The organism is Pseudonocardia oceanicola (genome assembly GCF_047200735.1).
Classification (GTDB): Bacteria; Actinomycetota; Actinomycetes; order Mycobacteriales; family Pseudonocardiaceae; genus Pseudonocardia.
Window position 1 is genome coordinate 1 of the sequence record NZ_JBJZON010000019.1, and the last position, 57,671, is coordinate 57,671.

The 57,671-nt window shown below is 71.8% G+C and carries 51 protein-coding genes (1 of these 51 running past the window's edge); 42 read left to right on the top strand and 9 right to left on the bottom strand.

The genetic code is table 11. The features are described 5' to 3' along the window. Both ACL02T_RS23750 and ACL02T_RS23755 read left to right on the top strand, forming a co-directional pair. Positions 1-1,185, top strand: a 1,185-nt coding sequence (locus ACL02T_RS23750) for a CoA transferase (RefSeq protein ID WP_412832963.1), incomplete at its 5' end; no start/stop codon positions are given. A gap of 13 nt (positions 1,186-1,198) precedes the next feature. Then, on the top strand, positions 1,199-1,384 hold the full coding sequence (locus ACL02T_RS23755) for a hypothetical protein (protein ID WP_412832964.1): 186 nt from the start codon (positions 1,199-1,201) through the stop codon (positions 1,382-1,384). Between the two features lie 1,059 nt (positions 1,385-2,443). On the opposite strand, the gene ACL02T_RS23760 is transcribed toward ACL02T_RS23755, so the two are convergent. Next, positions 2,444-3,073 carry a hypothetical protein gene (locus ACL02T_RS23760; RefSeq protein WP_412832965.1) on the bottom strand — a complete coding sequence of 210 codons (630 nt, stop codon included), beginning with the start codon at positions 3,071-3,073 and terminating at the stop codon, positions 2,444-2,446. An 894-nt stretch (positions 3,074-3,967) separates the two neighbouring features. On the opposite strand from ACL02T_RS23760, the gene ACL02T_RS23765 reads away from it, so the two are divergent. The 26 genes from ACL02T_RS23765 (at position 3,968) to ACL02T_RS23890 (ending at position 32,385) form a co-directional block, all read left to right on the top strand. After that, the gene (locus tag ACL02T_RS23765; protein WP_412832966.1) at positions 3,968-4,825 is read left to right on the top strand and encodes an ABC transporter ATP-binding protein; all 858 of its coding nucleotides are present in this window, start codon (positions 3,968-3,970) and stop codon (positions 4,823-4,825) included. Positions 4,826-4,828: 3 nt separating this feature from the next. Continuing rightward, positions 4,829-5,641 carry an ABC transporter permease gene (locus ACL02T_RS23770; protein WP_412832967.1) on the top strand — a complete coding sequence of 271 codons (813 nt, stop codon included), beginning with the start codon at positions 4,829-4,831 and terminating at the stop codon, positions 5,639-5,641. Between the two features lie 237 nt (positions 5,642-5,878). Further along, positions 5,879-6,805 carry an ABC transporter substrate-binding protein gene (locus tag ACL02T_RS23775; RefSeq protein WP_412832968.1) on the top strand — a complete coding sequence of 309 codons (927 nt, stop codon included), beginning with the start codon at positions 5,879-5,881 and terminating at the stop codon, positions 6,803-6,805. A 106-nt stretch (positions 6,806-6,911) separates the two neighbouring features. Next, positions 6,912-8,036 (top strand): amidohydrolase family protein, encoded by a 1,125-nt coding sequence (locus ACL02T_RS23780; protein WP_412832969.1) that lies wholly within the window; start codon positions 6,912-6,914, stop codon positions 8,034-8,036. After that, positions 8,033-8,443 (top strand): Rieske (2Fe-2S) protein, encoded by a 411-nt coding sequence (locus ACL02T_RS23785; protein ID WP_412832970.1) that lies wholly within the window; start codon positions 8,033-8,035, stop codon positions 8,441-8,443. The genes ACL02T_RS23780 and ACL02T_RS23785 overlap by 4 nt, the downstream gene beginning before the upstream one ends. After that, positions 8,440-9,513, top strand: a complete 1,074-nt coding sequence (locus tag ACL02T_RS23790) for an amidohydrolase family protein (RefSeq protein ID WP_412832971.1) — start codon at positions 8,440-8,442, stop codon at positions 9,511-9,513. Before ACL02T_RS23785 ends, ACL02T_RS23790 begins: the two co-directional genes overlap by 4 nt. Further along, positions 9,510-11,051, top strand: coding sequence for an ABC transporter substrate-binding protein (locus ACL02T_RS23795; protein ID WP_412832972.1), 1,542 nt, complete (start codon positions 9,510-9,512; stop codon positions 11,049-11,051). Before ACL02T_RS23790 ends, ACL02T_RS23795 begins: the two co-directional genes overlap by 4 nt. 85 nt (positions 11,052-11,136) lie before the next feature. Then, entirely contained in the window at positions 11,137-12,021 is an 885-nt protein-coding gene (locus ACL02T_RS23800; protein WP_412832973.1) for an SMP-30/gluconolactonase/LRE family protein, read from the top strand. A gap of 85 nt (positions 12,022-12,106) precedes the next feature. After that, positions 12,107-12,889 carry an HpcH/HpaI aldolase family protein gene (locus tag ACL02T_RS23805; protein ID WP_412832974.1) on the top strand — a complete coding sequence of 261 codons (783 nt, stop codon included), beginning with the start codon at positions 12,107-12,109 and terminating at the stop codon, positions 12,887-12,889. Between the two features lie 182 nt (positions 12,890-13,071). Then, a complete protein-coding gene (locus ACL02T_RS23810; RefSeq protein ID WP_412832975.1) occupies positions 13,072-14,067 on the top strand; it encodes a phosphoglycerate dehydrogenase in 996 nt (331 codons plus the stop codon). Further along, a complete protein-coding gene (locus ACL02T_RS23815; RefSeq protein WP_412832976.1) occupies positions 14,064-14,939 on the top strand; it encodes an SMP-30/gluconolactonase/LRE family protein in 876 nt (291 codons plus the stop codon). The genes ACL02T_RS23810 and ACL02T_RS23815 overlap by 4 nt, the downstream gene beginning before the upstream one ends. Positions 14,940-15,069: 130 nt before the next feature. Continuing rightward, entirely contained in the window at positions 15,070-16,782 is a 1,713-nt protein-coding gene (locus tag ACL02T_RS23820; RefSeq protein ID WP_412832977.1) for a class I adenylate-forming enzyme family protein, read from the top strand. Between the two features lie 95 nt (positions 16,783-16,877). Further along, positions 16,878-18,005: an amidohydrolase family protein gene (locus ACL02T_RS23825; protein WP_412832978.1), complete on the top strand. Its 1,128-nt coding sequence runs from the start codon at positions 16,878-16,880 to the stop codon at positions 18,003-18,005. Positions 18,006-18,007: 2 nt separating this feature from the next. After that, positions 18,008-19,066: an amidohydrolase family protein gene (locus tag ACL02T_RS23830; RefSeq protein WP_412832979.1), complete on the top strand. Its 1,059-nt coding sequence runs from the start codon at positions 18,008-18,010 to the stop codon at positions 19,064-19,066. Then, a complete protein-coding gene (locus ACL02T_RS23835; protein ID WP_412832980.1) occupies positions 19,063-19,497 on the top strand; it encodes a Rieske (2Fe-2S) protein in 435 nt (144 codons plus the stop codon). The genes ACL02T_RS23830 and ACL02T_RS23835 overlap by 4 nt, the downstream gene beginning before the upstream one ends. 64 nt (positions 19,498-19,561) lie before the next feature. Next, positions 19,562-20,338 carry an HpcH/HpaI aldolase family protein gene (locus tag ACL02T_RS23840; RefSeq protein ID WP_412832981.1) on the top strand — a complete coding sequence of 259 codons (777 nt, stop codon included), beginning with the start codon at positions 19,562-19,564 and terminating at the stop codon, positions 20,336-20,338. A gap of 88 nt (positions 20,339-20,426) precedes the next feature. After that, positions 20,427-21,392, top strand: a complete 966-nt coding sequence (locus tag ACL02T_RS23845) for a PDR/VanB family oxidoreductase (RefSeq protein WP_412832982.1) — start codon at positions 20,427-20,429, stop codon at positions 21,390-21,392. A 573-nt stretch (positions 21,393-21,965) separates the two neighbouring features. Further along, positions 21,966-23,144, top strand: coding sequence for a sugar ABC transporter substrate-binding protein (locus ACL02T_RS23850; RefSeq protein WP_412832983.1), 1,179 nt, complete (start codon positions 21,966-21,968; stop codon positions 23,142-23,144). A gap of 4 nt (positions 23,145-23,148) precedes the next feature. Further along, a complete protein-coding gene (locus tag ACL02T_RS23855; protein WP_412832984.1) occupies positions 23,149-24,246 on the top strand; it encodes an ABC transporter permease in 1,098 nt (365 codons plus the stop codon). Between the two features lie 113 nt (positions 24,247-24,359). Next, positions 24,360-25,538 (top strand): LLM class flavin-dependent oxidoreductase, encoded by a 1,179-nt coding sequence (locus ACL02T_RS23860; RefSeq protein WP_412832985.1) that lies wholly within the window; start codon positions 24,360-24,362, stop codon positions 25,536-25,538. A 16-nt stretch (positions 25,539-25,554) separates the two neighbouring features. After that, a complete protein-coding gene (locus tag ACL02T_RS23865; protein ID WP_412832986.1) occupies positions 25,555-27,117 on the top strand; it encodes a sugar ABC transporter ATP-binding protein in 1,563 nt (520 codons plus the stop codon). A gap of 240 nt (positions 27,118-27,357) precedes the next feature. Continuing rightward, entirely contained in the window at positions 27,358-27,981 is a 624-nt protein-coding gene (locus tag ACL02T_RS23870) for a TetR/AcrR family transcriptional regulator (RefSeq protein ID WP_412832987.1), read from the top strand. Between the two features lie 264 nt (positions 27,982-28,245). Continuing rightward, positions 28,246-28,416 (top strand): hypothetical protein, encoded by a 171-nt coding sequence (locus tag ACL02T_RS23875; protein WP_412832988.1) that lies wholly within the window; start codon positions 28,246-28,248, stop codon positions 28,414-28,416. Continuing rightward, a complete protein-coding gene (locus ACL02T_RS23880; protein ID WP_412832989.1) occupies positions 28,403-29,452 on the top strand; it encodes an ABC transporter substrate-binding protein in 1,050 nt (349 codons plus the stop codon). Before ACL02T_RS23875 ends, ACL02T_RS23880 begins: the two co-directional genes overlap by 14 nt. 58 nt (positions 29,453-29,510) lie before the next feature. Then, the gene (locus ACL02T_RS23885; RefSeq protein WP_412832990.1) at positions 29,511-31,247 is read left to right on the top strand and encodes an ABC transporter permease; all 1,737 of its coding nucleotides are present in this window, start codon (positions 29,511-29,513) and stop codon (positions 31,245-31,247) included. Continuing rightward, a complete protein-coding gene (locus ACL02T_RS23890) occupies positions 31,240-32,385 on the top strand; it encodes an ABC transporter ATP-binding protein (RefSeq protein WP_412832991.1) in 1,146 nt (381 codons plus the stop codon). Before ACL02T_RS23885 ends, ACL02T_RS23890 begins: the two co-directional genes overlap by 8 nt. A gap of 69 nt (positions 32,386-32,454) precedes the next feature. On the opposite strand, the gene ACL02T_RS23895 is transcribed toward ACL02T_RS23890, so the two are convergent. The 5 genes from ACL02T_RS23895 to ACL02T_RS23915 form a co-directional block, all read right to left on the bottom strand. Next, entirely contained in the window at positions 32,455-34,398 is a 1,944-nt protein-coding gene (locus tag ACL02T_RS23895) for a flavin-containing monooxygenase (RefSeq protein ID WP_412832992.1), read from the bottom strand. A 116-nt stretch (positions 34,399-34,514) separates the two neighbouring features. Then, positions 34,515-35,636 (bottom strand): acyl-CoA dehydrogenase family protein, encoded by a 1,122-nt coding sequence (locus ACL02T_RS23900; RefSeq protein ID WP_412832993.1) that lies wholly within the window; start codon positions 35,634-35,636, stop codon positions 34,515-34,517. Further along, on the bottom strand, positions 35,633-36,784 hold the full coding sequence (locus ACL02T_RS23905; protein ID WP_412832994.1) for an acyl-CoA dehydrogenase family protein: 1,152 nt from the start codon (positions 36,782-36,784) through the stop codon (positions 35,633-35,635). Before ACL02T_RS23905 ends, ACL02T_RS23900 begins: the two co-directional genes overlap by 4 nt. Next, complete coding sequence (locus ACL02T_RS23910; protein ID WP_412832995.1) at positions 36,781-37,515, bottom strand: enoyl-CoA hydratase-related protein; 735 nt, start codon at positions 37,513-37,515, stop codon at positions 36,781-36,783. Before ACL02T_RS23910 ends, ACL02T_RS23905 begins: the two co-directional genes overlap by 4 nt. 52 nt (positions 37,516-37,567) lie before the next feature. Next, complete coding sequence (locus ACL02T_RS23915) at positions 37,568-38,458, bottom strand: alpha/beta hydrolase (protein ID WP_412833090.1); 891 nt, start codon at positions 38,456-38,458, stop codon at positions 37,568-37,570. Positions 38,459-38,708: 250 nt separating this feature from the next. On the opposite strand from ACL02T_RS23915, the gene ACL02T_RS23920 reads away from it, so the two are divergent. The 14 genes from ACL02T_RS23920 (at position 38,709) to ACL02T_RS23985 (ending at position 54,381) form a co-directional block, all read left to right on the top strand. Then, positions 38,709-39,866, top strand: a complete 1,158-nt coding sequence (locus ACL02T_RS23920) for an acetyl-CoA C-acyltransferase (protein ID WP_412832996.1) — start codon at positions 38,709-38,711, stop codon at positions 39,864-39,866. Positions 39,867-39,912: 46 nt separating this feature from the next. Beyond that, positions 39,913-40,860, top strand: a complete 948-nt coding sequence (locus ACL02T_RS23925) for a D-2-hydroxyacid dehydrogenase family protein (RefSeq protein ID WP_412832997.1) — start codon at positions 39,913-39,915, stop codon at positions 40,858-40,860. 148 nt (positions 40,861-41,008) lie between these two features. Then, a complete protein-coding gene (locus tag ACL02T_RS23930; protein WP_412832998.1) occupies positions 41,009-41,458 on the top strand; it encodes an MFS transporter in 450 nt (149 codons plus the stop codon). Then, positions 41,373-41,945 carry an MFS transporter gene (locus tag ACL02T_RS23935; protein WP_412832999.1) on the top strand — a complete coding sequence of 191 codons (573 nt, stop codon included), beginning with the start codon at positions 41,373-41,375 and terminating at the stop codon, positions 41,943-41,945. The genes ACL02T_RS23930 and ACL02T_RS23935 overlap by 86 nt, the downstream gene beginning before the upstream one ends. Positions 41,946-42,127: 182 nt before the next feature. After that, positions 42,128-43,360 carry a Vgb family protein gene (locus ACL02T_RS23940; RefSeq protein WP_412833000.1) on the top strand — a complete coding sequence of 411 codons (1,233 nt, stop codon included), beginning with the start codon at positions 42,128-42,130 and terminating at the stop codon, positions 43,358-43,360. A 150-nt stretch (positions 43,361-43,510) separates the two neighbouring features. Continuing rightward, positions 43,511-43,948 (top strand): Zn-ribbon domain-containing OB-fold protein, encoded by a 438-nt coding sequence (locus tag ACL02T_RS23945; protein WP_412833001.1) that lies wholly within the window; start codon positions 43,511-43,513, stop codon positions 43,946-43,948. Continuing rightward, on the top strand, positions 43,945-45,102 hold the full coding sequence (locus ACL02T_RS23950; protein ID WP_412833002.1) for a thiolase C-terminal domain-containing protein: 1,158 nt from the start codon (positions 43,945-43,947) through the stop codon (positions 45,100-45,102). Before ACL02T_RS23945 ends, ACL02T_RS23950 begins: the two co-directional genes overlap by 4 nt. Positions 45,103-45,136: 34 nt before the next feature. Further along, on the top strand, positions 45,137-46,594 hold the full coding sequence (locus ACL02T_RS23955) for an aldehyde dehydrogenase family protein (protein ID WP_412833003.1): 1,458 nt from the start codon (positions 45,137-45,139) through the stop codon (positions 46,592-46,594). Positions 46,595-46,613: 19 nt separating this feature from the next. Beyond that, positions 46,614-46,913 (top strand): hypothetical protein, encoded by a 300-nt coding sequence (locus tag ACL02T_RS23960; RefSeq protein WP_412833004.1) that lies wholly within the window; start codon positions 46,614-46,616, stop codon positions 46,911-46,913. A 168-nt stretch (positions 46,914-47,081) separates the two neighbouring features. Beyond that, complete coding sequence (locus ACL02T_RS23965; RefSeq protein ID WP_412833005.1) at positions 47,082-47,969, top strand: SDR family NAD(P)-dependent oxidoreductase; 888 nt, start codon at positions 47,082-47,084, stop codon at positions 47,967-47,969. A gap of 40 nt (positions 47,970-48,009) precedes the next feature. Then, positions 48,010-49,236 carry a cytochrome P450 gene (locus ACL02T_RS23970; RefSeq protein WP_412833006.1) on the top strand — a complete coding sequence of 409 codons (1,227 nt, stop codon included), beginning with the start codon at positions 48,010-48,012 and terminating at the stop codon, positions 49,234-49,236. 50 nt (positions 49,237-49,286) lie between these two features. Then, positions 49,287-50,927: an AMP-binding protein gene (locus ACL02T_RS23975; RefSeq protein ID WP_412833007.1), complete on the top strand. Its 1,641-nt coding sequence runs from the start codon at positions 49,287-49,289 to the stop codon at positions 50,925-50,927. Next, positions 50,924-53,161 (top strand): CoA transferase, encoded by a 2,238-nt coding sequence (locus ACL02T_RS23980; protein ID WP_412833008.1) that lies wholly within the window; start codon positions 50,924-50,926, stop codon positions 53,159-53,161. The genes ACL02T_RS23975 and ACL02T_RS23980 overlap by 4 nt, the downstream gene beginning before the upstream one ends. Beyond that, positions 53,158-54,381, top strand: a complete 1,224-nt coding sequence (locus ACL02T_RS23985; protein WP_412833009.1) for a cytochrome P450 — start codon at positions 53,158-53,160, stop codon at positions 54,379-54,381. Before ACL02T_RS23980 ends, ACL02T_RS23985 begins: the two co-directional genes overlap by 4 nt. Before the next feature lie 70 nt (positions 54,382-54,451). On the opposite strand, the gene ACL02T_RS23990 is transcribed toward ACL02T_RS23985, so the two are convergent. The 3 genes in view from ACL02T_RS23990 to ACL02T_RS24000 are tightly spaced (at most 41 nt apart) and all read right to left on the bottom strand, a layout consistent with a single transcriptional unit that may run on beyond the window. Next, the gene (locus ACL02T_RS23990) at positions 54,452-55,954 is read right to left on the bottom strand and encodes a TLP1 C-terminal extension domain-containing protein (protein WP_412833010.1); all 1,503 of its coding nucleotides are present in this window, start codon (positions 55,952-55,954) and stop codon (positions 54,452-54,454) included. Then, on the bottom strand, positions 55,951-56,724 hold the full coding sequence (locus tag ACL02T_RS23995; protein ID WP_412833011.1) for a crotonase/enoyl-CoA hydratase family protein: 774 nt from the start codon (positions 56,722-56,724) through the stop codon (positions 55,951-55,953). Before ACL02T_RS23995 ends, ACL02T_RS23990 begins: the two co-directional genes overlap by 4 nt. Before the next feature lie 41 nt (positions 56,725-56,765). Continuing rightward, a protein-coding gene (locus tag ACL02T_RS24000; RefSeq protein WP_412833012.1) for a PDR/VanB family oxidoreductase crosses the window boundary here: on the bottom strand, positions 56,766-57,671 show its 3' portion. The gene runs 54 nt beyond the window's last position; the window shows 906 of its 960 coding nt (coding positions 55-960); the start codon falls outside the window, past its right edge; its stop codon occupies positions 56,766-56,768.

Sequence of the window (57,671 nt, forward strand, 5' to 3'; positions counted from 1 at the left end):
AGACCGCTGGCGGGAGTCCACGTCGTCGAGTGCGCGAGCTTCGTGGCGGGCCCGACGGGCGGGATGACGCTCGCCCAGCTGGGCGCCTCGGTGATCCGCATCGACCCCCTCGGCGGCGGTTCGGACCACCTGCGCTGGCCGGTCGATGCCTCGGGCGACTCCTTCTACTGGGCCTCGCTGAACAAGGGCAAGCGGTCGGTCGCCGTCGACATGCGTTCGGACGAGGGACGTGAGCTCGTCACGGCGTTGATCACCGCCACCGGAGTGCTGATCGACAACGTCGTCGGACGGCGATGGATGGCGAACGCCGCCCTCGCCGAGCGGCGGCCTGACCTGATCCACGTGCGCGTGCAGGGCTACCCGGACGGGCGCCCGGCGGTGGACTACACGGTGAACGCCGAGGTCGGGATCCCGCAGATCACGGGTTCCGAGGAGGGTGGGACGCCGGTCAACCACGTGCTGCCCGCCTGGGACCTCGTCACCGGATTGTCGGTGTCCACCGCGGTGCTCGCCGCGTTGTACTCCCGGGCTTGCACGGGGGAGGGGTCCTACGTCGAGCTCGCGCTCTCCGACGTCGCGTTGGCCGGGGTGGCGAACCTGGGCTGGCTGTCCGAGGCGGCCGAGCGGGGTACGGAACGCCCGCGGCACGGCAACCATGTCTACGGGTCGTTCGGCGTCGACTTCGCCTGCTCGGACGGACAGCGGGTGATGGTCGTGGCGCTGACCCCCGCTCAGTGGACCGCACTGATGACGGTGACCGGCACTGGGGAGGTGTTCGCGGCGCTGGAGCAGGCACTGGACGCAGACCTCACCCAGGAGGCCGAGCGGTACCGACTGCGGGAGACGATCGCCGCGGTGCTCAAGCCGTGGTTCCTCGTGCGCGACTCCAAGACCGTGTCCGACGAGCTGGACTCGGCCCGGGTGCTCTGGGGCCGCTACCAGGGCATGACGGACGTCGTCGCGGCACAACGCAACGGACGTCATCCGGTGCTGGCCGAGGCGGTGCTGCCCAGCGGTACGAGTGCGATCACCGCGCGCTCACCCCTGCGGTGGAACGGAGACCACGGCGAGCCGGGGGCTGCGCCGAAGCTGGGCCGGGAGACCGAGGAGGTCCTCGCCGAGGTCCTCGGGCTCGGCCCGGCGGAGATCGGACGGCTACGGGACGCAGGGACCGTCGTGGTCTGACGGGAGGAGGCACATGGAAGCGTGCCTACGACGGAGTAGGCAGCAGCTCGTCCGAGAGCGGGTCCTCGTCGGTTTCGCGGCCGTGGGCCAGGTCGTACCCAACGGACTCCTGCTCGTCAGGCTCGTTCGTGGTGAGCCCATCCTCAACCTGTACGGCGTGACGTGCGTGGTCCTCGCGCCGACGGCCTTCCTGGCCTGATGGCCTGGGGATACGGATCGCTCGGGGGTGGAGCAGTGGTGGGCGCTCGTTCCCGCCATCTGCTCGGTCTCTGCTTTGCCCTGCCGTGCTACCTCCTGCTCCGCGAGCGTGCGCTCTACGGGTTCAGTCCGGCCCACCGTGCCCGTCGTGCCCCGGGTGCCAGCGGAGGCGGGCAGGTCTGGGAGTGGCATGGCTGACCGGGCGTGGTTCGGATCGCGTGCTGAGCACGCCCACCCCGCTCCGCGAACCTCTGACCTTCAGCGCCAGGGCGCCGCCCACCATGAGCGGGCCCTGAATGCGCTTCGAGGGGCATCCACGCACCGTGCCTGCGTGGAGTTCGCGGAGGCCGTACTCGCAGCGCGACGGACTTCGGGTGGGGATGCCTCCAAGAGGCGGTCACCGGCCCCTCCGCTGGGTGGTGCTCGACGGTTTCGCGAGCGGCCGGCCCCTCGGCGACACGACGCGACCTATCGAGGCCCGCGACGCCGCCGTGAGCTGTGCGGGGCACACCCAGTCGCTCGCCGTCGAGCACGCCCACCTCGGCCTCGCCCTGCTCGCCCGCGACTTCCAGGCATCACCGGATGGCACCTGGCCGAGTTCGTCGGCCGCCGCGGCGACGTGGCCTCGACCGCACGGAGGCCCGTGTCCTGGACGTGCTCGCTCCGCTCCCGACCGGAAGACAAACCGTGTACCGGCGGTACGCCCACCGAGCCGGCAACCTCCTGACGGGGCGGACGGAGCTTGTGACCGACGCCGCCCAGGATTGGCTTCGCCATTGCGCGGACGCTGGGGCGACACGGCACCACCGTGATGGTCGCCGGCATCGACGGCGGCACCGCGGCGAAGGCCGCCGAGATGACCGCCGACGGCGAGGCCGCGTCCTGATGGCGATGGACGTCACCGACGAGGCGCAGGTGCAGGCCGGGGTCGACCATGCTCTCCGCGGCAGGCCGTCGGCGTCGCCGGTGGGTGCGCTGTTCGAGGATCCAGCCAGCCGCGAGCCAAGCCGCTCGCGACCGGCGACCCGGCGTCCGAACATCCAGGCGGTTCGAGAGACCCTCAGCCGTTCCAGGCCGCCGCGGCCGCGGCCGCTTCGACCGGGGATCCGGTGACGAGATGGAGCGGAGGATGGGTCGCGCCCGGCTCAGCCTCGGTGACCTGCCGGGCGAGGAGGCGGTCGAGCGCGCCGCGCGGGCAACGTCGCAGCCCGCCTCGGCCAGAGCGACGGCCGCCGCAGCGCCCACCCCTCGGCTCGCTCCCGTCGCCAGGGGCGACTCGATCGGTCAGCTCCACGCCTTGCCCCTCCGTCGTCGGGAACTCGCTCACGTACGGAAACATCGTGCAGTCGGGCGGACCGACGGGCACACCTGGAGGTCCGCCGGTGATCCGGCGCCCGGCGGCCAGCGCCGACTCGGTGAGCAGGCGCTGCACCTGGTACGCCTCGCCGCCCCCGCTGATGAGATCCCGTACGGGCTCACACGGCTCTGCAGTCCTCGCTGCGGTGCGCAGCCGCTCGGCGGCCGCCACGATCCCCGACGTCACCCGAGCTCCGTCCGCCGATTCCTCTCCGGCCCAGTCTCGCGATTCGGAGCGGCCAGACAGGCGATCCACGCCGTGGAACCAGCCCCTGCCCGATGTCGGCGACAGAGCCGTCCGATCCCCCAGGAACAGCGTGAGGTTGATCAGCACAATCTCCGACGAGCACCAACGCACAGAGAGCGACCCGGCCCGGGGCAGTAATGCCTGTCCGGGCTTCCGCCGTGGAGCCACTCGTGGTGCGAGTCCCTGCGCGTGGTGCGAGTTGCGGAGGCTTCTGAGGAGTTCCTGCAGCGTCGTCGCAGGTAGACGGCCTGCGAGGGATCTGGTGAAATCCTGGCAGTCAAGGGGTCAGGGGTTCGAATCCCCCCGCCGCAGGCTGCGGATCTCCCCGGCCTGGTCGTCGATCGCGCACGCCACCACCGAACGGGCGTGGACATCCAGGCCAACACACGTACGCCCGCCGAACTGGTCCGGGCCGGTGAGGAACGGGCCGTCCGAGATCACCGGGGCGTCGCCCTCCGGACGGGTCGTCCGCGCCGCGCCGTGCCGGGCTCCGCGAGCGTCGCCCCGCCCACGAGCTCGCCCGGTGCGGTGAGGGCGGCCATGCTGCTCTCGAGGGCGCCCGCCAGCTCGGCACCTCGAGGACCGGTCAGGGCGTCGCGGCTTCCCGGATGCCGTAGATCATCAGTATGGAGCGCACGGCCACCGTTCCCTGTGCCTCGTCGCGATTCGAGCAAACGCTCCAGTGAAGCTAATGCGCGGGTGGGTGGCTCGTCAACGGGGCGTCCGCGGCGGCCCGGTCGGGCAGCCATGACCTTTGACCTGCATATATGGTTGTCGTTCAGGTTTCCCTACCGCGCATCTTCCCTCGCGATCTGCTTGACGCAGCTCACATCCCATCGCTAGCTTGTCTGGAGCGCTCGACTCGGGAGCTGGTCGGGACGGTGGCCGTGATCCCGGCGGCCGCGTCGTCAGGAGAGGAAGACAACAGATGGAACACGCCACCGCACTCACTGCGAACGCGCAGTTGCGCAGCGTCCTGTGATGAGCGTGCAGGATGTGTCGGCGCAGCCGCATCCGGGGGTCGAGGAGGTCGGGCCGCAGACGGCCCTGGGCATCACCGACGTCACCTACCGCTACGCTCCGGGCAGCCCCGACGTGCTGCGCGGCCTGTCGCTCCAGGTCTCCCGCGGGACCACCATGGGGGTCGTCGGACCCAGTGGCTGCGGGAAGAGCACGCTGCTCTCCCTGGTCGCGGGGCTGCGCGAGGTTGACGGGGGCCGGGTGGAGGTCCACTCGTTCGACCCCGGCCGGCAGACGGTGGCGATGATGTTCCAGAAGGACACCCTGCTGCCGTGGAAGACCGTCGAGCAGAACATCCGGCTGTACTACCGGTTCAAGAAGCCACGTGACCGCAAGGCGGTCGACGAGCTCGTGGCCGAGCTGATCGACCTCGCCCACCTCAACGGTTACGAGAAGATGTACCCGTACCAGCTCTCCGGCGGTCAGCGCCGCCGGGTCGCGCTGCTCAGCGCGGTGGCGGCCCAGCCGGAGCTGCTGCTGCTCGACGAGCCGTTCTCCGCCCTCGACGAGCCCACCCGGCTCGCCATCCACCAGGACGTCCTGCGGATCATGAAGCGGATGGAGATGTCGGCGATCCTGGTGACCCACGATCTCGCGGAGGCGATCAGCCTCTCCGACGAGGTGTCGATCCTGACCGCGGGGCCGGGCCGGGTGGCCGGCTGTCACTCCGTGCCGTTCGGTCGCGACCGCGATGTGCTGGCCCTGCGCAAGACGCCGGAGTTCCTCTCGATGTACGGCGTGCTCTGGGACGAGCTCAGCGCACAGATCCGGGCGAGCGCCGCGTCGCCCGGGACGCCCGCGACGGACGAGGAGGGCTGAGCGATGCCACGCCGCAGCGTCCTCGCCCGCAACCAGACCTCGCTGGTGATCACCTGCGAGGTCGTCATCGTCCTCGCGGTCCTCGCCGCCTGGCAATGGCTCCCACAGATCCCGTGGGTGCGGGAGAACACCTTCCTCGACCCGTTCGTCATCAGCTCGCCGCAGCTGGTCGGCCAGACGCTCTGGGACCTGCTGTCGGGCACCAACGGGCGCGCCGCCGTGTGGTCGTTCGTCTGGCCGACGGTGACGTCCTCGCTCGTCGGCCTCGTGATCGGGCTCGTCCTCGGTGCGCTCGTCGGCCTGTTGCTGAGCAACTCCCCGTTCGTCAACCGGGTGCTCCGACCCTTCCTCGTGGGCCTCAACGCCGTCCCTCGGGTGGCCATCATCCCCGTGGTCGTGATCATCTTCGGCCCGGGGTACGAGGCATCGGTGTTCAACGCCATCATGGTCGTGTTCTTCGTGGCGTTCTTCAACGCCTACGAGGGCGGCCGGACCGTCACGGCTCATCTGCTCGAGAACGCCCAGGTCCTGGGCGCCTCGAAGGGGCAGATCATGGCGACCATCCGGCTGCCGTACGTGTTCGCCTGGACGGTCGCCGCCCTGCCGCTGGCAGCGACGTTCTCCCTGCTCGTCGTCGTCACCGGAGAGATCCTCACCGGCGCCAACGGCATGGGGAAGATCCTCTCGGTCGCCACCGTGTCCGTGGACTCGGCGACGACCTTCGCCGTCGTGATCATCCTCGCCGTCCTGGGCGTGGCGATCGTCGGGGCGACCAGCCTCATCGAGCGCCGGATCCTCCACTGGTGGGGCAAGTAGCGGCTCCCGCCGCCCGACGTCGATAGGTGCGGTGCCCTCGTCTTTCAACGAAGAAGGAGACAGGAAATGCGTGTCCACCTGAGCAGGGACCGACGTCGCGGGCGCGTGATGTCGCGATGGGCCGGGGGCGGTGCCGCGCTCGCGGTCGCGACCCTGGTCCTGGCCGGATGTAGCAGTGGCCCCACGGATTCGTCAGGCTCGACCGGATCGGACCCCTCGGGGGCCCGGCCGACGCTCGTGGTCGGGGTCGGTCAGGCGGATGCGTTCTCGGCGGTCGCCTACGCCGCCAAGCTGACCGGTGAGTTCGACAAGGCAGGGGTCGACGTCCAGTTCAAGGTCGGTGGGACCACGACCTTCGAGCAGCTCGAGCTGAACGGGACGACGGACGTCAGCATCGGCAGCGGCGTGAGTGCGATGGCCTTCACCGCCCAGGGGCGCCCGACCCAGCTCGTGTACCAGTACACGTCCGGCCGCATCGGTGGGTTCGTGTACGGCGGACCCGGGATCAACAGCATCCAGGACTGCAAGAACGTCGTGACCGGTCCGGCCAACACGAGCCAGTACGGCTTCGCGGTGGCGTACAAGAGAGCGCTGAACCTCAGCTACAACATCACCCCCGCCGACCCGACCGTGGCGGCCCCGGGCCTGTCCCGCGGCACCTACGACTGCGGTATCGGCAACCCCTCCACCTACGGCACCGTGGTGGCGGACGGCAAGGCCAAGGTCGTCGTCGACGCCAAGACCCAGACGTACGTCCCGCCGCCGACCGTCGCCGGGCTGCACGGGCTGACCACCACGCTCCAGCAGAAGAAGGACGCGGTGGAGCGGTTCATCAAGGCCTACGACGCCACGTGGAAGAGCACGTTCAACAGCGGCACCTTCGACTCCGGCGCGATCGCCGACATCCTGATGAAGGACGCCGACTACGCGGCCACCCCGCGCGCCGGCCTGGTCAACGCGCTCGACAACACGAAGCCCTTCCTCTACCCCGACGCCGGGTACTTCTACCCCGACAACTGGCCGGCCACGCTGGAATTCTTCCAGAACGACGTCGGCCTGCCGTCGATCAAGGCGGACGACCCGAAGATCGCCTACGACAAGATGGTCGACATGTCGTACTACAAGGACGCGCTCGGCGACCCACCGGCCAAGACCACCCCGTGAGGACACGCCCGCCCACGGTCCCGCTGCGCCGCGCGGCTCGGCGAAACCGTGGGCGGGCTCGCGGGCGGTGCCCGCATCCCGCGGAGACGAGAGGGAGTGGGTGCCCATGGCGGCCACCGCAGTCACCGAGCGCGCCGAGCAGACTCGGACGCGCTACACCGGCCCGATCGTCGACTGCGACGTCCACCATTCGTGGTCGTCCCAGGAGGAGCTGATCCCGTACATCGCCCCGGAGTGGCGGGACTACCTGCGGTCGGCACCGGTCAAGGCGCAGTCGATGCATTATCCGTTCGCGTTCGGCACGAACAAGCAGCTGGACTCGTACGGTCCGAACGGTGAGCTTCCGGGCACCTCCTACGAGGTGCTGCGTGACCAGCTCCTCGACGGCATCGGCGTGACGCACGCCGTGCTGCAGTACGACGTCGGCGAGGAGATGGCGCACCGCAACCCGTTCCTCGCCGCGGCCGTCTCCCGCGCGGCGAACGACTGGTGCATCGACCAGTGGCTGAGCCGTGACGACCGGCTGCACGGCGCCGTCCTGGTCACCTCGCAGTGGCCCGAGGCCGCGGCGGAGGAGATCCGGCGCATCGGCCGGCACGAGCGGATGGTCGAGGTGCTGCTCGCCGACAACGGGATCGGCATGCCCTACGGGCATCCGGTGTACTACCCGATCTACGAGGCGGCGCAGGAGATGAACCTGCCGGTCGCCGTGCACTTCGGCAGCCCGGTCTGGGGCGGGCCCGCCCTGCCGACCTCGGGCGGGCTCCCGATGAACCGCATGGAGTGGTACACGCTGCTCAACCAGCCCGGCATGCACCAGGTGACCAGCCTGCTGGCGCACGGGGTGTTCGAGCGGTTCCCGGAGCTGCGTTTCGCCGTCCTCGAGGCCAGCTGCAACTGGGCCCCGTGGGTCCTGTGGCAGCTCGACGGCCAGTTCGAGACGCTCCGGCGCGAGAACCCGTATCTGAACGCGCTGCCGAGCACCTACCTCCACGACCATCTCTGGATCTCGACGCAGCCACTCGAGCCCGGCCCGCGTCCGTCGAGCCAGGCCGATCTCCTGCAGACGGCCGAGGGCCTGCGGTACAACATCTGCTTCGCCACGGACTACCCGCACTGGGACACCGACACCGTGGACTACGTGTCGCGCCGGTTCCCGCAGGACTGGCTGCCGGACCTGTTCTACGGCAACGCGGCCCGGATGTTCGGCTGGACCGGGAGCGCGGCGTGAGCGCCCCGGTGGCCGACGCGAACGAGGTCGAGGTCGCCCGGGTCTCGGAGCTCGCGGACGGCCAGATCAAGGCCGTCGACATCGACGGGCTGAAGCTGGCGGTCGTCCGCTGGGACGGCGAGTTCTTCGCCGTCAGGGACCGCTGCCCGCACGAGGCGAGCAGCCTCTGCTTCGGCGTCGTCGGCCGGTCCCTGACCGGCGACGGGTCCGGGGTGGCCGACCTCGACGGCGACCGGGTCGTCCTGATCTGCCCGTGGCATCGCTGGGAGTACGACCTGCGGACGGGGGCGGGTGTGCGCATGACGAGCGTCACGGTGAAGACCTATCCCGTGGAGGTGCGCGACGACCGGGTCTTCGTGGTCCTGCGGCCCGCGCGGGCGGCGCGGTCCGCCGGAGGAGCGGCATGACGATCGACCTGTGCGTGTACTGCGACTGGCAGGTCCAGGCGGAGTTCACCGAATATCTGCCGCGGGCGTGGCAGGAGTACGTGGGGACCCGCGGCAGCATGCCGTGGAACCTCGGTGAGCGCGACGTCCGGGTGCTGTCCCCGTGGCATCATCCGCTCGAGCCGTCCGGGCTGCCCCCCGACTTCGCCGAGCTGGCGGGCCGGGTCGCGGTCGACGGCACGGGGCGGGCGCTGCTCGCCCACCGGGCCGGGGTGCTCTTCGCCGCCGACCCGAACGCCTACGTGTCGCTGGAGCTGTGCGCGGCGAGCAACCGCTGGGTCGCGGAGCGGTGGCTCGCGCCGGCCGGATCGCCGTTCGTGGGCGGGATGGTGATCCAGAGTCAGATGCCCGAAGAGGCCGCCGCGGAGATCCGGCGCTCGGCGGCGACCGGCCGGTTCGTCGCGGTGCACATGGGTGGCAACGGGCTCGGCAAGCCGTACGGCCACCCGATCTACCACCCGATCTACCGCGCCGCGTGCGACGTCGGCCTGCCGCTCGTCATCCACAGCACGGGGGACAGCGCGAACGAGACGATCTCGCACAGCACCGCGGGCGGACTGTCGTCGTTCGCGGCCGAGTACCGGGCACTCGCGGGGCAGAGCCTGATGAACCACATCACCTCGCTGATCGGCCAGGGAGTGTTCGAGAGCTACCCGGACCTGCAGGTCCTCGTCGTGGGCGGCGGGCTCGCCTGGATCCCGTCGCTCCTGTGGCGGTTCGAGGTGAACTACGGCGCCTACGGCCGCGACGCCCCATGGGTGAGGAAGTCGCCGATCGACTACTTCCTCGAGCACTTCCACGTGGGGAGCTACCGCATCGACCGGCCGGCCGACCCGGCCTCGCTGCACGCCGCGTTGCGTACGATCCCCGCGCTGGAGAACGTGATCTGCTACGCGAGCGGGATGCCCGAGCCCGACGCCGACACGGTCGCCGACGCGACCAGACTCCTCCCGGAGAGCTGGCACCGGGCGGTGTTCACGGACAACGCGAGCGCCCTGCTGGGCGACCGGGTCACGGCTGGTTCGAGGTGACCGCGGCCGGATCCCTCTCGGTCGCGGTCGTCACCTCGGGTGCCGACGAGCTCCGGCAGCACGACGAGGCCTTCCTGGCCGGGCTGCGGGCGGGCCTGGCCGGTCCCGGCGGGCCGGCCGTCGAGGTGTCGGTGCTGCCGTCGTCGGGGACCGTCGGTGAGACGGTCGCCGAGGTGGAGCGGTTCCTCGACCTCGGCGGGCAGGCCGTGGCGGTCTGCGCCCCCTCGTCGGTCGCCGCGGAGATCGCCTCGGTCGCCGAGCGGCGGCGGGTGCTCGCGATCATCGGCACCGCCCTGGGCGTGGGGCTGCGCGGGCCGCGCCGGTTCGTCTTCAGCAGCGCCCACGACCTCGACGACGAGCTGGCGGTGGTGGCGGCGTCGCTCCAGGCGTGCCCGGGAGCCCGCGTCCGGGTTCTGGCCCGGCCGACACTGCTCGGATACAACGCGGTGGCCTCGGCGCGCACCGTGCTGGAGCCCCTCGGCCACCAGGTCGACACCACGCTGGTCCGCGGGGACGCCGCCGCCCTCGGGGAGATCGTCGAGGGCATCGCCGCCGACGGTCCCGACGCGGTCGTCGTCGCGTGGGACGACGCCGACCGGGAGAAGCTCGCCGCCGCGTTGACCGCGGCCGGGCTGGCGGCGCGCAGCATCGTCGTCAACGGCACCGGCCAGCTGTCCCCGCGACCCGGCCCGGACGCGCTGGAACGGATCCTGTGCACCGTCGGCGACGCGGCGCCGGGGGCGCCGACGGTCCTCGACGGCCTCGACAGGGCGCTCGTCCGCTACGGCACCGGCCTGCGCGGTGCCGCGACCGCCGGCGTGCGGGCCGCGCTGCTGCTCGCCCGCGCCGCGGGCGCGGCCGACGCGGACGGCCGGGTCCGGGCGCTGGAGGGCCGGACGATCGACGGTCCGGGCGGGACCGCCACGGTCTGCCCGCGCACCCATCGGCTGCGGCAGGGCCTGCGGCTGCGCGGCCCGGCGGAGGACGCCGGCACGCTCGGCGAGTGGTCGGGCGAGGAGCTGAACCGCCTCCGCCCGGTGACGCCGTGGGCGGTGGGGATGATCCAGCACGTCGCGGTGCGCGTGGGCGACGTGGAGCGGGCCCTGAGGTTCTACGTCGAGGGCCTCGGCGGGCGGCTCTCCATCCCGCCGATGACCTTCCCCCCGCCCGTCGGGCCGACCATGTTCGGCGCCCCTGAGGGGACGGCCTTCCGGTACTGCATGGTCACGTTCGGTGCGACCTCCCTCGAGCTCTTCTCGTTCGAGGGACACGAGCCGGCCCCCGCGCGGCCCGATCCGGATTGCTTCTTCCCGCACGTCGGGATCGAGGTCCCGCACACCCCCTCGGCGCTCGAGCGGGTCGAGCGCTACGGCGGCACCCGGATCTGGCCTGTGATGGGCCGTTTCGGCCGGGTGGCCACCTGGTTCTTCGCCGATCCGGACGGCAACGTCGTGGAGCTCATGGACGGCACCGTCGACGAGGTGGCGATGGGTGGCGTCGAGCTCGCAGCACCGGACGATCCGGTGCTGTCCTTCTGACCCGCACAACCAGGGTGCTCGACCGGTGCTGCGGTGAACCGCCGCCGGGCCTGCCCCGCACGACGTCACGAGAAGGAGGCGACTCATGGATCTGAGCACTCGGAGGGTGCTGTTCGACGGGCTGTGGTTCGGCGAGGGCCCACGCTGGGACGGGACGCGGTTGTGGGTCAGTGACCAGCACGCCAACACCCTCTACTGGGTCGAAGAGGGCCGGACCTCGGTGCGCGCGAAGTTCGACGACATGCCCTCGGGGATCGGCTTCCTGCCTGACGGTACCGCCCTTGTCGCCGCGATGCGTTCCTGTCGGTTGCTCGCGGTGCAGGGCGAGTCGGACCCGCCCGAGCTCTTCGTCGACATGAGCAAGTGGGGCCCGCAGATCAACGACATGCTGACCGACTCGCGAGGCAATACGTACGTGGGCGTCCGCTCGGGCGGCTACGCACAGCCGCCGCAGGGGTCGGACACGATCGTCCTGGTCACTCCGGAGGGCGAGATGCGCCTGGTCGAGGAGGACCTCCGCGCCCCGAACGGCATGGTGGTGACACCCGACGGCGGAACCCTGATCGTGGCGTCGACGATGGGCAGGCAGATCGTCGCGTACGACATCGCCGACAACGGAGACCTGGAGAACCGGCGGCTGTGGGCGTCGCTCACCGACGGCGCGATCCCGGACGGGATGTGTCTCGACGCCGAGGGCATGGCCTGGGTCGGCAACCCGGGGGAGAACCCGCGCTTCCTGCGGATCGCGGAGGGCGGCGAGATCGTCGACGAGATCCCGGTCGGGCCGGGGGACATGGCGATCGCGTGCGTCTTCGGCGGCCCGGACCGGAGCACGCTGTACCTGATCGTCAACAACGAGAACGGGGACGACATCCACCGGTTCCCGAACCCCGGCGACGAGCACGACAGCCGCTTCCGGGGGCGCGTGGAGGCGGTCGAGTGCTCGGTGCCGGGCGCCGGCATCCCGTGACCGGTCGCTCGCCCGCCCCGCCGGACCGGGGCCGGCGAGCCGTCGCCCCCGCCCCGGAGAAGTAGCGAGAGAGGACCACCCCGACATGGCCGAGATCAGGCCGAACCTGGCGAAGGCGAAACTGCTCCGCGGCGAGCCGGTGCTCGTCCCGCAGATCGGGCCGAACTCGATCCCGGACAACGACACCCTGGAGCAGATGGGCGTGGCCGGCCTGCTCGACCTCGCCTGGATCGAGATGGAGCACGGCCCCTGGGTCTGGAACCAGATCGCGGACGTCGCCCGGACCTGCGACCTGGTCGGCATCAGCTCCCTGGTCCGGGTGGACCGCAACGACCCGGAGATCCTCGGCCGCACCCTGGACCGCGGGGTGGGCGGCCTGGTGATCCCGCACGTCAACACCAAGGCCGAGGCGGAGCGGATCGTCGAGGGCGCGCTGTACGCCCCGCTGGGCGCGCGCGGGATGTGGCGCCCGCGGCAGAGCTACGGCGTCGAGGACTACTTCGAGAAGGCCAACGCCGAGACCCTCGTCGTCGCGACGATCGAGGAGGTGACGGCGATCGACAACATGGCCGACATCCTCTCCGTCGAGGGCATCGACTGCATCTTCGTCGCCCCGGTCGACCTGTCGCAGACCATGGGGCCCAAGTACCTCGACAAGCCCCTGCACCCCGACGTGCAGAAGGTCGTGCAGGAGGCACTCACCGAGTGCGTGCGGCTGGGCAAGGCGTGTGGCACGCTGACTCTGCCCGAGAACTTCGAGGCGGTGCTGGCGACGGGCGCCCGCTTCCTTCGGTTCCCGACCGAGCCCTTCGTGCGCGACGGCCTGCTGCAGACGCGGCAGCGCGCCCGGGCCGCGATCGCCGGGTAGTGCAGGCGGCCGACGGATGTCTTGACATCCCCCCGGCCGAGTGCTCAGCTTGGAGCGAGCGCTCGAATCTGTGGCGCGACAGCTTTCGGCCGGGGCCGGGCGCGAGCCCGGCCCCTCACGACGACGTACTCGGAGGCGCTCGCATGGCGTGGCGAGTTCAGGCCAGCACACAGGACTTCGACGTGACCGATGGTCCCTCGTGCACCCTCCACGAGGGAGGGTGCGAGCTGGTCGACGGTCCCTACGGCAAGACCGCGCACCCGGAGATCAACGACGTGGGCATGCGGGACGCCGAGGTCGTCGACCTGCTCCAGGGTGTGGACGCCGCGATCGTCGGCGCCCCGCACGTGACCCGCGAGGTGCTCGCGCAGCTCCCACAGCTCAAGATGATCGCCCGCCGCGGCGCCGGCTACGACACGATCGACATCGCGGCGGCGACCGAGGCCGGCGTCCTGGTCACGATCACCCCCGGCACCAACGAGCTCAGCGTGGCCGAGCAGGCGATCGCCCTGATGTTCGCGGTCGCCAAGTCGGTCGTGTGGTACCACGGCGAGCTCCAGCAGGGCGCCTGGCGGCGCCGGCTCGGGATCGAGCTGGACGGCAAGACGCTCGGCCTGGTCGGCGTGGGCCGGATCGGGTCCCGGGTGGCGCTGAAGGCGAAGGCCCTCGGGATGTCCGTGGTGGCCTACGACGTCGCCCCGAACGTCGAGTGGGCCGCGGCGAACGGCGTCGAGCTGCTCGGGCTGGAGGACGTGCTCCGGCGGGCCGACGTGATCTCGCTGCACACCCCGCTGTTGCCGTCGACACGGGGCATGATCGGCGCTGCGGAGATCGAGCTGATGAAGCCGACCGCGATCCTGGTCAACACCGCGCGCGGCCCGGTGATCGACCAGCCCGCGCTGGTCAAGGCCCTCGAGGACCGGCGGATCTTCGGCGCGGGCCTCGACACGTTCGATCCCGAGCCCATCGAGGAGGGCTCCCCGCTCCTGACGATGGACAACGTGGTGCTCACCCCGCACGTCGGCGGCGCGACCCGCGAGGCGCCGGCGCGGGGCAGCCAGCTGGCGGCCGAGTTCGTCGTGATGGCCTCTCGCCGGGAGCGGCCGCCCGCGGCGGCGGTGATCAACCCCGAGGTCTTCGAGGTGTCGCCCTACTGGACCGGAACCCACCCGTCATGATGCCGGAGGTCCTCTGCGACGGGCTCGTGTTCGGCGAGGGACCGCGCTGGCACGACGGCCGGCTGTGGCTCTCCGACCAGCACGACCACAAGATCTGGCAGGTCACGGCCGAGGGCGAGCGCAGCCTGTTCGCCGAGTTCGACGACATGCCCTCCGGGCTGGGCTTCCTGGCCGATGGCACCGTGCTCGTCGCGATGATCCGCACCGAGCAGGTGCTCGCGCTGAGCCCGGACGGGCGGTCGCGCCGCGTGCACAGCGACCTCTCGGCCGTGCTCCCCGGGACCGGGCACGTCAACGACATGGTCGTCGACCCGCTCGGCCGGGCCTACGTCGGTGTCCGGCGGGACGGCTACGCCGACTTCGCCGGCACCGGCCCGGACGGGATCGCCCTGGTCGCCCCGGACGCGTCGGCGACACTCGTCGAGCCGGACTTCCGGCTCGCGAACGGCCTCGCCGTCACCGCCGACGGGAGCACACTGATCTCGGGTTCCACGGCGTCCGGCCAGCTCGGGGCGTGGAGCATCGCCGCCGACGGCACCCTCGGGCCCCGCCGGCTCTTCGCGCAGACCAGCGGACCGGCGGACGGCATCTGTCTCGACGAGGCCGGGGGAGTGTGGGTCGGCCATCCCCACGACGGCTGCTTCGAGCGGGTCCTCGAGGGCGGCGAGGTCACCGACCGGATCGACGTCGACGGCTGGGCCATCGCCTGCGTGCTCGGCGGCCCCGACCGGCGGCGGCTGCACCTGGTGGTGACGGACATGGGCGACGAGGACATCGCGAACCTGCAGGACCCGGCGTACGACCTGAAGAGCCGGGCCCGCAGCCGGGTCGAGGTCGTCGACGTCGAGCACGCGGGGGCGGGCAGTCCATGACCACACTGGAGCGATCGCTCCAGTCGCGGCCGCGCCGGGCCGGATCCGGCGAGTACTCTCCGCGAATCGCGCCACCATCTCCCTCGGCACGACCGGCGTGCCGAGGGTCGAACTCAGCTGAGGACTCATCATGAAGGCAACCTCCGCGGCGGACGTACCGCAGCGAGCGCCGTCGACCCTGGGCGACCTGCTGATGATCGCGGCGCGCGAGTACGGTGACCGCACCGCCCTCGCCGTCGACGAGGACGAGTACACCTATGCCGAGCTGCTCGCGGCGTCCGCGCGGCGGGCCGCGGCGCTGCGCCGGATCGGCATCCGGCGCGGTGACCACGTCGCGCTCTTCCTGCCCAACGGGGCCGAGTTCGTGGAGCTTCTGTTCGCGAACGCCCTGCTCGGCGCCGTCACGGTGCCGTTGGGGAGCCGGTTCCAGGTCACCGAGCTGGCGCACGCCGTCCCTCACTCGCAGGCGAAGCTGGTCGTCACCGGCGGCGCGGAGGCGTTCGGCGACCACCAGGAGCGGCTCGCCCGCGCCCTGCCGGAGCTGGCCGGGCTTGCCGGCCGGCCGCCGCGCGTCGACGGTCCCGGCCTCGCCGGGGTGGTGAGCCTGGGCGAGGCCCGGGTCCCCGGGGTCACGGCCGGGGCGGGCGTGTGGGACGGCGTCGACGAGGAACAGAGCGCCGCGGTACTCGAGGGCGCGGCCCAGGTGCGCGGCCGGGACGAGGCAGTGCTCCTCTACACGTCCGGCACCACGGCGAACCCCAAGGCCGTGCGGCACCCGCACGAGGCGATCGTCCGCAACGGCATCGAGACCGGGCGGACACGGTTCCTGCTGACCTCGGCCGACCTGTTCTGGGACCCGCTCCCGATGACCCACGTCGCGTACCTGCTGCCCCTCGTGGCGGTGGTCGACGCCGGGGCGACGATGCTGGCCACCCGGCACTTCGACGCCCGCTCCGGCCTGGACGCCATCGAGCGCCGCCGCGCGACCTGGCTGTACCCGGCGTTCCCCGCCGTCGCGAACGACATCCTGGAGGACCCGACCTTCGCCGGCCGGGACCTGGGCGCGGTCCGGATGATGATGCTGATCGGGCTCCCCGCGCAGCTGCGTCGGCTGCGGGACGCGCTGCCGCATGCGGACCTGATCTCCTGCTACGGGAGCACGGAGACGTGCGGGGTGATCGTCTACCACGAGCCGGAGGACGAGCCGGCCGTGCGGCTGGAGACCTCCGGGCGGCCGATGCGCGGGATCGAGGTGGTCGCCGGCGACCCGGTGACCGGCGAGCACCTGCCCCCGGGCGAAGTCGGCGAGATCCTCGTCCGCGGGCACTGCATCCTGGACGGCTACTTCCGCGACGACACCGGCGGCCCGGCCGTCGTCGACGCGGACGGCTGGTTCCACACCGGAGACCTCGGCGTCATGGACGAGCGCGGCCGGCTCGGCTACCGCGGCCGGGTCAAGGAGATGATGAAGGTCGGCGGGGAGAACGTCGCCGCAGCCGAGGTGGAGTCCCTCCTGATGGAGCATCCCGCCGTGCTCGCCGTCCAGGCGGTCGGGGTGCCCGACGACCGGCTGGGCGAGGTGGTGGGCGTCGTCGTGCAGCTCGCCGTCGATGCCGGGGGCGGCATCGACGCGGAGACCGTGATCGGGCACTGCCGTGGGGTCCTCGCCGGGTACAAGGTCCCCCGCCACGTCGGCCTCGTCGAGACCTGGCCGATGTCGGCGACCAAGATCAAGCGAAACGAGGTCAGGAGGCTGCTCGTCGCCGCGGTGTCGGGGGCGCCCGCGCCCGGTCTGGACCTGCTCACCCCGGCCGTCCCGGCGATGGAGAGCACGTCCTCGTGACCGGTAGATCACTGGAGCGGATGCTTCAATGTGACTGGAGCGTTTGCTACAATCGATCCGCCACGCGCCAGGTCTACGCCTTCGGAGGCAATGAGATGCCCATCGCGCCCACCATCGACGTCGCGCGTGCGGTCGCCACCGTCGACACCGACGTCCATCTCCGGCCGTCCGGTCACGAGGAGCTCCTCGAGTACGTCGCGCCCGCTCACCGTGACCGGCTGAGCCGCTTCGCCGAGCCGGAGCAGCTGATCAACGCCCGCCGCCCGTGCCACACGCCGTTGTTCTCGGGCACCCGGGTCGAGGCGACCGGACCGAACGGCGAGGCCCCGGGCTCGGACCGCGACCTCGTCCGCCGCCAGCTCCTCGGCGAGGCCGGCGTCGACCTCGCGATGATCACGCCGCTGGTCGCGCACCCGACCGATCCCGTGCTCAACCTCGCCCTGACCACGGCGATGAACGCGTGGCAGGCGGAGACCTGGCTCAAGCGCGATGGAGCCCAGTTCTTCGGCGGCATCTGCGTCCCGCTCGACGACGTGGCCGCCGCGGTTCGCGAGATCGAGACGTGGGCCGGCCACCCGGGCTTCAAACAGGTCTTCATCGCCCACGACTCGGACCGCCCGCTCGGCCACCCGCAGTACGACCCGATCTGGGAGGCCGCTGCGCGTCACGGGCTCCCGGTCGGTATGCACTTCCAGGACAGCGGCCGGCTGCCGCTGGGGATCACCCCGATCGGCCACTTCGCCCAGTACGTGGAGTTCCACGCGGTGGCGCGTCCGCTCGACTACGCCGCGCACCTGGTCAGCTGGATCTGCAACGGCACCTTCGCCCGGATCCCCGGCTTCCGGATCGCCTTCCTGGAGGGTGGCTTCCTCTGGCACCGGGCGCTGCTGACCCGGCTCGCGGTCAACTGGGACGAGCGCACCCGCTGGAGTACCGGCCCCATGAAGCACCCGATCGCCTGCGTCCGCGATCAGGTCCGGTTCGCCAGCCAGCCGATGGAGCGCGCCCCGCGCGACCGTGACCTCGTCGCGCTGCTGGAGCTCGCCGACGCCGAGACGGTGCTGATGTTCTCCAGTGACTACCCGCACTACGACTTCGACGACCCGCGCCAGGCGCTGCCGAAGGGGATCCCGGACGCGATGTATCGGCGGATCATGTCCCAGAACGCGATCGACTTCTACGGGCTGCCCACCGAGGTCCCGGCCGAAGCGGCGGTGGCGTGACGATGACCGTGATCGACGCGGCCGTCCACCCGATCATGAACGACGCCGAGTACATCGAGCGGCTGCCCGCCCCCTGGCGGAACGTGCGCCTCACGAGCGTGCTCGGCCAGCTGTTCGAGGCGCCCTTCCCGGAGATCACCGACGCCGACGCCGCCCGGTCGCCCGCGGCCATGGCCGAGCTGCTGTTCGGCACGCGCGGCGTGGACGTCGCCGTCCTGAGCCCGCTGACCCGCGGCCTGCTGGCCAACCAGCGGCAGGCGGCCGCGGTCGCCCGCGCCACGAACGAGTGGGTGCGCGAGGTGTGGCTGGAGCACGACGAGCGCTTCGTCGCCGGCATCCGGCTGCCGATCGCCGATTCCGCCGCCTCGGTGCGCGAGATCGAGCGCTGGGCCGACGATCCCCGCTTCGTCGAGGTCGTCGTGCCGCTGCGGGCCTTCGCCCACTACGGAGACGAGCAGTACTTCCCGGTGTGGGAGGCCGCGGCCGATCATGGCCTGCCGGTGCACATCCAGGACGACCTGGCCAACGCGGCCGAGTACCTGCACACCGCCGTCGGCCAGCCCGTGGAGTGGTCGGAGAACGACGCGACCCGGTCGATGATGAGCGCCGTGCACGCCCTGAGCCTCACGGCGAGCAGCATCCCCGACCGACTGCCGGAGCTGCGCTTCCTCTTCGGCGACGGCGGGATCGACATCGTCAAGCCGCTCCTCTGGCGGCTCGACGCGGACTGGAAGGCCACCCGGGTCGAAGTGCCGTGGATCGAGGAGCTGCCCAGCCTCCGGGCGCCGCGGTTCTGCCGGTTCATCACCCAGGCCCAGGACGGGACGGTCGACGGCGTCCGGCACGAGGACGCGCTCGACGCGATCACCGGTCGCGTGAGCGAGGGCATCTACGGCAGCCACACCCCCTTCTGGGACCAGGTGCGGATCTCCGAGGTCCTCCCCGACGGGCCGGACGCCGCGCGCGACGCGCTGCTGTGGGGGAACGCGCTTCGGGACATCCCGCGGCTCGCCGCCCAGCCCGCGCTGGCCGCGCTCGCCCCCGCGGACGCGGTCCGATGAAGTACGTCGTCGGGCCGGCGGCCTCGATCCCGCCCGGGACGTCGCTGGTGATCTACCCGGAGCCCGAGCCCGCCGGGATCGGCGTGTTCAACATCGACGGCACGTTCTTCGCGCTGCGCAACTCCTGCCCACACATGGGCGCGCCGCTGTGCAAGGGCTACGTCAGCGGGACCACCGAGGCCCATCTCGATGGCCGGAAGCCGCCCCTGGTCGAGTCCGTGCGCGACGGGGAGATCCTGGCCTGCCCCTGGCATCACTGGGAGTTCGACATCGCGACCGGCCGAACGATCTTCCCGTCGAAGAACCGCGTCCGGCGCTACGACGTGACGGTGGAGGAGAGCTCCGAAGTGCTGGAGCGCCTCGAGAAGGGCGTGCAGACCTTCCCGGTCAGTGTCGACGGCGACGAGGCCACGGTCGTCGTCGAGATCTGACCCGTCGCCGCCCGTCTCCTGGCGCCGCAGGCGCCGGAACGTCTCGAGGAGGAGGACCCAGGACATGCCACGCCAGATCGAGAACCGGGCCCGGAGGAAGCTGGCGGCGGGCGAGCCCGTGCTGGCCCCCATCCTGGGTCCGAACTCACTGCCCGATGCCGACCACATCGAGCGGCTCGGCATGCTCGGGCTGCTCGACATCGCCTGGATCGAGATGGAGCACGGGCCGATCACCTGGAGCCAGCTCGGCGACCTCTCCCGGGTGTGCGACCTCGTCGGGATCACGTCGATGGTGCGCGTCAACCAGAACGTGCCGTCGATCATCGGCCGGACCCTGGACCAGGGCGTCCAGGGGATCATGGTGCCGCACGTGGACACCGCCGAGGAGGCCCGCCGGATCGTCGAGGGGGCCCGGTACGCGCCGCTGGGCGAGCGCGGGGTCGGCACCGTTCGGCGCTCGTTCGGGGTGGAGAACTACTACCGCGACGCGAACGACGACATCCTCGTCGTCGCCATGATCGAGGACGTCCGGGCCATCGCGAACCTGGACGAGATCCTGGCCGTCGACCACATCGACTGCTTCTTCGTCGCGCCGTCGGACCTGGCCCAGACCATGGGCGAGGAGTACCTCTGGCAGCCCCAGCACCCCGAGGTGCAGGAGCTGGTGCTGAACACGATCCGGCGGGTCGTCGCCGCCGGCCGCACCGCGGGCACGGTGGTGGACGAGAAGAACGTCGGCAGCGCGGTGGCGGCCGGTGCCCGGCTGTTGCGGTTCACCATCGAGCCGTTCATCCACGCCGGGCTGCGCGCGATGCAGGAGGCCGCGACCGCCGCCCTGTGACGGCCGCGCCGAGCCCGGCCCCGGCCCGCCGGGACGATCGGGGTCCAGTCGAGTCAGGAGAGCACGAGCAGTGAACGCTGGAGGCCGGGTGTCCACCGAACCGTCGGAGGAGCGGGATCTCATCGTCGCCCACAGGGCCGAGGCGGCCGACGGGGTCGTCCATCTCGTCCTCGTCCGGGGGGACGGCGGTGAGCTGCCCGAGTGGCTACCCGGGGCGCACCTCGATCTGGGCGTGGAGATCGCGGGCGAGCCGCTGCGCCGGCAGTACTCGCTGTGCGGTGACCCGTCGCAGCGGGACCGGTGGGAGATCGCCGTGCTCCGCGAGCCCGAGGGACGGGGCGGTTCGGAGTACGTGCACGACTACCTCCAGGTGTCCGCCCCGGTCCGGGTGTGGGGACCGCGCAACAACTTCCCGTTCGTGGACGAGCCGCGGTACACGTTCATCGCCGGGGGCATCGGCGTCACGCCGATCCTGCCGATGATCGCCGCCGCCGACCGGGCCGGCGCCGACTGGACGCTGTACTACGGCGGCAGGCGGCGCACGTCGATGGCGTTCACCGAGCGGCTGGCCGGATACGGCGAGCGGGTGGTTCTGTGGCCCGAGGACGAGCGCGGGCTGCTCGACCTGCCCGCGATCCTCGGCGACCGGGCGGCCGCCGGCGTCGTGTACTGCTGCGGTCCGGAGGCACTCCTGGCAGCGGTCGAGAAGAACTGCGAGGGGTGGCCGGAGGGCGCGCTGCGGGTCGAGCGGTTCCGGCCGGCCGAAGGCCTCCTCGGCGGTGCCGAGGACGCCTTCGAGGTCGAGTTCGCAGAGTCCGGCATCACGGTCGAGGTCGCCGCGGGTCAGTCCATCCTGGACGCGGCCCAGGGGGCCGGCATCGAGGTCGACTCGTCGTGCACCGAGGGGACCTGCGGGACCTGCGAGACCGTCGTGCTCTCGGGAGAGATCGACCACCGGGACTCCGTGCTGTCCGCCTCGGAGCGGGCGGCGGGCGACGTGATGATGGTGTGTGTGTCCCGAGCGCGGTGCGGTCGGCTCGTGCTCGAGCTCTGACACCCGGGAAGCACGCGGAACCGAGCGGCGGACGCTCTCGACGACCGTCAATCGCCAAGCGAGCGTGCGCTCGCTCCAGTCATCCTCGTCCAATGCGAACGACCTTCCGGCAATTCGGATGGCCGTCGGTACCGCGGCGGCCCACTCTGCCGTGTCGCGGCGCCGAGTCCGTTGACTCGGCTGCACCGGCGAAGCAGCGACGGATGGGCACGCGCCCGGCAGGCCGACCACGCCCGCGCGCTCCGGCCGCGACGGAGCCATCGGCGCTGCTGGGCGCCGATAAGTGCTGGTGAGAGCGCCGTCTAGCCCGTCCGCCGGGACCGGGACCCGGGCCCTGCGATCCACGCACTCCTCGGTGGCGTCCGCAAGGGGTCGGGACGCCGCACCGGTGGACCGCGCGGTGCGTAGGGCAGCGCGCACCGCCAGCGTCCAAACTGAAGCGTGCGCTCCATCTTGTCACCTACTGGAGCGCTTGCTACCGTCCCGAACGACAGCGGTCGGGAGTGGTGCCGGACGGGGCGGCGAAGCCGCCCGTCGTCGCGAGTCACCGACTGGCCCATACTAGGAGGAACGATGCAGTTCCGTGAGTCGGTCGCCCTGCGTTGGGCGACTGCCGCCGTTGTAGTACCGCTGGTTCTCCTGGGTGCCGGATGTGGCGGCGGCACCAGCGGGACGACAGATGCCGGTACGCCCGCCGCCAGCGGTGCGGCACTGGCGGGTCCGGACACCGCGGCGGCGACCGCCGCAGGCACGAAGGCCGGACAGGCCGCCGGCGCCCCGGTCACCCTGCCGAAGAAGACGATCGGCATCCTGCAGCCGGTCCAGGCCGCGGAGTCGGGGGCGACCGCCCAGGCGTCGATAGAGGCCGCCGCGACGGCGATCGGCTGGGAGACCGTGGCCTGTGACGGTCAGGGCGATCCGGTCAAGATCGCCAACTGCGCGAACACCCTGCTGGCGCGCAACGTCGACGCCATCGTGTCGATCGGTAACGAGCCGTCGATCTGGAACGCCCAGCTCCGCAAGGCCGAGGCCCAGAAGGTCCCGGTCATCAACACCAGCGGTGAGGTCGCGTCGGATCCCGCCATCCTCGGCTCCTACGCACCGAACAACGCAACCCAGAGCAAGCTGCTCGCCGACTGGATGGTCGCCAAGCTGAAGACCGCCGGTGACGCGCCCACGATCTCGGTCAACGACTTCCCAGCCACGTGGGCCAAGGTCCGCACGAACGCGGTCGACACCGCTGCCGGCAACGCGCAGATCCAGGTCGCGGCCACCGCGACCACGGATCCGACCAACATCCAGGCGGGTACCCGCAAGACCATCACCGACCAGCTGGTCCAGCAGCCCGACCTGAAGGCGATCTGGTTCTCCTTCGACGTCGCCGCGCAGTCCGGTGCGCAGGCCGTGCAGAGCCGCTTCCCGTCACAGCAATTTCCGGACCGCCCGATGGTGCTGACCTTCGGGACCGACTCCGGGACCCTGGCCCTGATGCGCAGCGGCGCGATCACCGCGGTCGTCGAGAACAACATGGCGCCGTCGAACTGGGAGGCCATCGACCAGCTCGCGGGCTACTTCGCGCGGAACGCGACGATCGCCGCGACACCGGACGACCTGCAGTACGGGGGCTTCAACCTCGAGTCCTACCGGATCTTCACCAAGGACGACCTGCCCGCATCCGGCCCGGTGACCCCGGGATCCGACTATACGGCGTTCTTCAAGGCGAAGTGGTCGGCCGAGTACAAGGCGAGTTGATGCAATGACCGACATGGTGACGCCCGAGACGGGGAAGGCGGCCGCGGCCGCTCCGGGCACCCCACCGATCCCCGGCTCTGCCGGCGGTCCGGCCGAGACCCGCGGGGCCTCTGCCGGGCCGGGGCTGGTCGCGCGGTTCGGCCTGATCGGCGCCTTCGTGCTCGCCTTCCTGGTGTTCGGGATCGCGCGGCCGACGACGTTCCTCACCCTGGACAACATGACGTCGATCCTGCTGCAGGCCGCGCCCTCCCTGGTGATCGCGGTCTTCCTGACCGTGGTGCTGGTCATGAAGGACTTCGACCTGTCGTTCGGCTCGGTGATCAGTCTCGGCGCGGGCACCGCGGTCATCCTCATGAGCAAGCTCGCCTTCCCGCCCGTCGCGGCGATCCTGATCGCGCTGGCCTTCGGGCTCGGCGTCGGGCTCGTGAACGGGGTGCTGGTCGCCTACCTCGGCGGCTCCTCGTTCGTCATCACGCTGGCCATGGGCACGATCGTGGCCGGTGCGGAGTTCGCCATCACCGACCAGGCGTCGATCTTCGACGGCATCCCGGCCGGGTTCGCCGCCATCGGCCAGGGCAGCCGCCTCGGCATGAACAACCTCGTGTGGATCGCGGTCGTCGTCGCCGTGATCATCGCGGTCGTCCTCGAGCGGACGGAGCTGGGCCGGTACATGTACGCCACCGGCGGGAACCCGGACGCGGCGCGGCTGGCCGGGGTCCGCACCCGCCAGCTGCGCCTCATCGGGTTCGCGCTGCTCGGCCTGGGTGCGGCAGGGGTCGGCATCATGCTGAGCGCCCAGGCGGCGTCGTACACGCCCAGCATCGGCGGCGCCTACCTGCTGCCCGCCTTTGCCGCGGCCTTCCTGGGGACCGCGGTGTTCAAGCCGGGCGAGTTCACGGTCGCAGGGACCGTCGTCGGGGTGCTCTTCCTCGGCATGGTCCAGACCGGTCTGACGATGCTGAACCTGGAGACCTACGCGATCAACCTCGTGCAGGGCGCGATCCTCGTGGTGGGCGTGCTCGTCTCCCGCCTCGAGCGTCGCTCGCTCGCCGTGCCGAGGACGAAGCGGCGACGTCGTGCCGAGGCCCGCACCACGGGCTGACCGGGACGACGTCGGCGACGCGCCACCCCGGGGCCGGTCCCGGAGCGGGCGCCTTTGTCAGAGAACACCGATATCGAGCGCCACCTTCCGCGACGTGCCGAGGAGATTCCGTCATGAAGTTCGGAGCATTCCACCCGCCCTACCACATCCCGACGGGCCGGAACCCTCAGCTGTTGCTGCAGCGAGACGTCGAGCTCACCCAACGCTACGACGACCTCGGGTTCGACGAGATCTGGTTCGGGGAGCACCACTCCTGCGGCACCGAGCTGATCTCGGACCCGCTGGTGTTCATCCCCTACGTCGCGCCGCAGACCAAGCGCATCCAGCTGTGCACGGGCGTCGTGTCGCTGCCGTACCACAACCCGTTGTGGGTGGCGGACCGGATCGCGCTGATCGACCAGCTCACCCATGGTCGGCTCACCGTCGGCGTCGGCCCGGGCGTGCTCACCACGGACGCGCACATGATCGGGCTGGACCAGACCACCCAACGCGAGGCGCTCGCCGAGGACTTCGAGGTCCTGCTGGCGCTGCTGCGCGGCGCCGAGCCGGTCACCGTCTCGACCGCGCGGTACACGCTCAACGAGGCCCGGTTGCAGATGCTGCCGAGCACCGAGCTGGAGTTCGCCGTGGCCGCCACCGCCTCCCCGGCCGGGCCGCGGCTGGCGGGCAGGCACGGCGCCTCCCTGCTGTCCATCGGCGCCACCATGGCGCGGCACTCCGCGGGTGGCGAGAACGCCCTGGCGAAGATGTGGGAGATCTATGAGGAGCGCTGCGCGGAGTTCGGCAACACGGCGGACCGCGGCACCTGGCGTCTCGTCGGGCCGATGCACATCGCGGAGACCCGCGAGCTGGCCCGGGAGCAGGCCCGGCACGGCATCGACGCGTGGTTCGACTACTTCGTGCACACCAACTCGGCCACCCACTTCTCGGTGGCCGGCGAGACCACCGACGAGCGCATCGAGTGGGTCGTCGAGTCCGGGCTGGGCGTCATCGGCACCCCGGAAGACGCGATCGAGCAGATCAACGCGCTCGTCGAGCAGTCCGGCGGTTTCGGCACCTACCTGATGATGACCCACGAGTGGGCCAACTGGCCCGACACACTGCACTCGCTGGACCTCTTCGCGGAGTACGTGATGCCCCGCTTCACGGGCTCCGCCGATCCGCTGGTCCGCAGCGAGCGCTGGGCGCAGGAGCGCCGCGGCGAGCTGGCCGGCGGCCAGGAGGCGAACGTGAAGAAGGCCTTCGCCGACTACGAGGCTGCCAAGGCCGCCCGCGACGCCGACCGGGCCTGAGCGAGCAGGGACAGCCGTGACCCAGAACCCGAAGGTGCCCGCCGCCGAGGTCGGCGCACCGCCACCGCTCGAGGTCTCCCGCCTGACGAAGTACTACGCGGGGGTGCGGGCCGTCCATGACGTGTCCTTCAGCCTCCGGGCCGGTGAGGTCGTCGGTCTGGTGGGCCCGAACGGTGCCGGCAAGAGCTCGCTGATCCGCATGCTGGCCGGCGCCGTGCAGCCGGACAGCGGCGAGCTGCTGGTCGACGGGGAACCGGTCGCGCTGTCCTCGCCCGTGGTGGCCCGCCGGCACGGACTCGCGTTCGTGCACCAGGAACGGGCCGACATCCCGGCCATGACGGTCGCCGAGAACGTGCTCCTCGGCAGCGGGTACCCGCGACGGGCCGGGATCTTCGTGAGCAGGCGCCGGATGCTGGCGAGTACCCGGGAGATCCTGGACCGGCTCGGCGCGGCGATCAGCCCGACTGCCGCGGTGGGCACGCTGAGCGTCGCCGACCAGCGGCTGGTGATGATCGCGGCCGGCCTCGCTGCCGACGCCCGGGTCCTGGTCCTCGACGAGCCGACGGCATCCCTGACCGCCGCCGAGATCGGCCATCTCCACCAGGTCGTCGCCTCGCTGTCCGCGGCGGGCGTGGCCGTCGTGTACGTCTCCCACCGGCTCGACGAGATCTTCACCGTGACCGGGCGCGTGCTCGTCATGCGGGACGGGGAGATCACGGCGCGGCTGGCAACCGACGAAATCAGCCCGGACGACCTGGTCGGCCACATCGCGGGCGGCTCGGCCGGGGCAGCACCGGTCCGCGTGCCGAACCGGCGGGCATCGACCCGCGGGGAGCGGCTGCTCGAGGTGACGGGGCTCGGCCGGGCGGGCGTGGTCCACGACGCCAACCTGTCGCTGCACGCCGGTGAGATCCTCGGGATCGCCGGGCTGGTGGGTGCCGGGCGGAGCGAGCTGGCCCGGCTGATCTGCGGGGTGGACAAGGCCGACACCGGGACGATCCGGGTCCGGGGAACCGTGGTGAAGATCGGCTCGCCGCGGGCGGCGCTGCGCCACGGGCTCGTGCTCCTTCCCGAGGACCGGCGGTCACAGGGCCTGCTGCTCGACTCGAGCGTGGCCCGGAACATCTCGCTCCCGAGCCTGCGGCACTTCCGGCTCGGGAGCGGCGTGCCCCTCCCGTCGCGCGCCCGCGAGCGCGCCCGGGCCCACGAGCTGTGCGCGGATCTCGACGTGAAGACACCGAGCGTGGACAAGGCCACCCGCTGGCTGTCGGGGGGCAACCAGCAGAAGGTGGTCCTCGCCAAATGGCTCGAACACGACGCGGACGTGTTCGTCTTCGACGAGCCGACCCACGGCGTGGACGTCAACGGGAAGTCCGACTTCTACGCATTGATGCAGCGGCTCGCCGACGAGGGAAAGGCGGTCTTGTTCATCTCCTCCGAGTTCGCCGAGTTGGACCTGATCTGCGATCGCGTGGTCGTCATGCGCGAGGGCCGGCTCACCCGGATGATCGACCGCGCCGAGGTCTCGGCGGAGGCGCTGGTCGCGGCGTGCTACGGGGACGCCGGCTCGCCCGGCTGAGCCGGACATCCCGCCCGCTGCGGAGCATCACTGGAGCGCCAGGGCCCGGTCGGGTCTCTCGTTCGATGAGACAACCTAGCTGGATTCAGCAGGTCAGTTCGCTGACGCCGCGGTGGCGCCGCGCCTGCCATGTCGAGCGCTCCAATGACGTGGGTGCTACGCTCGCTGCAGAACGAAGGTGCGTACGGCGTCGGGACCGAGGCGGCGGGGCAGTCTCGAACGAGCGAGTGGGGAGCGGCGATGGCCTCGAAAGACGTCAAGGAGCGGATCCGGAAGGCGGCTGCGGAGCTCTTCATGGAAAAGGGCTACGGCGGCACCAGCGTCCGTGAGCTGGGGGACCGTGCCGGGGTCAGCCAGAGCTCGCTCTATCATCATGCGGGCTCCAAGGCGGACATTCTCTTCGACCTGCACAAGACGTTCATCGACGATCTCATCGTCAAGTTCGAGGCCGCCGTCGTCGAGCCGATCCCGGCTCGGGAACAGCTGTTGCGGATCTTCCAGGTCGAGCTCGAGGTCGTTGCCATGCACAAGGCCGAGGTCACGGTCTTCCTGCGGGAGCAGCACGCGCTGCAGGGGGAGCATGCGGTGCGTCTCGTGGAGCGTCGCGAGCAGGCCGATCGTCTCGTCGACCAGGTCATTCGACGCGGCGTGTTGGCCGGGGAGTTCCGCGACGTGGATGTCCGGTTGCTGCGGTTCGCGTTGTTCGGCATGTGCAACTGGTCCTACCAGTGGTTCAGTCCGGCCGGGCAGTACACGCACGAGCAGGTGGCCGAGATCTTCTACAACCTCCTGACCGAGGGAATCCTCCGCCACGACGTGGAGCCGGCCGTGGCGCGGGCGGAGGCGGTCCTCGCGGAGGGCTGACGTCCGTCGGACCGGGCTGGGCGCACGCTTCGGCGCAGGGCCGTGACACGTCCGCCACATCGTTACCCTATTGAATGGAGCGCACGCTTCACAGCCGCGGGGATGGCTGTTAGCGTGGTGCCGATTCACCTCGGAGGGATCGCGCCGTCGACCCAACCGGTGCGGCGGGCCCGTCGTCCGCACAGCGGTCCGGTACGACCCGGCACGACCGGGTTCCTCGGGCGCTCTCCGGGACCGGTCGAGCGGTCGTCGGCCGCCGGCCACGTGAGCTACGACGATGTTGTTCACGCACCGAAGGGAACTCTCGTGTATCCCCACCCGACAGAACAGCTCGACGATCTGTCGTCGATCACCCCGCACCGCGATCCGATCCGTCATCGCCCGCTCGTCGCGGGTTCCCTGACCTGGAGCGGTGTGGCACATGAGCAGGCGTGACAGCGCGCGCCGCGGGGCAGCGGCGCTGGTCGCCGCGGCCGGCCTGATGGTCCTCGCCGCCTGCGGCGGCGGATCGGCGCCGACCGCGGGCACGGGGGCCGCGACCGGCCCGGTAGACCCGGCCGCGGCGGCCGCCGAGGGAGAGATCGTGCTGTACACCCCCACGGTCGACGCCTCCAACACCGCGCTCGTCAAGGCGTTCAACGCGAAGTACGCCTCGATCAAGGTCACGATCAACAAGCAGGGCGACAGCGCGCTCACCCCGCTGGTCGAGGCCGAGTCGCAGACCGGGAAGGGGGTCGGCGACGTGTACCTCACCGCCGATCCCGGTTTCATCCCGAAGCACGTCGACATGCTGGCCCCGATCCAGTCGACGGCGAGGAAGGACCCGGCCTACTCCCCGTACGTCTCCCGGGACGCGAAGTCCGTCGTCGTGCAGGTCACGCCGTACGGCCTCGCCTGGAACACGAAGACGGTCCCGGGGGGCCTGAAGTCCTGGAACGACCTCGCCACCCTGGACCCGGCGCTGCGGATCGGGGTCGACGACCCGAGCGTGGCGATCGCGGCGGGCGGCTGGATGTACCTGATGAACCAGAAGTTCGGGCCCGAGCTGCTCTGCAACATGGCCGGGGCACACAAGGTGAACCTCTACCCGAACTCGTCGACCATGCAGCAGGCGCTCGCCTCCGGCGAGATCGACGTCGGTATGCCGGCCCTCTCCACGGTCAACGCCCTCAAGGCCTCGGGCGCCCCGATCGACGTCGCGTTCCCGGACCCGGTGTTCGCGCCGACGATCTCGGCGACCGTGCTGAAGACGGCCCCGCACCCGCAGGCGGCGCAGCTGTTCGTCGACTTCGCGCTCTCGGCCGAGGGCCAGCAGGCATTCAACGCGGGGGTCTATTCCGTGCCGTCCGGCATCCCGGGCACGCTCGGGAACATCTCCCAGATCGCGGACCGGATCGACACCTCGGCCATCTCCGCCGCGGACATGAAGTCGACCGCGACGAACTTCGCCCAGTGCCGCACCAAGTCATGACGGCGGTGACCACCATAGGGTCGATCACGCGAGCCCCGGGCGCCACCCGGGGGATCCGATGACCGCCACGCTCGAGCGCCCCGGGCCGGACACCGCCCGGCCCGGGGCGCGGTCCAGCCAGGTCGCCGCCCGGTCGCTCGACCGGACGTTGATCATCGTCACCCTGGTCATCACCGGGGTGCTGACGATCGCGCCGGTCGTCGGGATCTTCCGGAAGAGCCTGGAGGACGGCGCGCGCGGCGCCCAGGTGGCGTTCACCTCCGGGGCGTGGGGCCCCACCATCGTCACCACGATCGAGCTCGCCGCGGGCTCGCTCGGTGTGGCGCTGGTACTGGGGACCTCGCTGGCCTGGTGCGCGCACCGGCTCCCACCGGGGCGCCGCTGGATGAGCCTGATCCCGGTGGCGACGCTGTTCGTCCCCGCCGTCGCGCTGGCCACCGGATGGGCGTTCATGCTCAGCCCGGACGTCGGGTACCTGAACACCGTCATCCGCGCTGTGATCCCGTTGCGGTCCGGTCCGTTCGACGTCTACTCCAAGACGTGGATCATCCTGCTGACCGGGCTCGCGGCGACGGCGTTCGTGTTCCTGTTCGTGCGCAGCGGGCTCGCCCAGCTGCACCAGGAGCTCATCGACGCCGCGACGGCGTCGGGGGCGTCGACCGTGCGGATCTTCGGCTCGGTCATCCTGCCGCTGATCCGGCCCGCGCTGATCTACGGCGCGGCCACGACCCTGCTCATCTCGGTCGGCCAGGTGACGATGCCGCTGATCCTGGGCCGGCAGGCGTCCATCGACGTGCTCAGCACACAGATGCTGGTGTTCACCAGCCGGTCACCCATCGACTACGGCGCGGCGTCGACCTTCGGCCTGCCGATCGTCGCCCTCGGCCTCGTCGTGCTGGTCCTGCAGCGGAGCCTGCTGCGGGATCAGTCGCGGTTCGTCACCACGGGCTCGCGGGCGGCCCGCCCGATGGCCCGCACCCGGCTCCCGGGGCAGATCTTCCTGCTGCTGTTCGGCCTGGTCTCGCTGGTGCTGCCGCTGCTGGGGATCCTCTACGTCTCGTTCTCCCCGTTCTGGACGAACGAGCTGTCGTTCGCCAACCTCGGCCTGCAGAACTACCGCGACCTCTTCGCCGATCCGTCGATGCTGGGGGCGGTGCGCAACACCGTCGTGTTCTCGCTGATCGCGGTCGCCATCACCCTGCCGTTGAGCCACATCTGCGCGCGGATCATCTACCGGCGCAGCAAGCGCCCGGTCGCCAGCGCCCTGCAGGACCTGATCATCAGCCTGCCACTCGGGATCCCGGGCGTGATCTTCGGCATGGGCTTCCTGGTGGCCTACACCAGCCCACCCATCCGGGACCTGGGGCTCTACGGAACCACGTGGTCCATGGTGCTCGTCTACATCACCCTGCAGCTGCCCTTCACCACGCGCATGCAGCTGACGGCCATGGCCAACATCGGCGAGGACCTGTCCAACGCCGCGGCGGCCAACGGCGCCGGCTGGATCCGCCGGACGATCTTCATCGACATCCCGATGCTGCGCCCGGCCCTCGGGGCCAGCGCGGCGCTGTCGATCGCGCTCATCGCCCAGGAGTTCTCCGCCTCGCTGCTGGTCAGGTCCCTGGACACCCAGGTGCTCGCGACCGCGCTCTACGACCGATGGGCCTACGGCTCGTTCCCGGCGACGGCGGTGCTCGCCGTGTTCATGTGTGTCATCACCGGGCTGGGGGTGGCGCTGGCGTTCCTGCTCGGCGGCAGGTCCAGCCTGGAGGGAATCGGAGGACGGGGTGCGTAGCCTCGAGGTGTCCGGCCTGACCAAGACGTTCACCGGCCGCTCGGCGATCCGGGCGCTCGACGACGTGCAGTTCGAGGTCGCCGCCGGCGAGATGCTCGTGCTGCTCGGGCCGAGCGGCTGCGGCAAGACGACCACGCTGCGCTGCATCGCCGGCCTGGAGGATCCCGACGACGGCCGGGTCGTCATCGGGGGGCAGACGGTCCTCGACACCGAACGCCGGCTGCGCGTCCCGACCCACCGGCGCAGCATCGGGCTGGTCTTCCAGTCGTTCGCCCTGTGGCCGCACATGTCCGCGCGCAAGAACATCGAGTTCCCGTTGCGGTCGCGCCGCGTCGGTGCCGCGGACCGTGAGTCGTCGGTGCGGGCGGTCGCGAAGCTGGTCCAGTTGACCGACGAGCACCTCGGCAAGCGGCCCGGACAGCTCAGCGGTGGCCAGCAGCAGCGCGTCGCGCTCGCCCGGGCCCTGGTGGGCCGGTCGGAGCTGATCCTGTTCGACGAGCCGCTGAGCAACCTGGACGCCCAGCTCCGCGAGCAGCTGCGGTCCGACCTGCACCAGATGCACACCCGGCTCGGGTTCACCGGCGTCTACGTCACCCACGACCTCACCGAGGCACTCACACTCGGCACGACGATCGCGGTGATGCGGGCCGGGCGGGTCGCCCAGCTCGGCACGCCGGCCGAGGTGTTCGAGCATCCGGCGGATCCGCAGACGGCCGAGCTGCTGGGCTACCGCCGGCTCGCCCGGCTCGCCCCGGAGGCGGGCTCGGTCCGCGCCGAGGAGGGGGAGGTGACCGGCGACGTGCTGGCGACCGTGCGCGAGCCCGTCGACCTCTACGTCAGCCCGGGTTTCCTGACGGTGCTGCCCGATCTCGCGCAGCCCGTTCCCGGGGTTGCCCTGCGGGGCGCCCGGGTCACGGACATCTCCTACCAGGGGGCCGAGCGCCACGTCGTGGTCGAGCACCGGACCGGGACCCTGCGGGTCCCCGAGAGCACCGAGCGGCCCTCGGCGGCCTCGGGCCCGGGCCAGGAGGTCACCCTGGCGGTCAAGCCGGAGCACGTCCACCTGTTCCCCCTCGACCGGCAGGTGACGAGCGACGATCCGCCGGTCGGCGAGCTCAGCGAGCCCGCCACGGTCTGAGCTCCCGCTCCCCGGTACGGAAGAACCCCACTGCCCGGAGGCGGTGGGGTTCTTCCGTACCGGGGTCGGTCAGCCAGCCAGCGGCTGGGCCGTCTCGTCCGCCTCGTCCAGGACGTAGTCCGCCAGGTCGGCGTGCTCGGTCATGGCCCAGTACTCGGCCAACCGCCAGGGCGAGTTCGAGACGACGCGGCCCGCGGCGTTGCGGTACCACGGTGCGACTCCCGGGTGGGACCACACCATCGACCGGTGGGCGGCGTCGACGCGCTCGTTGTACCCCGAGTACACCTCCGGCCGGACCCGGGCCGACCGATGCCCCGACGCCCGGGTCTTCGCGATGAGGTCCGCGATGTACCGGACCTGGCACTCGGCGTGGAAGACGATGCTCCCGCCGTGCGCGAGGTTCGTGTTCGGGCCGTACATCATGAAGAAGTTCGGGATCTCCGGCACTGTCATCCCGAGGTAGGCCCGGGCGTCGTCGGCGCCCCAGTCCTCGCGCAGGTCGTGGCCGTCGTGTCCGGCGACCTCGATCCCGGCCAGGAACTGAGTGGCCTTGAAGCCGGTGGCCAGGATCAGGACGTCGAGCTCGTGGAGCGTGCCGTCGGCCGTGACGATCCCGGCCTCGGTGACCCGTTCGATCCGCTCGGTGACCAGCTCGACGTTGTCCCGCAGGAGCGTCTGGTACCAGCCGTTGTCGATCAGCATGCGCTTCGCGTAGGGCGGGTAGGAGGGCAGGGCCTTCTCGACGAGATCGGGCCGGCCGTCCAGCTCCTCCCGGATGTAGGCCTCCAGCTCGGCGCGGTGCCGCTCGTTGCCCGCGTTGAGAGAGCGTTCGGGATGTGGCCAGGTCGGGTCCCTGAACAGGTGCCGGTGCAGGCCGTCGCCGTAGCGCCAGGCCAGCGTGAAGCGCAGCCAGGCGCCGTAGAACGGCACATGCTCCAGCAGCCACGGGAGCCGGCCGGTCACGCTCTGACGGTACTCGGGGATCGGGCGCGCCCACTGCTTGGTCCGCTGGAAGATCGTCATCGATCCGCAGGAGGCACTGATCTTCGGTACGAACTGCATCGCGCTGGCGCCGGCCCCGATCACCCCGACCCTCAGGCCGGTGAGATCCACGGAGTGATCCCAGCGGGCCGAGTGGAACATCGTCCCGGCGAAGTCCGCGAGGCCGGGGATCGAGGGCATCGCCGGCTGGTTGAGCTGGCCGACGGCTGGGACAACGTAGTCCGAGGTCAGCGTCTGCTCCGCCCCGTCGCCGTCGGTGTAGGTCACCGTCCAGCGGGCGCTCGCGTCGTCCCAGCGGGCCGCGCGGACGGTGCTCCCGAACCGGATCGCGTCGTAGACGTCGAACTTCTTGGCGCAGTCGGCGAGGTACTGGCGGATCTCCGGCTGCAGGGAGAAGTACGCCGACCACTCCTTGTTGGGCGCGAAGGAGTACGAGTAGAAGTGGTTCGGGGTGTCGACGCCGCAGTCGGGGTAGGTGTTCTCCAGCCAGGTGCCGCCGACGTCCGGGTTCTTCTCGAGCACGGTGACCCGTATGCCCGACTGCTGCAACCGGATGGCCGCGGCCAGGCCGGAGACACCGGCCCCGATGACCGTCACGTCGACACCGGTGACGGTGTCCCGGATCCGCTCGGGGTAGTCGTCGGGCCGCAGGCTCATCTCCTGCAGCATCATCGGCACGTACTCGGGGGCGACGGGTTCGCCCAGGCAGGCGCTCATCATGCGGAGGAACGTCGCGTCGTCGGGTGTGTCGACGGCCGGGTCGACGTCACCGGCGACGAGCAGCCGGAAGACGGCCGCGCGGATCTCCGCGCGCACCTCCTCGGGGAGCCCGGCCTCGCGGTCCGCGATCAGCCGGACGTCGCGTTCGGGCCGGTAGGGCGCCTCGAGCCAGGTCTCGTCGCCCGTCAGGTGGAACAGGACCATCAGCAGGACCCGGACGTCCGCCTCGACGAGCGCGTCCTCGAGCTCGTCCTCGAATCGGGGCCGGTCCGTGGCATGAGTTCGCAGCAAAGTCGATCTTCCCCTCGGGCTCCCTCGGCGACCGCTGTCTAGCGGAGCGGTCGCTACAGAGAACTGTCTACCTGATGCGCTGTCGCTACCGCAATGGTCAGACGTATATGAGCAGCTCAGAGGCGCATATCTGGAGACTGTGCAGGCCTGCTCCGGGAGTAGATTGGTGCGAACGCACCAGAACATCGGCGCTGATCGGGGTTCGCGGAATCGGTGAGGAACGCCCACAGATCGGCCCCGCGCGTCGCGGCGAGCAGCTCGGCGACCGCGGCGGCCCATCGCCGGGTGGTGCCGCCCTCCGTGCACCAGGACCACAGCCGGGTCGTCAGGTGGTGCAGGGGATGCTCGGCTGTGGTCCCGACCGCACCGTGGAGCTGGTGCGCTCCGCGCGCGACCACCCCGGCGACCCGGTTTCCCTGGATCTTCGCTGCCGCGACCGCCAGGATCGTGGCGGCGGGGTCGCCTCCGACGAGCACCTCCGTGGCCTCGGCCACCGCGGTCTCCGCCGCCGCGACCTCCCCCGCCATCAGGGCGAGCTGGTGTCGGACGGCCTGCCGCGAGCTCAGCGGCCTGCCGAACTGGTTGCGGACCCCCGTGTGCTCCACTGCCAGCGCCAGGCAGCCGCGGGCCGCGCCCAGCAGCTGGCCGCTGCGCGAGAACGCCTCGAGCAGCGCGATCTCCTGTCCGATGCCCGGGTCGAGCTCGGCCGTCCGGTCCCGGCGCAGCTCCACGTCCACCAGCACCTCGTCGCGGCTCTCGCCCGCGAGGTTGTGTCCGGCCTTTGCGGTCCACTCCCCGCGGTCGAGCACGGCGAGCAGCGTCGCCCCGCTCGTCGTCGGGGCCGTGAGCCAGAGCGAGCGCGCGGCCTCGGCCCACGGCACGTCCCGGACGGTCGTGGTGAGCCGGGCCGCGCCCGATCCGGTCGTGGCGACCGCGTCGGCGGCCCGGCCGGTGGTGACCAGGCCGGGGCCCACGGGAAGTCCGGACAGCGCGGCGAGCCGCGCCACCGTGACGACGGCCTCGGGCAGCGGTCCGCTCACGCCCGCCTCGGCCGCGCGCGTGACGATCGTCGCGGCGTCGCGCAGGTCGCCGTCCGAACCGCCGAGCTCGGACGCGATGTTCACCCGGGTCAGGCCGGCGTCGTCGAGACGGCCCCAGGCGGCGCCGTCGACACCGGTGCCGGCGTTCCCGGTGTCGCGGCCCAGGAGCTGGTCGAGGAGGACGTCGAGGTCACTCATGTCGTCTCCAGATCGCGGGCGATGAGGTCGCGCATGACCTCGCTCGCCCCGCCGCGGAGGGTGAAGCCGGGGGACTGCAACTGGGCCTCGTCGAGGAGCCGGCGCAGCTCGGGCGAGGCGGGGCGCTGCTCGGCGAGCCAGTCCCGGGCCCATTCGGCGGTCTCCACCTCCAGCCTGGTGCCGAGGTCCTTGACCACCGCGGCGGCGACCGCCGGCGGGTTCGGCGCGCCGAGCTGCTGGTTGACGCGGCCGGACATGGCCCGCAGCACCGACAGCCGGGCGACGATCTCGCCGAGTTCCACGGGCGGCGGCCGGTCGGCGGCGTGCTCGCGCGCGGCCAGGGTGAGCATCGGGAAGGTCGAGAGGAAGCGCTCCGGCCCGCTGCGCTCGAACGCGAGCTCGTGGCGGACCTGCCGCCAGCCGTCGCCGACCGTGCCGAGCACGTCCTCCGCCGGCACGGCCACGTCGTCGAAGAACACCTCGCAGAACTTGCTGCTGCCGGAGAGCGAGGTGATCGGCCGGACCGTCACCCCGGGCGCCCGGAGATCGATGATCATCTGGGTGAGCGCGCCGGCCGGCTTGCCCGGCGGGCCGGTGCGGACCAGGGCCAGGATGTAGTGCGCCCGATGGGCGTGGCTGGTCCAGATCTTGGAACCGGTCACCGTCCAGCCGTCGCCGACCGGGACCGCGCGGGTCCGGACCGCACCCAGGTCGGAACCCGCCTCGGGCTCGCTCATCCCGATCGAGAAGAACAGCTCCCCGCGGGCCATCGCCGGCAGGAAGCGGGCGCGCTGCTCCGGGGTGCCGTTGCGCAGCAGGCCCGGGCCGACCTGACGGTCGGCGAACCAGTGCGCCGCCACCGGGGCGCCGGCCGCTATCAGCTCCTCGATCACGGCGTAGCGGCGGGCGGTCGTCAGCGCACGGCCGCCGTACTCGACCGGCCAGGTCATCCCGATCCAGCCCCGGCTCCCGATCTCGCGCGAGAACCCCGGGTCGAAGCCGGCCAGCCAGCTGTCGCAGGTGACCTGCATGGTGCCGGCGGCCTCGGTGCGGAGGAAGTCGCGGACCCGGGCGCGCTCGGCGGCGACCTCCGGTGGCTCCGCCGGCAGGTCCGTCCGGAAGGTCGACAGCAGCCCGGACACGCTCACGACACACCGCCCGACGCCTGGAGCCGCGCCCGCAGGCCCACCGTCGCCAGCTGGTGGACCAGCTCGTACTCGCACGCGTCCTCGTGCGTCGTCAGCCCGGCCGTCGCCTCGAAGGTCTCGGTCACGGTCCGCAGCAGCGACGGCGGTGTCGCCGTGATGCGGCCGCAGAAGCCGAGGGCGGCGTCGAGCAGCTCGGCGTCGGCCACGCAGGTCCAGGCGAGCCCGATCGCGGCGGCCCGTGGGCCGTCGACCGGATGGTTGAACACGGTCATCGCGGCCGCCGCCTGCGGCCCGACGATCTCCCGCAGCATCCGGGTGTGTCCGCCGCCGGGGTGGATGGGGATCGACATGAACCGCGCGTCGAACAGCGCCGAGGTGCCGGCGATCCGGACGTCGCAGGCGAGCGCCAGGTTGAGCCCGGCGCCGACGGCCGGGCCGTTGACCGCGGCGACGGTCGGCACGCTCGTCGAGCGCACGGTGAGGAACGGCCGGTAGATCCGCCGCAGGATGGCCTCGTCGGCCCGGCTCAGCGCCGCCCGGTCGGCCCCGGCGCAGAACGCCGGACCTCGTCCGGTGAGGACGATCGCCCGCACGTCGGGATCGGCGTCGAGCTCGCACAGCACGCCGTCCAGCTCGTCGGCCAGCTCGAGGGAGATGGCGTTGCGGTGCCCGGGATCGGCGAGGGTCACGACGGCCACCTGCTCGGTGGTGCACAGGGTCTCGACCAGCACGGGAGGTCCCTTCTCCTGGTGGGGGACGGCCGGGGCCGGCCGTCCGGTGGGGTCAACGGCCGAGCCACTTCCCGACGGTCTCGAGGGCGTCCCGCGCCTCGGGGAGGCGCGGGGCGAACTGGTGCCAGACGTGGAACAGGCCGGGCCACGTCGTGAGCTCGCACCGGACGCCCGCCGCCGTCGCTGCGACGGCGAAGCGGTCCGCGTCGTCGCGCAGGCCCTCCAGCTCGCCGGTCTGCACGAGCGTCGGCGGGAGCCTGCGCAGGTCCGCGTGCAGCGGGGAGGCGTGCGGATCGTCGCGGGGGACCGTGCCGAGGTAGGCGGTGCACATCCGGTCGAGCAGCCAGCGCGGGCCCTGCGGGTCGTACTCGGCGTACTCGTCGAGGGTCGCGGACCCGAGCGTGAGATCGAGCAGCGGGGAGAGCAGGACCAGCCGGCAGGGGAGGGGGAGGCCCGTGTCGCGCAGTCGCACCGCGGTCGTGACGGCGAGCGCGGCCCCCGCGGAGTCCCCGGCGAGGACGACCTCGGCCGGGCCCTCGGCGCGCAGCGCGGTGTACGCGGCGACGATCTCGTCGAGCTGTGTCGGGTAGGTGGCCTCGGGTGCGAGCGAGTAGTCCACCGACACCACCCGGCGGCCGGTGACCAGCGCCAGCTGAGCGGCCAGCGGTCGCGTGGTGGTGAGGGAGCCCATCACGAACCCGCCGCCGTGCAGGTACAGGATGCACTCGGAGCCCTGCTGGCCGGCGGGTACCAGCGACTCGGCGCGCCCGCCCCCGGCGGGCCAGGGCGTGACCGTGACGCCCTCGGCGAGCGGGCGGCCGGCGGCCGCCTGCTCGAACCGCTCGCGGTGCTCGGCGAAGGTCCAGGCCGGGTCCGGCCGGTGCCGGGCCAGCGCCCGGAGGACACCGCGTGCGTTGGGGCTGATCCGTTCCTCGTTCAGCAGGGCCTCCTGTGGCCGGGCCGGAGGGCCACACTGGAGCGAGCGACCCCTTCAAGTATGACCAAGACGGCCAGGATGCGCCGGGGGTCAATGTCTGGCAAGAGTACTGCACGACGTGCCCAGATTGACAAGCTCGAGTAGCGCCCCTACTGTTCGGATGGAGCGCTTGCTTCACAGTGATGCGGCCTTCGACGGGGCGCTGTGCTGGCGGCCGACGGGGATCGCGAAGAGTGCAGAAAGTAGGAGTCTCGTCGTGACCACCCTGGCCAGGGACGTGTTCGTCGTCGACGCCGTCCGGACCGCCGTCGGGCGCCGTGGCGGGAAGCTCTCGGCGATCCATCCGAATGAGTTGCTCGCCGTCCCGCTCTCGGCCCTGTTCGCCCGCACCGGGGTCGACCCGGCCTCGGTCGGTCAGGTCGTGGGCGGCTGCGTGGGGCAGATCGGGGCGCAGGCGTCGAACGTCACCCGGCAGGCCTGGCTCACCGCGGGCCTCCCGTTGGAGGTGCCCGCCTCGACGGTCAATGTGCAGTGCGGGTCCTCGCAGCAGGCGACGACCACCGCGCACGCGATGGTGGCGTCCGGGATGGTGGAGTCGGCCGTCGCGTGCGGGGTCGAGTGCATGAGCGCGATCCCGCTGGGCGCGAACATCCCGACCTCGCCGTCCCTCGGCAAGCCCCGCGAGGGGCGCTACGCGGAGCTCTATCAGCCGACCACCCAGTTCGACGGGGCCGACCGGATCGCCGCGACCTGGCAGATCGACCGCTCCGAGCTCGACGAGTTCGGTGCCCGCTCGCAGGCCCTCGCCGCCCGGGCGTGGGCGGCCGGGCGGTTCGATGGCCAGGTCGTCCCCGTCCTCGACGGGATCACCGGCCCGGACGAGGGCCTGCGCGAGACCTCGGCCGCCGTGCTCGGCGGCCTGAAGCCGGTCCGCGCCGCCGAGCCGGACGGCGTGCACACGGCCGGCACCGCGTCCCAGGTCAGCGACGGCGCCGCCGCGCTCCTGCTGATGTCCGCGGCTGAGGTCGAGCGGACGGGAGCCGCGCCCGTGGCCCGCCTGGTCGACTCCGTGACCGTCGGGTCCGATCCGGTGCTGATGCTGACCGGCCCCATCCCGGCGACGTGGGCCCTGCTGGAGCGCGCCTCCCTCACGATCGACGACGTCGACGTGTTCGAGGTCAACGAGGCCTTCGCGTCGGTGGTCCTGGCCTGGCAGCGCGAGCTGAAGCCGGATCCCGACCGGGTCAACCCGAACGGCGGGGCCATCGCGCTGGGCCATCCGCTCGGCGCGACCGGTGCCATCCTGCTCACCAAGGCCGTGCACGAGCTCGCGCGGACCGGCGGTGACCGCGCGCTCGTCACCATGTGCTGTGGCGGCGGCCTGGGAACCGGCACGCTGCTGGAGCGGATCTGACTCCGCGGGCCGCGACCCGCATCGAGCGAGGAACAGGACGGACACGATGAGAGTCGCAGTGCTGGACGACTACCAGGGGATCGCGCACAGCCTGGCTGCCTGGGACGAGCTCGCGGTGGACGAGATCGTCTTCGTGCAGGAGTACCTGCCGACGCTTCAGGCGCGCGTCGAGCGGCTGCGGGACTTCGAGATCGTGGTCGCCATGCGGGAGCGCACCTGGTTCACCCGCGAGCTGCTGGAGCAGCTGCCGAAGCTGCGGATGATCGCCTCGACCGGGACGTGGAACGCCGCGATCGACCTCGAGGCCGCCGCCGAGCGCGGGATCACCGTGTGCGGCACGGGCGAGGTCACCACCTCGACGCCCGAGTTCGTCTGGGCGATGATCCTGTCCCTGGTCCGGCACATCCCGGAGGAGGACGCCAACGTCCGCGCCGGCCGTTGGCAGTCGTCGCTCGGCATCGACCTGGCCGGCAAGACGATCGGGATCGTCGGGCTGGGCCACGTCGGGTCGCGGGTCGCCCAGGTCGCCGCGGTGTTCGGCATGACGATCATCGCCTGGAGTCCGAACCTCACGCCGGAGCGCGCAGCCGAGCACGGGGCCCGCTACGTCGGTCTCGACGAGCTGATGGCGGAGGCCGACGTCGTCACGCTGCACGTGCGGCTCAACGAGGAGACCATCGGCCTCATCGACAAGCGCCGGCTCGGGCTGATGAAGCCCACCGCGTTCCTGGTCAACACCGCCCGCGGGCCGATGGTCGACGAGGCCGCGCTGGTCGAGGCGCTGGAGTCCGGGAGCATCGCGGGCGCGGCCGTCGACGTGTACTCGGTCGAGCCGCTGCCCGCCGACAGCCCGCTGCGGACGATGCCCCGCTCGGTCCTCACTCCGCACGTCGGCTTCGTGGCCGAGGCCTGCTACCGGCGCTTCTACGAGGACGCGGTGGAGGACATCGCGACGTTTCTCGCCGGAGCACCGGTCCGGGTCATGACGGTATAGCCTCCTACACCCCGTCGGGTCCGGCCCGCCACGGCGCCGCGCACCGTGCCGGGCAGCCGGAGCAGGTCGCGGTCGGCCGGCGCGGCAGCGGGACCGGCGGGATCAGTTCGAGGGGGCGACTCTCGGCGCGGCCGCCCCGGTGCTGCTCGTGGCCCTGCGGGTTCTGCAGGGGATCGGGGCGAGCGCCGAGTTCGGCGGGGCGACCCTCGTGGCGGTGGAGTTCGCCAGGCCGGGACGGCGCGGCCTGCTCGGCTCGCTGCCGGGTACGGGGGCGGCGCTCGGCGGGGTGCTGGGCACTCTGATGCTGCTCGCCGTGTCGTCGCTGACGACCTCCGAGCAGTTCCTCGACTGGGGCTGGCGGATCCCGTTCCTGCTGAGCGTCGTGCTGGTCGGCTACGGCATCTGGCTGCGCAGGCATCTGCCGGAGACGCCCGAGTACCGCCGCGCCGAGGAGGCGGGTGCCACTGTGGGGACCCCGATCCGCGAGATCCTGCGCACCCCGGCGCCGCGAGGTGCTGGCGATCATCGCGATCGTCACCGCGCAGACCGGGTTCGGCTACTTCTCCATCGTGTTCGTCGTGTCCTACGCGGGTGGTGAGCAGGTCGGGCTGTCCCGCACGGTCACCTTCGCGGCCCTGCTCTCGGCGCAGCTTGCCGGCACCGTGCTCACCCCGGTCTTCGGCGCGCTGGCGGACCGGATCGGCCTGCGGCCGGTGATCGCGTTCGGGCTGACCTTCTCGGCCGTCCTGGCCTTCCCGTTCTTCGCCCTGGTGCGGGGCGACTGGCCGGCAGGGCTGTTCATCGCGATGGTCCTGGCCAACGGCGTCGCGGCCACGGCGATCGTCGCGGTGGCGGGGACGCTCGTCACCGAACTGTTCGATCCCGGCGTCCGGTACAGCGGCATGGGGCTCGCTCGCGAGACCGGGAACATGATCGGCGCGGCCGCGACGCCGTTGCTCGCTGTCCAGCTCGCGCACCTCGGGGTCGGCACCTGGCCGTTGAGCGTGCTCCTGGTCGCGCTGTCTGCGATCGGCGGGCTCGGACTGCAGGCCGTGCGCAGGCGCGCCCGCCCGGTCGCCGCCTGACGAGCCGGCCTCCTCCCCGATTCGGGTGAACCGCGCATCCCGCCGGCCTCGTCATCGTTGTAAAGATTACTGGTGATCATTGGTTCTCGCCCCGACGGCCGAGGGCCGGTCCGCCAGTTGACGACCGGACGTCGACCGAGGAGAGCGAAGAGCTGATGCGGGCTTCAAGGACGAGGCGCAGGGTGGCGGTCGCGGCGACGACGAGCGCCGCGCTCGTGGTGGGCGCGGTGCTCGTGGCCGGGCCGGCCGCCGCGGAGCCGGGTGCCGCGCGCCCCGGATCCGAGGGGGCGGCCGCCGCGGCCGCCGAACCCTGGGCGACGGACGCCCCCGGCATGAAGTCGGGTACGGCCACGCTGCCCGGCACCGGGCCGATCCACGAGTTCCCGGCATTCCCGACGCCCGCGGGTTTCTCCTGCGAGGTGGCGATCGCGAACAACGGCGACCTCGTCTCCGACGAGTTCGTCGGCAACGCCATGGGGGTCGTGGATCCGCACACCGGCGCGGTGCGCGACGTCCCCCTGCCCAATCCGGCGGGCCTGCCCGGCGGGCAGAACCGCGGCCCCGACGGGCACATCTGGTTCGGCGAGGTCGGGGGCAACGCCCTCGGCGAGTTCGACCCCGAGACCGACGAGATCACCACGCACGCGTTCCCCTGGCTGAACGTCGGCGTGCCGCCGAAGCCCCTGCCGGTCGAGATCAACAACGGCCCGGGCGTCTCCTTCGACACGACCTGGGCGAAGGACGGGAAGATCTACTTCACGGCGATCGGGCTCAACTCGATCGGCAGCTTCGACCCGAGGTCCGAGCAGTGGGAGCTCATCCCGATCCCGACCCCGCTCGCCGGGCCGGTCGCCATGGAGGAGGGTCCCGGGGGCACCGTCGCCATCACCGAGGGCTTCGCCAACAAGGTCGCGCTCTACGACGTCGACACGAAGAAGTGGCAGGAGTTCGACATCCCGACCCCGGGCGTGACCTTTCCCGCCGGGCTGACCGTGTCGCCGGACGACAAGTACCTGTACTTCGGTGAGACGCTGGCGTCGAAGATCGGCCGGCTGGACCCCGCGACGGGCGAGATCAAGGAGTACGACCTCCTCGCCATGCGGCAGGACCTGCTCGGCGGCAGCCTGTCGGTCGGCAACCCGCTCCCGCAGCCCGGGCAGCTGCGCTTCGGCAGCGACGGCAAGATCTACTTCGTCGAGGGCACCTTCACCGGCGGCAGCCGGATCGGCCAGCTCGACGTCGAGAGGAACACCCTGGCCGAGATCGACACCCCGTCCCCGGTGTCGATGCCGTGCGACCTGAACAACACGGTCCCCGGCAAGATGATCTTCGCCAGCTTCGCGACCAACCGGATCTCGTGGTTCGACATCCCGAACACGGTCGACATCACCAACACGTACCCGCTGCACGGCTGAGCTGAGCGGGGACTCCCCCGAGGCCCGGTCGCCCGACTCCCACGAGGAGGGCGGCCGGGCCTTACTTCTGTAGGTTCTGGGGCCTTGACTGTGTAAGCTTTATAAACTTTTATGGCACAGCACGGCCCTGAAGCATCGACGAGGAAGACGATGGCGAACGAACGCGACGAGGTGCATCCATTCTCCGACCGTGTCGACCATCCCTACTGGGAGGGTCTCGGCGCGGGGGAGCTCCGCATCCAGCGCTGCGCGGGATGCCGGCGGTGGAGCTGGCCCGCCGACTGGCGGTGCCCGGCGTGCGGCGGCTACGACATGACGTGGGAGCAGGTCGAGCCGGTCGGGCGCGTCTACTCCTGGATCCGCACCCATCTGTCGTTCGTGCCCGCCTACGCCGAGCTCGTGCCGTACGTGAACGTGCTCGTCGAGCTCCCGCAGGCCGGGGGCGCGCGGATCATGGGACTGCTCACCGGAACCGAGGAGGGCCTCCGGATCGGCGCACAGCTGGCCGGCTCGTTCCGGCCGGCGTCGCCCCGGACCGCCGACCTTCCCGTGCTCACCTGGTCGCTCGCCGAGCAGGTGGCGGCATGAAGCCGGCGCAGATCGCCGCCGTCGGGTACGGCAGCACGGCGTACCACAAGCGCGGGAAGTCGCCCGATCCCGAGCGCAAGCTGCTGCTCCGGGCGATCGACGATGCCGCGGCCATGGCCGGGATCGACACCGCCGACATCGACGGCTTCGTCTCCTACGGCGCCGACCTGCAGGACGGGCCGCGTCTGACCGGGCCCCTCGGCACGAAGGAGCTGCGCTGGAGCAGCCTGGTCTGGGGCGGCGGTGGCGGCGGCAGCGCCGGGGCGATCGCGCAGGCCGAGGCGGCCATCGTGTCCGGGCAGGCCGAGACCGTGGTCGTGTACCGGGCCACCGCCGAGTCGACGAGCGGGCGGCTGAGTTCCGCGGTGAGCCAGGGCGTGTTCGGGCTCGCCTACCGCGCCCACGGCATCGACGCCCCGGCCCAGGCGCTCGGTCTGCGGACCCAGCGGCTGCTCGAGGCCGAGGGCGTGCCCGCGAGCGCGCTCAAGGCCGTCGCGCAGGCCAGCTACTACCACGCGAACCGCACGCCGTGGGCCGTCGGCAAGGACCTGGTGCTCACCGACGAGGCCTACGACTCTTCGCGGCTGATCGCCGAGCCGATCCGGCTGTTCGACTCCTCGCGGGAGAACGACGCCGCCGCGGCGATCATCTTCACCTCGGCCGAGCGGGCCCGGCACCTGACCGACAAGCCCGTGTACCTGCTCGGCGCGGCCTACGGGGCGCAGGGCCGGTGGGGCGAGATGGACGAGAACCACGAGCCGTACCACGCGTCGTCGCAGGCCGCGCCCGCCCGCCGGGTCTGGGAGCGCACCGGGCTGACCGCCGCGGACGTCGACGTCGTGCAGCTCTACGTCAACTTCACCGGCCCGCCCGTCTCCGCGCTGATCGACCTCGGCTTCTGCACCCCGGAGACCGCCGGTGAGGTGCTCACCTTCGACAACCTCATCGCCCCCTCGGGCCGGCTGCCGATCAACACCAGCGGCGGCGACCTCGCCGAGGGCTTCCTCCACGGGATGGGCAACGCCGTCGAGGCCGTCCGCCAGCTGCGCGGGGAGTCGCCCAACCCCGTCCCGGGGGCGAAGGTCTGCCTGGTCTCCGGCGGCCCGATCTCCGAGCTCAGCAGCGTCGCCCTCTTCTCGACCGAGCAGGGCTGAGCGTGTCCGGCCCCACCCCGAACAGGAGTACGGCATGACCGTCACCGACGACCGCACGTCCGTCCTGCCCACCCACCTGGTGGTCGGCGACGCTCGGCTCGACAGCGCGTCCGGCGGCACGTACGAGCACGTCAACCCGGCTACCGGGAAGGCGCAGGCCACGATCCCGATGGCCGGCACCGCCGAGATCGACGCGGCCGTGGCCGCCGCCCGCGAGGCCCTGCCCGCGTGGCGGGCGTGGAACCCGGTCGACCGCCGCCGCGTACTCGTCCGCTTCGCGGAGCTGATCCGCGAGCACGTCGACGAGCTGGCCACCATCGCCTCGCTGGAGATGGGCGGCCCGCGGGCCTACACCCCGTTCTCCGTGCACTACGGCGCCGACTGGATCGAGGAGGCGGCCGGCTGGGCGGACCGGTTGGCCGGCGACACCGTGCCGCTCACCGGGCGCGGCGTCTTCGAGTACACCGCGATCGAGCCGGTCGGCGTCGTCGCCGGGCTGGCCACCTGGAACGGCTCGACAGGCGCCTACGGCATGACGATCGGCGCACCTCTCGCCGCCGGGTGCACCGTCGTGGCCAAGCCCTCCGAGCTGGCCCCCTTCGGGGCGATCCGGACCACCGAGCTCGCGCTCGAGGCGGGGCTGCCGCCGGGCGTGCTCAACGTCGTCACGGCGGGCGTCGACGCGTCGTCGCATCTCGTGGCGCACCCGGGCATCGACAAGATCACGTTCACCGGCAGCCCGGCCACGGCCCGCCGCATCGCCGCGGCCGCCGCCGAGCGGCTGACCCCGTGCGTGTTCGAGCTCGGCGGCAAGTCCGCGAGCCTGGTGTTCGCCGATGCCGACCTCGACCGCGCGGTGAGCTCGGCCCTGACCCTGACCGCCAACGCGGGTCAGGTCTGCACGCTCGGCTCCCGGCTGCTGGTCCACCGCTCCGTGCACGACGAGTTCGTCGAGCGACTGACCACGGCCCTGGCCGGGGTCCGGCAGGGCGACCCGTTCACCGAGGGCGTCTCGATGGGGCCGGTGATCAATCAGGCCGCGGTCGACCGGATCGTCGGGATGATCGACCGCTCCCGGGCCTACGGGACCGTCCGGGCGGGCGGGCAGCGGGCGGCGGGCGAGCTCGCCGAGGGCTACTTCGTCGACCCGACCGTCGTGGAACTCCCGGACAACACCGTCGAGCTGGCCCGCGAGGAGGTCTTCGGGCCCGTCGTCGGGGTACAGACGTTCGAGGACGAGGACGAGGCCGTCGCGCTGGCCAACGACAGCGACTACGGCCTCGCCGGGTACGTGTTCACCGCCGACGTCGGCCGGGCGCTGCGCGTGGCCGGCGCCCTGGACACCGGCAACGTCGGCGTCAACGGCGGCGGGGCCCCGGCGGGTCCGCACATCGGGTTCGGCGGCCGCAAGCAGAGCGGCTACGGCCTCCAGGGCGGCCTCGGCGGCGTCCGGGAGTTCGTGGCGGCCAAGACCGTGCAGGTGCTCCTGTGAGAGCGGAAGGAAACGAGCGATGAGGCCGACGACCGGCGCGAGGCTGGGCAGCAGCGGATGCACCACGCAGGTGATCGTGGTGCGCTCCCCCGCCGACGACGTGGACCTGACCTGCGGCAACGTGCCGATGGCGCCGTTGCCCGTCGACGCGGGCGACCCGATCGGAGAAGACGGCCCCGGGTCGCTCACGGGAAAGCGGTACGTGCACCCCGCGACCGGCATGGAGCTGCTGTGCACCAAGGCCGGCGCGGGGCAACTGCGGGTGGGCGACGAGGTGCTGGAGATCAAGCAGGCGAAGAGCCTGCCGTCGTCGGACTGACGATCTGATCGTCATCACCGTAATACTTGCAAAGATAAACACGTCATGTGAGACTTTGGTCCGGCGTGACCGCCGGCACAGGGGAGGCCGCCCTCCGGACGGCTTCGACCCCCGACGGGACGCGGCAGGTGCCCGCCCAGAAGGAACTGCGGCACAGGAGGAGCAGCAATGCGTTTGGCGAACAAGGTCGCGGTGATCACCGGCGCCGGCTCGGGGCTGGGGCGGGTGTCCTCGCGGCTCTTCGCGCAGGAGGGCGCGAAGGTCGTGATCACGGACATCTCCGAGGAGCGCGCGAACGAGACCCTCAAGCAGGTGCTCTCCGACGGCAACGAGGCGATCGCCGTGAAGGCGGACGTCACCGTCGAGGCGGAGGTCGAGGCGGCGGTGCAGGCGGCCGTCGACACCTACGGCCGGCTCGACGTGATGTTCGCGAACGCCGGCATCCCGGCCAAGGACTTCGGGCTCACCCCCTTCGAGGACATCAGCGAGGCGGAGTGGGACGAGACGCACGACGTCGTGCTGAAGGGTGTCTTCTTCGCCGTCAAGCACGCGGTGCGGGCGATGAAGAACAACCCCGGCGGCCCCGAGGGCGGCTCGATCATCTGCACCTCGTCGGCCGCGTCGCTGGTCGGCTACCCGGGCTTCCCGCAGTACGGGTCGGCGAAGGCGGGCATCAACGGGCTGGTCCGGATCTGCGCGGCCTGGGAGATCGGCCGCTACGGGATCCGGATCAACGCGATCGCCCCCACACACGGCATGTCCGCCAACTTCATCCTCCCCGCGGACGCCCCCGTGCTGGAGAAGTCCCACGAGGAGATGGCGGGCGAGTGGATCCCGGAGCACTCGCCGATCCCGCTCAAGATCAGCCGAGCGCCGCGCATCCTGGACAGCGCCTACCCGGCCCTGTTCCTGGCGTCGGACGAGTCGCTGTACATGTCCGGCGTCACCATCCCGACGACGGACGGCGGCACCCTCGCCCAGGTCGCCATCCCGTTCGGCGACAACTGGCGGGAGAACCTGAACGACAATGCCCGCAGGGGCAACTTCAACGGCTGAACAACGGCTGAACCCCGCCCCACCACCACCGGAGTCACCGATGACCGAGAAGACCCTGGACGAGGTCAAGGCGGAGCGCCGCCACGACTACGCCGTCTACCCCGGCGGGACCATCCAGCAGAAGCTGGACGAGATCGCCGAGCTGCGCGAGAAGTGCCCGCTGTCCTTCTCGGAGGAGGGCGGGTTCTGGGTGGCCACCACCTACGACGACATCTCGAGCGTCCTGCGCCGCAACAACCGCGGCTTCGTCAGCTTCCCGAACATCCCGGACGGGAAGGTGGCCTTCGGTCAGAAGGCGCAGATCCCGATCGAGCTCGACGGCGACGTGCACCGCAAGTACCGCAAGCTCCTCGACCCGTTGTTCTCCCCGCAGCGGGTGCAGGGCATGGAGGAGCAGATCCGCGGCGTCGCGAACGACCTGATCGACCGGTTCGTGTCGACGGGGAAGTGCGATGTGGTGCCGCAGTTCGCCTTCCCGTTCCCGGGCACGGTCTTCCTGTCCATCATGGGCTGGCCGCTCGAGGACGCCGAGCGAATGAACGACTGGGTCAACATCTTCCTCCACGGCGTGCCCGGCGGCACCGAGGAGGAGACGATGCAGGCCCGGATCAAGGCCAGCGAGGAGTCCCGCGCCTACATCCAGGCCATCGTGGAGGACCGGCGGGCCAACCCGCGGGACGACATCACGAGCGTGATCGTCAACCAGGGGCTCGAGGGCGAGCCGATCTCGGACAGCGACCTCTCCGATTTGTTCGTGCTGCTGCTGATGGCCGGCCTGGACACCGTGCAGAGCGTGATCGGGCAGAGCATGGCCTACCTGGCCAGCCACCCCGAGCAGTGGGAGGCGATGTTCGCGACGCCCGACGCGCTCGCCCCGGCGATCGAGGAGCTGCTGCGCTGGACCTCGCCCGCCATGCCCACGCGGAACGTCGCCGCGGCGTCCGCGCAGGTGGCGGACCTCGAGCTGCCGGAGGGCGAGCGGGTGTTCTGCCCGCTCGCCGCGGCGAACCGGGACCCGAAGTACTACCAGGACCCGGACACGGTGGACTTCACCCGGGAGGCGAAGCCGCACCTGTCCTTCAGCCTCGGCGCGCACCGCTGCGTCGGCGTGCACCTCGCCCGCCTGGAGCTGCGGATCGCCTTCGAGGAGCTGCACCGGCGGATCCCGTCCTTCCGGCTGCAGGAGGGCTGCACCCCGAAGGAGCACCTGGGGCTGACCTGGGCGATCGAGGACGTGCGGATCGAGTTCGAGCCGCACGCGGCCTGACGGTCGTGACGCCCTGCGCCTGAGCAGTACCCGCACGTCGAGAGGAACCCATGAGCCCGTCACCGTCGACCGAGGAGGTCAGGTCGTTCGGCCTGCTGCAGCTGTGGGACGCCGTCGCCGACGGCGTCCCGGAGCGGGAGTGCGTCGTCCAGGGCGGGCGCCGGCTCACCTGGGCCGAGGTGCGCGAGCGGACGACGAGGCTCGGGTGGTTCCTCACCGGCTGCGGGTTCGGGCCCCGGGACGGGGTGAGCGGCGACTGGCGGTCGCCCAACGACACCGTCGGGCTGTTGCTGCGCAACAGCCCGGAGTACCTGGAGGGCAGCATCGGGTGCTACCGCGCCCGGTGCGCCCCCTTCAACGTCAACTACCGGTACCAGGCCGAGGAGCTCGCCTACCTGCTCCGCGACGCCCGGCCGGTCGCGATGGTCCTGCACCGCGAGTTCGGCCCGGTGCTGGAGCAGGCCCTCGCGCTGGTCGCGGACCTGCAACCGGTGCTGGTGGTCGTCGAGGACGGCTCCGGCGCGGCGCTGCCCGCGGGGGCGCGGGCCTACGAGGAGGTGCTGGCCGGTGCAGTGCCGCCGGCCGAGCCGGTCGTGCCCTCGCCGGACGACGTGCACGTGCTCTACACCGGGGGCACCACCGGGATGCCGAAGGGCGTGATCTGGCGACTGCGCGAGCTCGCCGGCCGGCCCTGCGGGATCGCGGTGGAGTCGCTGGAGGCAGCCACCCGCGATGCTCCCCGTCGCGGGTGGCTGCGGGCCTTCGTCGCCCCGCCGCTGATGCACGGCGCAGCCGCCTGGTTCTCCTACGGAGCCTGGTCGCGCGGCGGCACCCTCGTGCTGAGCGAGGACCACAGCTTCGACGCCGAGCGGGCGCTGGAGCTGTGCCGGCGCGAGAAGGTCACCTGGATGGCGATCATCGGCGACCCGTTCGCACAGCCTTTGGTGCAGGCGCTGCGCGCCGGGGCCGAACCGCCGCCGTTGTCCTATGTCTTCTCCAGTGGGGCCGCGCTGTCCCCGTCGGCCTGGTCCGAGCTGGACACCTACTTCCCGGGTCTGAAGCTGGTGAACACGCTGGGCTCCTCGGAGACCGGGCCGCAGGCGATGCAGACCAGCAGCGCCCAGCCGGCGTTCAAGGCCGGGCCGCAGACCTTCGTCGTGTCCGACGACCACGCCCGGCTGCTCTCCGCCGAGAACCCGGGCATCGGCTGGCTCTCCAACGCCGGCGAACTGCCGCGCGGGTACCTGAACGACGAGGTGCGCACCGCGGCGACGTACAAGGTCGTCGAGGGCCTCCGGCTGTCCATCTCTGGCGACCGCGCGAGCGTCGACGACACCGGCGAGATCCGCTTCCTCGGCCGCGAGGCCACCGTCATCAACTCCGGCGGCGAGAAGATCTACGGCGAGGAGGTCGAGGGCGTGCTGCGCGCCCTCCCCGAGATCGCCGACGCGATCGTGTTCGGCCGGCCGAGCCAGCGGTGGGGACAGGAGGTCGTCGCGCTGCTGGTGGCCACGGGTCCCGAGCTGGACCGCGGCACCATCCGCGCCCGCTGCGGCGACGCGCTGGCCGGGTACAAGATCCCCAAGGCGGTGGCGTACGTGCCGGCGATCCGCCGCCACGACAACGGCAAGGCGGACTACGCCTGGGCCGGGGAGACCTTCGCCTCGCTGGTGGCAAAGGTCGGCGCATGAGCGTGCTGGAGGGCGTCCGGATCGTCGAGCTGGCCTCGGGGATCGCCGGGCCCGTCGCCTGCCGGCTGCTCGCCGAGGCGGGCGCCGACGTCGTCAAGGTCGAGCCGACGGGCGGGGATCCCGATCGCGAGGCGCGGCCGGTCGCTTTCGCGACCTGGAACCGGAGCAAGCGGTCGGTGGTCGGCGGCCTCGAGCCGCTGCTCTCGCGAGCCGACGTGCTGGTCCACGACCTCCCGGCCGGGGCCGCCCGTGCCCGCGGTCTCGACCGGGAGACCCTGGCGGGGAAGTACCCGGGCCTGATCGTCGCGACCGTGCCGAGCTACCCGGCCGGGCACCCGCTCGCCGACGTCGCCGCGACGGACGCGATGGTGCAGGCCGAGCAGGGCTTCTTCGACGAGCAGCAGGGCAACCGCCCCGGCCCGGTCTACATCCGGCTGCCGTTCCCCAGCTGGAGCGCGGCCTACCTGACCGCCGCGGGCGTCGTGGCCCGGTTGGTGCAGCGGGCCCGGACCGGTGCGGTGCTGCCCGTCGGGACCAGCGTGTTCCAGGGCGGACTGGCTCCCGCGGCCTTGTACTGGCAACGCTGGGAGCGGCTGCCCGCGGGCCTCGACAAGCACACCCTGCCGAAGATCTGGCCCGACGCCGCCTTGTCCATCTTCGGCTGCGCCGACGGCCGGTACGTCCAGCTCGCCGGCGCGGTGGGCGGGTGGATCGAGTCCCCGCCGGTGCTGGAGGCCCTGGCGCTGGCCGATCTCGTCGACCTGTCCGAGGTCGGGGTGACCCCCGAGAACTGGGAGACCTGGGACGGCGTCTTCCGCACCCGGACCAGCGACGAATGGCGCGACGAGCTCGGCGAGGCGGACGTGCCGTGCATCGTCGTCCGCGAGCTCGGCGAGTGCTTCACCGACGAACAGGTGCGGGTCAACGGCTACGTCGCCGAGGTCGACGACCCGGTTGTCGGGCGGGCGTTGCAGGCCGGCCCGCCGATCGAGACGAGCACGCCGAGCCGGATCACCGGCCCGGCCCCCGCTGCGGGCTCGACCGCGCTCGCGGAGGTGCTGGCGGGGTGGACCCGGCGTCCTCAGGAGGTGGCCGCCCCGCCGGCCGACCCGCGGCCGCTCGCGGGCCTGCGGGTGCTCGACTTCGGGTCCGTCGTCGCCGGTCCCTTCGGCGCACAGTGCCTCGGCGACCTCGGCGCCGACGTCGTCAAGGTGGAGCCGCTCGCCGGCGACCGCGGGCGCGGGCTCACCCAGTTCGCCGGCTGTCACCGGGCCAAGCGGTCACTGGCGATCGACCTCAAGGCGCCCGACGCCCGGGACGCCCTCGACCGGCTGATCCGGTCCAGCGACGTCGTGCTGCACAACATGCGGCTCGGCCCGGCCGCCCGCCTCGGGCTCGACGGCCCCGGCCTGCGCGCGGTGAACCCGGGCGTCGTGTTCAGCCACGTCAGTGCCTACGGTCCGCGCGGGCCGATGGCGCCGCTGCCGGGCTACGACCCGACCGCGCAGGCGTTGACCGGCTGGGAGCACGCCAACGCGGGGGAGGGCCGCACGCCGATCTGGCTGCGCAACTCCGTGTTCGACGTGCAGTCCGGCATGATCGCCGCCTTCGGCGCCCTGCTCGGCCTCTACGAGCGCGAGACGACCGGTACGCCGGGGGAGACCGGGACGTCCCTGCTGGCGGCGGGGATCACCGCGGCGTCCGAGGTCGCCGTGACCGTGGCCGACGGGGCGGTCACCCCCGCACCGGTGCTCGACAGCGACCAAACCGGGCTCGACGCCGCGCACCGGATCTACCGTTGCGTGGACGGCTGGGTGCTGGTCGACGCGGCCGACGATCGGCAGATCGACGCGTTCGGCCTGCACCTCGGTCCCGATCCGGCCCGTGCGCTGGCCGTCCGTTCCGTCGACGACGCAGTGGCGGACCTGGCGGCGGCCGGCGTGCGCTGCTGCCGGGTGGCAGAGGATCGCCTCGACGCCTTCATGGACTCGGTGGTGCACGCCGATCTCGGGGTCGCGCGCACTCTGCAGACCCGTGGCTACGGCCGGCTCGACCTCGTGGCCGGCTTCTGGGACGTCCCGGCCGCGGCCGGTGAGAGCGTGCCCGACCTGGGCGAACACACCCGCGAGCTGCTCGCGGAACTGGGCTACGACGACGCGGCGATCGAGGGCCTCGCAGAGGGCGGCGTGGTCCGCCCGGCGGCGGCGCCCGTCACGTCGGGAGGAAGGGCATGAGCGAGCGTCCGACGATCGAGTTCGACCACCACACCCCGGAGTTCGGGCAGGACGCGCCGGCGAAGTTCGCCGAGCTGCGCGCCACGTGCCCGATGGGATTCACCGAGGCGCACGACGGCTACTGGGTCGCCTCCACCTACGAGAACGCCCGGCGCATCCTGTCCGACCCCGAGAACTTCACGGTCGAGAAGAGCGCCGACGGCCTGCACGGCGGCAAGCTGATCCCGACCGCCCCGCACGCACCCGCGATCATCCCGGGGAGCCTCGACGGACCGGCCCACGACCGCCTGCGCAAGCCGCTGCGCACCCTGTTCGCCAAGCGCAACATCGAGCAGAAGGTCGCGCCGATCGCCCGCGCGGCCGCGGACCGGCTGCTCGACGAGCTCGCCGACAAGCCCGAGTTCGACGCCGCGCAGGAGTTCAGCTTCCGGCTCACCGTGGCCACCATCAGCGAGTTCGTCGGGCTGGCGAGCGGCGAGATCGGTGACCCCGAGAAGGTCGTGCTGATGCTCGAGGACGCCTTCGCCATCGACCCCGAGGCCGGCGGCAACCGCGACGCCCTTGCCGCCCGCACCGCGGACAAGTTCGCCGAGGTCCGCGAGCTCGTCGGGCAGGTGGTCCGCGCCCGGAAGGCCGAGCCGCGCGACGACCTGATCACCGCGATGGTCGACCCGAGGACCGGGCTGACCGAGGACGAGGTGATCGACCTCGCACTGTCGATGCTGCTCGGCGGCGTGCGGACGACGGCGGCGTCGATGGACAACATCGTGCTGTACCTGGCCGAGCACCCCGACCTGCGCCGCGAGCTGGTCGAGGACCCGGCGAAGATCCCCGACGCGGTGGAGGAGCTGACCCGGCTCGCCGCCGTCACCCCGCTCGTCGCCCGGACGGCGGTGACCGACCAGGACTTCGGCGACGTGCGGGTCAAGGCCGGCGACCGGGTCGCGGCGCTGATCTGCTCGGCGAACCGGGACGAGGAGCGCTTCCCGGGCGCCGAGGAGGTGAAGCTCGGCCGCAAGGACGGCCTGCACCTCGCCTTCGGCGTCGGCATGCACTACTGCCTCGGGATCTGGCTGGCCCACATGGAGCTGCGGGTCGCCGTCGAGGCCGTGCTGCGGCGGATCCCGGACTACGAGGTCGTCGCGGACCGGGTGCGCCGCTACAGCCTGGTCGGGGTCAACAACGGCTTCTCCGCCCTCCCGGTGCGCCCGCACCCCTGACGGTCCGCTCCCGGAACGACCACGCGCCGCCGACCCCGGGGAGGTCGGCGGCGCGTCGTCGTGCCCGCGGTCAGTCCGTCAGCGTGAACAGCCGACGCTCGCCCTCGGCCACGACCCGGCCCGTCCGGCCGATCGGGTCGGACTCGGGGTCCACGAGCGCGGCGAGGGTGGCCTGGTCCGACCTGGACACCCGTGTCCCGGCCCGTGTCCCGGCCGGGGAGCGGCCGATGACGTAGCCGCGGGCGGGGTTGCCCTCCCGGTCGAACTCCACCGTGAAGGTCTCGATCTCCAGCGGGCCGGTGAGGGTGTCGTCGACGGCGACCGGGCCGTGCTCGTCGGTCGTGGCCGTGGACCAGCGGAAGTCCTCGACGGGCTCGCGGTCCAGGACCACGGCCGCGTGCTTGGTGAGGTACTCGCCGTTGGCGTAGACCAGCCCGGTCCCGCCGCCCTCGCGCAGCCGCCGGACGACTGCGACCAGGGCGTGCGCGGAGTAGTTGTTGTGCGCCCCGCCGAACGAGGTCAGGCCCCCGGTCGCGGACAGGTCCCGGTCGCGGCCCAGCCCGAGGTGCAGCGCTCCCAGCTTCGGCACGATCGGGAAGCAGCTGTAGAGGTCGACGACGTCGAGCGCCTCCGCCGTGGTGTCGGCGGACCCGAGGACGGCGTCGAGACTGCGCTCCAGGCCGGGGGAGCGCCCGTAGGACTCGCGCTCCAGGACGTCCTCGCAGTCCTCGTCGACCGCCGCGGCCCGCAGGTACACCCGCTTGTCCGCGGGGACGCCGAGCCGGTCGGCCGCGGCCGGGCTGGCCAGGATCACCGCGGCCGCCTGGTCGACGCGGTTGAGCGCGTTCATCCGCAGCGGGTAGGGGAAGCAGATCATCCGGTTCTTCGGGCCCACCCCGGCGACCTGCTCCGCGGTGAGCACGTCGGTGTTCCACGCCGCCTCGTTGCCGGCGGCGATCTCGCTGAACCGCGAGTACATCTCGCCCGACCAGGCCTGTGACTCGGCGAAGCTCTGCCCGAGGTCGTGGCGCAGCCGGTTCTCCCACAGCGGGTAGATCCGGATCGGACCGACCAGCCCGAGGTCCCACATGCGCTCGGTGCCGCCGGTCGCCCGCGTGAACGTGCCGGGGCCGCCGGGGGAGTGGGTCCAGTGCTCGGCCTTCTCCGGCTCCTTCACCGCGCCGAGCAGCTCCACCGAGGACTGCGCCTCGCCGCCGCACACCACGGCCAGCTCCGCCTCGCCGGTCGCGACGGACCGGGCGAACTCGGTGAGCACTGCGACGGGCTGGTGCCCGCCCACCTCCGACACCGAGGACTTCGCCCGCCGCGCGCCGACGGCCTCGGCGACCGCCGCGCCGACGTCGTCGTAGTTCCAGGAGACGACCTGGACCACGCCGAGGGCGTCGACCTCGCCGAGCGCGCCCTCGGGCAGCCCCGCGTCGTCGGCGGCCGCGCCGATCGCCCGCCGGATCAGCTCGACCGGTTCGAGCGCCTGCGCGGGGTCCTTCTCGCGGTTGTTCCGGAGCTGCCCGACGCCGATGACGACGACCGGCCCGCCGGAGCCGCCGCTCACCGACCGCTCCACACCGGGGCGCGCTTCTCCACGAAGGCCTTCATGCCCTCGGCGAAGTCCTCCGTCTCGCCCGCGGCGCGGACCACGGCGCGGTTGCGCTCCCACGCCTCGTCCTCGTCGACCAGGTGCGTCGCCTCGATCATCAGCTGCCGGGAGAGCTGCACCGCGACCGGGGCGTTCACCGTGATCCGGGCGGCGAGGGCGCGTGCGGCCTCGAGGGCCTTGCCGGGCTCGGCCAGCTCGTTGACCAGTCCGAGCTCGGCGGCCCGCTCGGCCGGATAGGCGTCGCCGGTCAGCGCCCACTCCATCGCGACGGCGAAGGGGATCCGGCGGCCGAGCCGGAAGAGCCCACCGGCGCCGGCCACGACCGCCCGCTTGACCTCCGGGATGCCGAAGGTCGAGCCGCGCGAGGCGACCACGAGGTCGCACGCGAGCGCCAGCTCGGTGCCGCCGGCCAGCGCGTAACCGTCGACGGCGGCGATGAAGGGCTTGCGCCGCTCGCGGCGGACGAACCCGGCGAAGCCGCCGCGCCTGGTGTGCAGTGTCTTGACCCGGCCCTTGCCGATCTCCTTGAGGTCGCCGCCGGCGGAGAACACCGGGGGGACGCCGGTGAGGATGCCGACCCAGATGCGGTCGTCGGCCTCGATGGCGTCGACGGCCTCCTCGATCCCCTGCGCGACCTCGGCGTTGACCGCGTTGCGGGCCTCCGGGCGGTCGATCGTGATCACCGCCAGGTGGTTCTCGGGTTCGGGCTCGAATCGGACTCCCACGCGCTTCCTCCTACTCGTGCGGTGAATCGGGTGAGCGGCGGTCAGATGTCGAGGACCAGCCGCGGGCAGGCCGCGCGGGAGACGCAGATCATCATCGTCTCGTTGGCGGCCTGCTCCTCGGGCGTCAACAGCGAGTCCCGGTGCTCCGGCGTGCCCTCGACCACGACCGTCTCACAGGTCCCGCAGGTGCCCTCGCCGCACGACGACGGCGCGTCGACGCCCGCCTCGGTGACGACGTCGAGGATCGACCGGTCCGGCGGCACCGTCAGTGTCAGCCCGGACTGCACGAGCTCGACCTCGAACGACTCGTCCTCGACCGGCCCGAGGGTCTTCGGCGTGAAGCGCTCCAGGTGCAGCGCCCCGGTGGGCCAGGGGTCCATCAGCGCCGTGGCGGCGTCGAGCAGCGGCTCCGGGCCGCAGACGTAGACCAGCGTGTCGGCGCGTGGCTCGGCGAGCAGCGCGGGGAGGTCGAGCAGGCCGTGGGTGTCCTGCGGGGTCACGGTCACGCGGCCCCCACCGAGCAGCGCGAGCTCCTCGCGGAAGGCCATGCTCGACAACGTTCGGCCGCCGTAGAGCAGCGTCCACTCGGCGCCCGCGCGCTCCGCCTGCCCGATCATCGGCACGATCGGCGTGACGCCGATGCCGCCGGCGACGAAGACGTAGCGCGGAGCCGGCTCCAGGGCGAAGTGGTTGCGCGGACCGCGGGCGCGCACCTCGGCGCCGACGTGCAGCTTGTCGTGCACGAACCGGGATCCGCCGCGGCTCTCCGGCTCCAGCAGCACACCGATGCGCCACACGTCGTGGCGGTCCGGGTCGCCGCACAACGAGTACTGGCGCGAGAGGTCCGGGGCCAGCTGCAGGTCGATGTGGGCGCCGGGCTCCCACGCGGGGAGGTCCGTGCCGTCCTCGGCGCGGAGATCGAGGACGATGACACCGTCGGCCGCGTC

Bases quoted from the DNA above. Each gene is read 5' to 3' on its own strand.
- ACL02T_RS23855 (WP_412832984.1), top strand. From the start codon at position 23,149: ATGACCGACATGGTGACGCCCGAGACGGGGAAGGCGGCCGCGGCCGCT.
- ACL02T_RS23840 (WP_412832981.1), top strand. From the start codon at position 19,562: ATGCCACGCCAGATCGAGAACCGGGCCCGGAGGAAGCTGGCGGCGGGC.
- ACL02T_RS23880 (WP_412832989.1), top strand. From the start codon at position 28,403: ATGAGCAGGCGTGACAGCGCGCGCCGCGGGGCAGCGGCGCTGGTCGCC.
- ACL02T_RS23820 (WP_412832977.1), top strand. From the start codon at position 15,070: ATGAAGGCAACCTCCGCGGCGGACGTACCGCAGCGAGCGCCGTCGACC.
- ACL02T_RS23965 (WP_412833005.1), top strand. From the start codon at position 47,082: ATGCGTTTGGCGAACAAGGTCGCGGTGATCACCGGCGCCGGCTCGGGG.
- ACL02T_RS23780 (WP_412832969.1), top strand. From the start codon at position 6,912: ATGGCGGCCACCGCAGTCACCGAGCGCGCCGAGCAGACTCGGACGCGC.
- ACL02T_RS23950 (WP_412833002.1), top strand. From the start codon at position 43,945: ATGAAGCCGGCGCAGATCGCCGCCGTCGGGTACGGCAGCACGGCGTAC.
- ACL02T_RS23790 (WP_412832971.1), top strand. From the start codon at position 8,440: ATGACGATCGACCTGTGCGTGTACTGCGACTGGCAGGTCCAGGCGGAG.
- ACL02T_RS23765 (WP_412832966.1), top strand. From the start codon at position 3,968: ATGAGCGTGCAGGATGTGTCGGCGCAGCCGCATCCGGGGGTCGAGGAG.
- ACL02T_RS23815 (WP_412832976.1), top strand. From the start codon at position 14,064: ATGATGCCGGAGGTCCTCTGCGACGGGCTCGTGTTCGGCGAGGGACCG.
- ACL02T_RS23885 (WP_412832990.1), top strand. From the start codon at position 29,511: ATGACCGCCACGCTCGAGCGCCCCGGGCCGGACACCGCCCGGCCCGGG.
- ACL02T_RS23805 (WP_412832974.1), top strand. From the start codon at position 12,107: ATGGCCGAGATCAGGCCGAACCTGGCGAAGGCGAAACTGCTCCGCGGC.
- ACL02T_RS23835 (WP_412832980.1), top strand. From the start codon at position 19,063: ATGAAGTACGTCGTCGGGCCGGCGGCCTCGATCCCGCCCGGGACGTCG.
- ACL02T_RS23830 (WP_412832979.1), top strand. From the start codon at position 18,008: ATGACCGTGATCGACGCGGCCGTCCACCCGATCATGAACGACGCCGAG.
- ACL02T_RS23800 (WP_412832973.1), top strand. From the start codon at position 11,137: ATGGATCTGAGCACTCGGAGGGTGCTGTTCGACGGGCTGTGGTTCGGC.
- ACL02T_RS23945 (WP_412833001.1), top strand. From the start codon at position 43,511: ATGGCGAACGAACGCGACGAGGTGCATCCATTCTCCGACCGTGTCGAC.
- ACL02T_RS23860 (WP_412832985.1), top strand. From the start codon at position 24,360: ATGAAGTTCGGAGCATTCCACCCGCCCTACCACATCCCGACGGGCCGG.
- ACL02T_RS23960 (WP_412833004.1), top strand. From the start codon at position 46,614: ATGAGGCCGACGACCGGCGCGAGGCTGGGCAGCAGCGGATGCACCACG.
- ACL02T_RS23925 (WP_412832997.1), top strand. From the start codon at position 39,913: ATGAGAGTCGCAGTGCTGGACGACTACCAGGGGATCGCGCACAGCCTG.
- ACL02T_RS23825 (WP_412832978.1), top strand. From the start codon at position 16,878: ATGCCCATCGCGCCCACCATCGACGTCGCGCGTGCGGTCGCCACCGTC.
- ACL02T_RS23980 (WP_412833008.1), top strand. From the start codon at position 50,924: ATGAGCGTGCTGGAGGGCGTCCGGATCGTCGAGCTGGCCTCGGGGATC.
- ACL02T_RS23970 (WP_412833006.1), top strand. From the start codon at position 48,010: ATGACCGAGAAGACCCTGGACGAGGTCAAGGCGGAGCGCCGCCACGAC.
- ACL02T_RS23975 (WP_412833007.1), top strand. From the start codon at position 49,287: ATGAGCCCGTCACCGTCGACCGAGGAGGTCAGGTCGTTCGGCCTGCTG.
- ACL02T_RS23985 (WP_412833009.1), top strand. From the start codon at position 53,158: ATGAGCGAGCGTCCGACGATCGAGTTCGACCACCACACCCCGGAGTTC.
- ACL02T_RS23850 (WP_412832983.1), top strand. From the start codon at position 21,966: ATGCAGTTCCGTGAGTCGGTCGCCCTGCGTTGGGCGACTGCCGCCGTT.
- ACL02T_RS23770 (WP_412832967.1), top strand. From the start codon at position 4,829: ATGCCACGCCGCAGCGTCCTCGCCCGCAACCAGACCTCGCTGGTGATC.
- ACL02T_RS23900 (WP_412832993.1), bottom strand. From the start codon at position 35,636: ATGAGTGACCTCGACGTCCTCCTCGACCAGCTCCTGGGCCGCGACACC.
- ACL02T_RS23755 (WP_412832964.1), top strand. From the start codon at position 1,199: ATGGAAGCGTGCCTACGACGGAGTAGGCAGCAGCTCGTCCGAGAGCGG.
- ACL02T_RS23870 (WP_412832987.1), top strand. From the start codon at position 27,358: ATGGCCTCGAAAGACGTCAAGGAGCGGATCCGGAAGGCGGCTGCGGAG.
- ACL02T_RS23955 (WP_412833003.1), top strand. From the start codon at position 45,137: ATGACCGTCACCGACGACCGCACGTCCGTCCTGCCCACCCACCTGGTG.